This is a genomic window from Streptomyces sp. NPDC028991 (genome assembly GCF_055564775.1).
Map to the genome: position 1 here is coordinate 1 of NZ_JBVHVP010000009.1, position 57,671 is coordinate 57,671.

General features: G+C 72.9%; 38 protein-coding genes (1 of these 38 running past the window's edge). 25 read left to right on the plus strand and 13 right to left on the minus strand.

The features are described 5' to 3' along the window. Positions 1-12,845 (minus strand): amino acid adenylation domain-containing protein (locus tag ACZ4V1_RS19500; RefSeq protein WP_468337343.1); only part of this gene is annotated, 12,845 nt, incomplete at its 3' end. A 310-nt stretch (positions 12,846-13,155) separates the two neighbouring features. On the opposite strand from ACZ4V1_RS19500, the gene hppD reads away from it, so the two are divergent. Genes hppD through ACZ4V1_RS19515 form a run of 3 tightly spaced genes read left to right on the plus strand, consistent with a single transcriptional unit; the run spans position 13,156 to position 16,963 of the window. Next, a complete protein-coding gene (gene hppD, locus ACZ4V1_RS19505; RefSeq protein WP_468337346.1) occupies positions 13,156-14,229 on the plus strand; it encodes a 4-hydroxyphenylpyruvate dioxygenase in 1,074 nt (357 codons plus the stop codon). After that, on the plus strand, positions 14,226-15,641 hold the full coding sequence (locus ACZ4V1_RS19510; protein WP_468337349.1) for an alpha-hydroxy acid oxidase: 1,416 nt from the start codon (positions 14,226-14,228) through the stop codon (positions 15,639-15,641). The genes hppD and ACZ4V1_RS19510 overlap by 4 nt, the downstream gene beginning before the upstream one ends. Next, complete coding sequence (locus ACZ4V1_RS19515; RefSeq protein WP_468337352.1) at positions 15,638-16,963, plus strand: aminotransferase-like domain-containing protein; 1,326 nt, start codon at positions 15,638-15,640, stop codon at positions 16,961-16,963. The genes ACZ4V1_RS19510 and ACZ4V1_RS19515 overlap by 4 nt, the downstream gene beginning before the upstream one ends. Positions 16,964-17,155: 192 nt before the next feature. Here ACZ4V1_RS19515 and absA2 read toward each other — a convergent pair whose 3' ends face one another. Together absA2 and ACZ4V1_RS19525 are read right to left on the minus strand one after the other, a co-directional pair. Then, complete coding sequence (absA2, locus tag ACZ4V1_RS19520) at positions 17,156-17,824, minus strand: two component system response regulator (RefSeq protein WP_468337355.1); 669 nt, start codon at positions 17,822-17,824, stop codon at positions 17,156-17,158. 18 nt (positions 17,825-17,842) lie between these two features. Further along, positions 17,843-19,609 carry a sensor histidine kinase gene (locus ACZ4V1_RS19525; protein WP_468337358.1) on the minus strand — a complete coding sequence of 589 codons (1,767 nt, stop codon included), beginning with the start codon at positions 19,607-19,609 and terminating at the stop codon, positions 17,843-17,845. A 135-nt stretch (positions 19,610-19,744) separates the two neighbouring features. On the opposite strand from ACZ4V1_RS19525, the gene ACZ4V1_RS19530 reads away from it, so the two are divergent. The 7 genes from ACZ4V1_RS19530 (at position 19,745) to ACZ4V1_RS19560 (ending at position 25,577) form a co-directional block, all read left to right on the plus strand. Further along, positions 19,745-20,698, plus strand: a complete 954-nt coding sequence (locus tag ACZ4V1_RS19530; protein WP_468337360.1) for an ABC transporter ATP-binding protein — start codon at positions 19,745-19,747, stop codon at positions 20,696-20,698. Between the two features lie 6 nt (positions 20,699-20,704). Continuing rightward, positions 20,705-21,499 carry an ABC-2 transporter permease gene (locus ACZ4V1_RS19535; protein WP_468337363.1) on the plus strand — a complete coding sequence of 265 codons (795 nt, stop codon included), beginning with the start codon at positions 20,705-20,707 and terminating at the stop codon, positions 21,497-21,499. A 359-nt stretch (positions 21,500-21,858) separates the two neighbouring features. Then, entirely contained in the window at positions 21,859-22,311 is a 453-nt protein-coding gene (locus tag ACZ4V1_RS19540; protein WP_468337366.1) for a phospholipase, read from the plus strand. A gap of 79 nt (positions 22,312-22,390) precedes the next feature. Continuing rightward, positions 22,391-23,248, plus strand: coding sequence for a prephenate dehydrogenase (locus ACZ4V1_RS19545; protein WP_468337369.1), 858 nt, complete (start codon positions 22,391-22,393; stop codon positions 23,246-23,248). Positions 23,249-23,408: 160 nt separating this feature from the next. After that, positions 23,409-23,840 carry a hypothetical protein gene (locus tag ACZ4V1_RS19550; RefSeq protein WP_468337372.1) on the plus strand — a complete coding sequence of 144 codons (432 nt, stop codon included), beginning with the start codon at positions 23,409-23,411 and terminating at the stop codon, positions 23,838-23,840. Between the two features lie 190 nt (positions 23,841-24,030). Continuing rightward, the gene (locus ACZ4V1_RS19555; RefSeq protein WP_468337375.1) at positions 24,031-25,206 is read left to right on the plus strand and encodes an alpha/beta hydrolase family protein; all 1,176 of its coding nucleotides are present in this window, start codon (positions 24,031-24,033) and stop codon (positions 25,204-25,206) included. 155 nt (positions 25,207-25,361) lie between these two features. Beyond that, the gene (locus tag ACZ4V1_RS19560) at positions 25,362-25,577 is read left to right on the plus strand and encodes an MbtH family protein (RefSeq protein ID WP_468337378.1); all 216 of its coding nucleotides are present in this window, start codon (positions 25,362-25,364) and stop codon (positions 25,575-25,577) included. Positions 25,578-25,692: 115 nt separating this feature from the next. On the opposite strand, the gene ACZ4V1_RS19565 is transcribed toward ACZ4V1_RS19560, so the two are convergent. Both ACZ4V1_RS19565 and ACZ4V1_RS19570 read right to left on the minus strand, forming a co-directional pair. Next, positions 25,693-27,591 carry an AfsR/SARP family transcriptional regulator gene (locus ACZ4V1_RS19565; protein WP_468337381.1) on the minus strand — a complete coding sequence of 633 codons (1,899 nt, stop codon included), beginning with the start codon at positions 27,589-27,591 and terminating at the stop codon, positions 25,693-25,695. A gap of 849 nt (positions 27,592-28,440) precedes the next feature. After that, positions 28,441-30,831: an HAD-IC family P-type ATPase gene (locus ACZ4V1_RS19570; protein WP_468337384.1), complete on the minus strand. Its 2,391-nt coding sequence runs from the start codon at positions 30,829-30,831 to the stop codon at positions 28,441-28,443. Between the two features lie 262 nt (positions 30,832-31,093). On the opposite strand from ACZ4V1_RS19570, the gene ACZ4V1_RS19575 reads away from it, so the two are divergent. The 6 genes from ACZ4V1_RS19575 to ACZ4V1_RS19600 are packed head-to-tail and all read left to right on the plus strand — an operon-like array spanning position 31,094 to position 37,447. Beyond that, positions 31,094-32,140, plus strand: a complete 1,047-nt coding sequence (locus ACZ4V1_RS19575; RefSeq protein ID WP_468337387.1) for a class I SAM-dependent methyltransferase — start codon at positions 31,094-31,096, stop codon at positions 32,138-32,140. Continuing rightward, a complete protein-coding gene (locus tag ACZ4V1_RS19580) occupies positions 32,137-33,630 on the plus strand; it encodes an anthranilate synthase component I family protein (protein ID WP_468337390.1) in 1,494 nt (497 codons plus the stop codon). The genes ACZ4V1_RS19575 and ACZ4V1_RS19580 overlap by 4 nt, the downstream gene beginning before the upstream one ends. Next, on the plus strand, positions 33,627-34,226 hold the full coding sequence (locus ACZ4V1_RS19585; protein WP_468337393.1) for an anthranilate synthase component II: 600 nt from the start codon (positions 33,627-33,629) through the stop codon (positions 34,224-34,226). The genes ACZ4V1_RS19580 and ACZ4V1_RS19585 overlap by 4 nt, the downstream gene beginning before the upstream one ends. Continuing rightward, positions 34,219-35,244 carry an anthranilate phosphoribosyltransferase gene (trpD, locus tag ACZ4V1_RS19590; protein ID WP_468337396.1) on the plus strand — a complete coding sequence of 342 codons (1,026 nt, stop codon included), beginning with the start codon at positions 34,219-34,221 and terminating at the stop codon, positions 35,242-35,244. The genes ACZ4V1_RS19585 and trpD overlap by 8 nt, the downstream gene beginning before the upstream one ends. Beyond that, positions 35,241-36,017 (plus strand): indole-3-glycerol phosphate synthase TrpC, encoded by a 777-nt coding sequence (trpC, locus tag ACZ4V1_RS19595; RefSeq protein WP_468337399.1) that lies wholly within the window; start codon positions 35,241-35,243, stop codon positions 36,015-36,017. The genes trpD and trpC overlap by 4 nt, the downstream gene beginning before the upstream one ends. Then, positions 36,014-37,447: a class II 3-deoxy-7-phosphoheptulonate synthase gene (locus ACZ4V1_RS19600; protein ID WP_468337402.1), complete on the plus strand. Its 1,434-nt coding sequence runs from the start codon at positions 36,014-36,016 to the stop codon at positions 37,445-37,447. The genes trpC and ACZ4V1_RS19600 overlap by 4 nt, the downstream gene beginning before the upstream one ends. A gap of 203 nt (positions 37,448-37,650) precedes the next feature. Here ACZ4V1_RS19600 and ACZ4V1_RS19605 read toward each other — a convergent pair whose 3' ends face one another. Both ACZ4V1_RS19605 and ACZ4V1_RS19610 read right to left on the minus strand, forming a co-directional pair. Further along, complete coding sequence (locus tag ACZ4V1_RS19605; protein ID WP_468337405.1) at positions 37,651-39,315, minus strand: IclR family transcriptional regulator domain-containing protein; 1,665 nt, start codon at positions 39,313-39,315, stop codon at positions 37,651-37,653. Positions 39,316-39,379: 64 nt separating this feature from the next. Beyond that, positions 39,380-40,684: a M6 family metalloprotease domain-containing protein gene (locus ACZ4V1_RS19610; RefSeq protein ID WP_468337408.1), complete on the minus strand. Its 1,305-nt coding sequence runs from the start codon at positions 40,682-40,684 to the stop codon at positions 39,380-39,382. A 290-nt stretch (positions 40,685-40,974) separates the two neighbouring features. Between ACZ4V1_RS19610 and ACZ4V1_RS19615 the strand changes: the two genes are divergently transcribed. Both ACZ4V1_RS19615 and ACZ4V1_RS19620 read left to right on the plus strand, forming a co-directional pair. Next, positions 40,975-41,628 carry a TetR/AcrR family transcriptional regulator gene (locus ACZ4V1_RS19615; RefSeq protein WP_468337411.1) on the plus strand — a complete coding sequence of 218 codons (654 nt, stop codon included), beginning with the start codon at positions 40,975-40,977 and terminating at the stop codon, positions 41,626-41,628. Between the two features lie 152 nt (positions 41,629-41,780). Beyond that, entirely contained in the window at positions 41,781-43,325 is a 1,545-nt protein-coding gene (locus tag ACZ4V1_RS19620) for an MFS transporter (RefSeq protein WP_468337414.1), read from the plus strand. 102 nt (positions 43,326-43,427) lie between these two features. Here the strand turns inward: ACZ4V1_RS19620 and ACZ4V1_RS19625 are convergent, their stop codons facing one another. Beyond that, the gene (locus ACZ4V1_RS19625; RefSeq protein WP_468337418.1) at positions 43,428-43,943 is read right to left on the minus strand and encodes a MarR family winged helix-turn-helix transcriptional regulator; all 516 of its coding nucleotides are present in this window, start codon (positions 43,941-43,943) and stop codon (positions 43,428-43,430) included. A 121-nt stretch (positions 43,944-44,064) separates the two neighbouring features. On the opposite strand from ACZ4V1_RS19625, the gene ACZ4V1_RS19630 reads away from it, so the two are divergent. Then, a complete protein-coding gene (locus ACZ4V1_RS19630) occupies positions 44,065-44,826 on the plus strand; it encodes a dioxygenase family protein (RefSeq protein ID WP_468337918.1) in 762 nt (253 codons plus the stop codon). A 19-nt stretch (positions 44,827-44,845) separates the two neighbouring features. Here the strand turns inward: ACZ4V1_RS19630 and ACZ4V1_RS19635 are convergent, their stop codons facing one another. Next, positions 44,846-45,364: a GNAT family N-acetyltransferase gene (locus ACZ4V1_RS19635; RefSeq protein WP_468337421.1), complete on the minus strand. Its 519-nt coding sequence runs from the start codon at positions 45,362-45,364 to the stop codon at positions 44,846-44,848. A gap of 240 nt (positions 45,365-45,604) precedes the next feature. Here ACZ4V1_RS19635 and ACZ4V1_RS19640 point away from each other — a divergent pair, with 240 nt between their 5' ends. Together ACZ4V1_RS19640 and ACZ4V1_RS19645 are read left to right on the plus strand one after the other, a co-directional pair. Beyond that, complete coding sequence (locus tag ACZ4V1_RS19640) at positions 45,605-46,603, plus strand: sigma-70 family RNA polymerase sigma factor (RefSeq protein ID WP_468337424.1); 999 nt, start codon at positions 45,605-45,607, stop codon at positions 46,601-46,603. A gap of 532 nt (positions 46,604-47,135) precedes the next feature. After that, complete coding sequence (locus ACZ4V1_RS19645; RefSeq protein ID WP_468337428.1) at positions 47,136-47,882, plus strand: TetR/AcrR family transcriptional regulator; 747 nt, start codon at positions 47,136-47,138, stop codon at positions 47,880-47,882. Positions 47,883-47,999: 117 nt separating this feature from the next. On the opposite strand, the gene ACZ4V1_RS19650 is transcribed toward ACZ4V1_RS19645, so the two are convergent. Continuing rightward, complete coding sequence (locus ACZ4V1_RS19650; protein WP_468337431.1) at positions 48,000-48,971, minus strand: helix-turn-helix transcriptional regulator; 972 nt, start codon at positions 48,969-48,971, stop codon at positions 48,000-48,002. A 63-nt stretch (positions 48,972-49,034) separates the two neighbouring features. On the opposite strand from ACZ4V1_RS19650, the gene ACZ4V1_RS19655 reads away from it, so the two are divergent. From ACZ4V1_RS19655 to ACZ4V1_RS19670, 4 genes are all read left to right on the plus strand, one after another. Then, complete coding sequence (locus ACZ4V1_RS19655; protein WP_468337434.1) at positions 49,035-50,555, plus strand: MFS transporter; 1,521 nt, start codon at positions 49,035-49,037, stop codon at positions 50,553-50,555. Between the two features lie 322 nt (positions 50,556-50,877). Beyond that, entirely contained in the window at positions 50,878-51,639 is a 762-nt protein-coding gene (locus ACZ4V1_RS19660; RefSeq protein WP_468337437.1) for a DeoR/GlpR family DNA-binding transcription regulator, read from the plus strand. Next, complete coding sequence (pfkB, locus tag ACZ4V1_RS19665) at positions 51,636-52,583, plus strand: 1-phosphofructokinase (protein ID WP_468337440.1); 948 nt, start codon at positions 51,636-51,638, stop codon at positions 52,581-52,583. The genes ACZ4V1_RS19660 and pfkB overlap by 4 nt, the downstream gene beginning before the upstream one ends. Before the next feature lie 214 nt (positions 52,584-52,797). Beyond that, positions 52,798-54,957: a PTS fructose transporter subunit IIABC gene (locus tag ACZ4V1_RS19670; protein WP_468337442.1), complete on the plus strand. Its 2,160-nt coding sequence runs from the start codon at positions 52,798-52,800 to the stop codon at positions 54,955-54,957. Between the two features lie 223 nt (positions 54,958-55,180). On the opposite strand, the gene ACZ4V1_RS19675 is transcribed toward ACZ4V1_RS19670, so the two are convergent. The 3 genes from ACZ4V1_RS19675 to ACZ4V1_RS19685 form a co-directional block, all read right to left on the minus strand. Next, positions 55,181-55,927: a DUF6227 family protein gene (locus ACZ4V1_RS19675; protein ID WP_468337446.1), complete on the minus strand. Its 747-nt coding sequence runs from the start codon at positions 55,925-55,927 to the stop codon at positions 55,181-55,183. A 307-nt stretch (positions 55,928-56,234) separates the two neighbouring features. Then, positions 56,235-57,278: a P1 family peptidase gene (locus ACZ4V1_RS19680; RefSeq protein WP_468337449.1), complete on the minus strand. Its 1,044-nt coding sequence runs from the start codon at positions 57,276-57,278 to the stop codon at positions 56,235-56,237. Between the two features lie 92 nt (positions 57,279-57,370). Next, positions 57,371-57,671, minus strand: partial view of a low temperature requirement protein A gene (locus ACZ4V1_RS19685; RefSeq protein WP_468337452.1) — the 3' end only. The gene runs 929 nt beyond the window's last position; the window shows 301 of its 1,230 coding nt (coding positions 930-1,230); its start codon lies beyond the right edge, outside the window — the gene reads right to left on this strand; its stop codon occupies positions 57,371-57,373.

The following is a 57,671-nucleotide window of genomic DNA, read 5'->3' on the forward strand; positions in this document are numbered from 1 at the left end:
GAGTTCCCGGTGTAGGTGTCGGTGGGGATGGGTGTGGTGAGGGTGAGGGCGGGCTGGGCGTCGTCGAGCATGTAGGTGATGCGGTCGGTGGGGTAGTCGGGGTCGATGGGGAGGTAGGCGGCGCCGGTTTTGAGGACGGCGAGCATGCTGGTGATGGCGTCCAGGGACTTGGGCAGGGCGATGGCTGCGAAGTCTTCGGCGCCGAGGCCTTGGGTGAGCAGGTGCCGGGCGAGCTGGTTGGCGCGTGCGTCGAGCTCGGCGTAGGTGAGGTGGGTGTCCTCGTGTACGACGGCGATGGTGTCGGGGGTGCGTTGTGCCTGCTGGGTGACGAGTTCGTGCAGGGGGGTGCCGGGGAGGTCGGTGCGGGTTCCGTTCCAGTCGACCAGTACCCGCTGCCGTTCGGCCGGGTCGAGGGTGTCGAGTCGGGCGAGGGGCTGGTCGGCGTCGGTGACCAGGGTCTCCAGCACCCGCACCATCCGGTCGGCCAGGGACCGGACCAGTTCCCCGGCGCAGACGTCCGCGCGGTAGTCCAGGCGCAGCCGCAGGTCGTCGTCCCGGGTGTGGGCCACGAGGTTGACGGCGAAGTCGGTGCTCTCGACCGCGTGGTAGCCGGCCACCCGTAGGCCGTCGAGCTGGCGGCTCGTCGTGTCGGCGCTCACCGGGTAGTTCTGGAAGACCATGGCGGTGTCGAAGAGTTCGCCGTGTCCGGCCCAGCGCTGGATGTCGGCCAGTCCGGCCCACTGGTGGTCCAGGAGGCGGGTCTGTTCGGCCTGGAGGCGGCGGAAGAAGCCGCTGACCGGTTCGGCGTGGTCGAGGCGGGCGCGGACCGGGAGGGTGTTGATGAACAGGCCGACCATCGACTCGACGCCGGGCAGCTCGGGCGGGCGGCCGGAGACGGTGGCGCCGAAGACGACGTCGTCGCGGCCGGTGGCCTGGGCCAGTGCCAGGGCCCAGGCGCCCTGCACCACCGTGTTCATGGTCACGCCCTGACCCCGCGCCCACGAAGCCAGGGCCGCGGCGGCGTCTCGGTCCAGGCCGAACGGGACGCTCAGGGGCGCCGAGTCGACCGGACGGACACCGGGGGCGAGCAGCGTGGGCTCGTCGAGTCCGGCCAGGGACTCCTGCCAGGCCGCCCGGGCCGCGTCCCGGTCGCGGGCGTCGAGCCAGGCGAGGTAGTCGCGGTAAGGACGGACCCGGGGAAGGCTCACGGGGTCGCCGCCGGAGACGTACAGCTCGGTCAGTTCCTGCCAGAGCAGGGGCATGGACCAGCCGTCGAGCAGGATGTGGTGGTTGGTCATCACCAGCCGGACCCGGTTCTCGGCGAGCCGGACGACCGTGAACCGCATCAGCGGAGGGGCGGTCAGGTCGAAGCGGCGTTCCCGGTCCTCGGCGGCGAGCCGCTCGGCCTCCGCGTGCCGTTCGTCCTCGGAGCGGCCGGACAGGTCGGACTCGCGCCAGTCCGGGTGGACGTCGGCGGGCACCACCTGCACCCACGTACCGGACGCGGTCTGCCGGAACCCGGCGCGCAGATTGGCGTGCCGCCGCAGCAGGGCCTGGGCGGCGGCCCGCATACGGGTGCCGTCGAACGGGCCCTCCAGGTCGAAGGCGAGCTGGCCCACGTAGACGTCGCGGGCGTCCTGGTCGTACAGGTTGAGGAAGAGGAAGCCCTCCTGGAGCGGAGCGAGCGGCAGGATGTCCTGGACGTCGGGGACGAGCCGTTCCAGGTGCTCGATCTCGTGCTGGCCGAGCGCCGCGTGCGCGATGTCGGAGGGGGTGAGGCCGCCCGTGCCGGGGCGCCGGGCCTCCTCGACGAGCCGGCGCAGCGTCCGGAACCACGCGTCGGCGAGCCGTTGGGCGTCCTCGGGCTCCAGCTCGGTCCGGGAGTAGGTCCACCGGGCCCGCAGCCGGGTACCGGTGGCGGTGTCCCGGGCGACGGCGTTGAGGTCCACGGGGTGGGCCAGCGGCATGGCCCCGTCGATGCCCGCGACGTCGCCGCCCTCGATGGTCCAGGGAGCCTCGTCGGCACCCTCCTGGCCGATCTGGCCGAGATAGTTGAAACCGAACTCGGGGACCGGGAGCGGGGCGAGGATTTCCCGGGTGCGGGGGTTGAGGTGACGCAGCAGGCCGTAGCCGATGCCGTCGCCCGGCACGGCACGGAGCTGCTCCTTGACGGCCTTCAGGGCCCGGACCGTCGACACGCCTTCGGCGGCGGAGGCGGCGGGCGGTGTCAGCCGGACGGGGTACATGGAGGTGAACCAGCCCGCGGTGCGGCTGAGTTCGGCGCCCGGGACCGCGTCCTCGTGCCGGCCGTGGCTCTCCAGGTCGACGACGACGGGAGCCGCGGCGGGGGCCGCGCTCTCCCCGGACCGGCCGTCGGCGCGGCCGTGCCGCCACTCGGTGACGGCCAGGGCGAAGGTGCTCAGGAGCACGTCGTTGATCGTCGCGTGGCAGGTACCGGGCACCCAGGTGAGCAGGGCTTCGGTGGTGTCCGCGTCGAGTTCGGCGGTGATCTCGCCCGCCTCGGCGTGGGTGTCCCGCACCGGGTCCACCCGGAGCGTGGGCGGGGTGTCGCCGAGCACCGCACGCCAGTGGCTCAGCTCCTCCTCGACGTGCGGTTGTCCGGCGAGGTCCGCGAGGGACAGCGCCCACCGCCGCCACGGCGTGCCCACCGGGGCGAGGGCGTCGCCCGCGTACGCGGCGGCCAGGTCGGGGATCAGGATGCGCCAGGTGACACCGTCCATGACCAGGTGGTTGGCGACCAGGACGAGCAGACCGTCCCGGGCGGCGCCCCGGTCGAGCCAGACGGCCTGGAGCATGCGGCCGTGCGCCGGAGCCAGGCGCGCGCGGGCCGCCCGCGCCTGTTCGGTGACCGCGGACCGTACGGCGGACTCGTCGAGCCCCACGGCGTCGTGGCGGACCAGGCAGTCGGCCACGGCCACGGAGCCCGGCTCGGGAATCTCGATCGTCCAGTCGCCGGCCACCCGCATGCGCAGCGCGTCGTGATGGTCGAGCACGGTCAGCAGGGCGGCGCCGAGCGCGTCGAAGTCGAGGGCGGCGGGCACCCGCAGGACCAGGGACTGGTTGAACTCGGCCATGTCGGAGCCGAGGCCGGCGAACCAGCCCATCATCGGGGTGCGCGGGGCCGGTCCGTACGCCGGGACGCCGGAGCCCTCCTCCTGCCGCTGCGGGCCGGGGCCCGACGCGGCCGACCGGGCGAGCAGCGCGGGCGTCTGGTGCTCGAAGACGTCCCGCACCGACAGGACCAGGCCCGCCGCGCGGGCACGGCCGACGAGCTGGATGGAGAGGATGCTGTCCCCGCCGAGGTCGAAGAAACCGTCGTCGACCCCGGCCGTCTCCACGCCGAGGACCTCGCCGAACAGCTCGCACAGCAGCTTCTCGCGCGGGTCGCGGGCGGCCCTTCCCGGCGTGCGGGTGGAGTAGTCGGGGGCGGGCAGTGCCTTGCGGTCCAGCTTGCCGTTGATCGTCAGCGGCAGCGCGTCCAGCACGACGAACGCCGTCGGGATCATGTGGTCGGGCAGGGTCTCGCGGAGTTCGGCGCGGAGTGCGGCGGTGTCCACGGTGTGACCGGGCTCGGGTACGACGTACGCCACGAGCCGCCGGTCGCCCGGCCGGTCCTCCCGTACGATCACGGCCGCCCGCGCCAGATGCGGGCGCTCGGTGATGACCGCCTCGATCTCGGTCGGCTCGATCCGCAGGCCGCGGATTTTGACCTGGGTGTCCACGCGCCCCAGGTACTCCAGCTCGCCGTCCGGCAGCCAGCGCACCAGGTCGCCGGTGCGGTAGAGGCGGCTGCCGGGAGCGCCGAAGGGGTTGGCCACGAACCGCTCCGAGGTCAGCGCGGCGCGGCCGTGGTAGCCGCGGGCCAGGTGCGGGCCGGCCGCGTACAGCTCGCCGGGCACGCCGGGCGGGACCGGGCGCAGCGCGGCGTCCAGCACGTAGACGGCGGTGTTGGTGACGGGGGAGCCGATGGGCGGGGTGAGGGGGCCGGACAGCGGCCCGCTCATGGTGGAGCAGACCGTGGTCTCGGTGGGACCGTAGGAGTTGAGCATCGTCCGGCCCGGGGACCAGCGTTCCACCAGCTCGGGCGGGATCGCCTCCGCGCCCACGACGAGGGTGAGACCGTCGGGCAGCAACCCCTCGGGCAGCAGCCCGAGCACGGAGGTCGTCAGGCTCAGGTGAGTCGCCCCGTGCCGGGTCGCCAGCTCGGCCAGCTCCGGCCCGGGCGTGGTCTCCTGCGGCGCCACGACCAGGGCGGCGCCGGTGAGCAGGCCCATCGCCAGCTCCCAGAACGACGCGTCGAAGCTCGGGGAGAGATGCTGCAGGACCTTGCCGCCCGGTCCGGCCGCGCAGTCGCGGGTGAAGATGTCGACCAGGCCCGGCAGTCCGGTGTGGGTGACGACGACGCCCTTGGGCCGGCCCGTGGTCCCCGACGTGTAGATCATGTACGCCGGGTGCTCCGGACGCAGCGGAGCCGGCCGGTCCGCGTCGGTGACGTCGTGACCGGGCAGGGCGGCGAGGGCCGTCGCGGCCCGGGCGTCGTCGAGCAGGAGGACGGGCGTCGCCGTGTCCGGGAGCCCGGCCGCGAGGGCGGACGTGGTGACGACGAGCGTGGGCGCCGCGTCCTGGACGAGGTGGGTGATCCGCTCGGCGGGGTAGGCCGGGTCGACGGGCAGGTACGCCGCGCCCGCCTTGAACGCGGCGAGCGCGGAGACGACCAGGTCGGCGGAGCGGGGCAGGGCCACCGCGACGAACCGCTCCGGGCCCGCGCCCAGTTCGAGGAAGCGGCGGGCCAGCCGATTCGCCCGCTCGTTCAGTTCACCGTAGGTCAGGGTCAGCTCGCCGAACTCGACCGCGAGGTGGTCCGGGCGCTCGGCGGCGTGCTCCTCGACGTAGTCGGCGAAGGTCCGGTCCACCGGCTCGCGTGCCGTGTCGTTCCACTCGACCAGGACACGGTCCAGCTCCCGGCGGCTGAGGACGTCGACGGCGCCGATGCGTCGCCCGGGAGCGGCGACCAGGGCGTCCAGGAGCCGTAGGAAGCGCTCCACCAGGGAGGCGACCGTGCCCTCGTCGAACAGGTCCGTGCTGTACTCGGCCGCGCCCACCAGGCCGGCGGGGGCGCCCTCCCGGTCGTGGTGCTCGGCGAGTTCGAGGGCGAGGTCCAGCTTGGCGACACCGGTCGTGACGTCCAGCAGGTGCACGCCGAGGCCGGTGGTGGCGAGCGCGGCGAGCGCGTCCTGCTGGGTGGTGTCCAGGCTCAGCAGCACCTGGAAGAGCGGGTTGTGGGAGAGCGACCTGGTCGGGGAGAGGACGTCCACCAGGTGCTCGAACGGCAGGTCCTGGTGGTCGTAGGCGGCCAGGTCGGTCTCCCGCACCCGGTCCAGCAGCTCCAGGAAGGTGGGGTCGCCACTGGTGTCGGTGCGCAGCACCAGGGTGTTGACGAAGAAGCCGACGACCTGGTCGACGGCGTCGTCGCCGCGGCCCGCCACGGGTGTGCCCAGGGGGATGTCGTCACCCGCGCCCAGCCGGGTCAGCAGGGCGGCCAGCGCCGCCTGGAGCACCATGAAGACGCTGGTGCGGGACTTCCTGGCCAGCTCGGCCACACCCTGGTGCAGCGGTGCCGGGACGGTCAGCGGGACCCGTGCGCCGCGGTGCGAGGCGACGGCCGGCAGCGGCCGGTCCGCGGGCAGCTCCAGCCGGTCGGGCAGTCCGGCCAGGGCCTGCTTCCAGTGGGCGAGCTGCCGGCCGGCCGGGCTGGTGCCGTCGGAGGCGTCCCCGAGCGAGGCGCGCTGCCACAGTGTGAAGTCCGCGTACTGCACGGGCAGCGGCGCCCAGTCGGGGGCGCGGCCGGTCGTGCGGGCCGTGTAGGCGGTGGCCAGGTCGCGGATCAGCGGTCCGAGGGACCATCCGTCGCCGGCGATGTGGTGGACCATCAGCAGCAGCACGTGCTCGTCCGGGCCGAGCCGGAACAGCTCCGCCCGGACCGGGATGTCGGTCCGCAGGTCGAAGCAGTGCCGGGCGGACTCCTCGAGCCGCTGCCCGAGCCGGTCCTCGGTGCTGTCGGTGACCGGCAGTTCGAAGCGCACACCGGCCGCGTCCAGCACGGTCTGCCGGGCGCCCCGCTCGTCCTCCGTGAAGACGGTCCGCAGGCTTTCGTGGCGCACGACGACGTCCTGGAACGCGGCGCGCAGCGCCTCCGGGACGAGTGCGCCGGTCAGCCGCAGCGCGCCGGTGATGTTGTAGGTCGGTGAGGGGCCCTCGAGCTGGTGCAGGAACCACAGCCGCTGCTGGGCGTACGACAGGGGCAGCCGGTCCGGGCGCGCGCCGGCCGTCAGCGGCGTACCGGCGTGCTCCGCACCTTCGAGGGCGGCGGAGAGCCCGGCGACGGTGGGCGTCTCGAAGAGCCGCCGCACGGACAGCTCGACCCCCAGGGTGCTGCGGATCCGGCCCGCCAGCCTGGTCGCGAGCAGGGAGTGGCCGCCGAGGTCGAAGAAGCTGTCGTCGATGGTCAGCCGGGGCACCCCGAGCACCTCGGCGAACAGGGAGCACAGGATGTCCTCCCGCGGGCCGCGCGGTGCGCGTCCCGTGACCTGCCCGGAGAGGGCGGGGGCGGGCAGCGCCTTGCCGTCGAGCTTGCCGTTGGGCGTCAGCGGCAGGACGTCCAGGGTGACGAACGCCGACGGCAGCATGTGGTCGGGCAGCTGGGCGGCGGCGTGGTCGTGCAGGGCGCGAGCGGTCGTGTCGGCGCCGGTCACCACGTAGGCGACGAGCCGCGGGTCGCCCTGGACGTCCTCGCGGGCCACCACGGCCACGTCGTCGACGGCGGGGTGGGCGGCGAGCACGGCCTCGATCTCGCCGAGCTCGATCCGGAACCCGCGGATCTTCACCTGCTGGTCGGCGCGGCCCAGGTAGTCGAGGCCGCCGTCGGCGCGGCGCCTGGCCAGGTCGCCCGTGCGGTACATGCGGCTGCCGTGCTCGCCGAAGAGCGGGGCGAACGGGTCGGCGGGGAAGCGGTCCGCGGTGAGCGCGGGGCGCCCCAGGTAGCCGCGGGCCAGGCCCGCGCCGGCGACGTACATCTCCCCGGTGACCCCGGGCGGCGTGGGGCGCAGCCGGTCGTCGAGGACGTAGACGCGCAGGTCGGGGATGTTGACGCCGATGGTGCTCGCCGCCGCGGCCGCCGCGGTGGCCCGGTCCAGGGGGAAGTGCGAGACGTGGACCGTGGTCTCGGTGATGCCGTACATGTTGACCAGGGCCGGCGCGTCCTCGGCGTGCCGCTCGTACCAGTCCGCGAGCCGGGACAGGTCGAGGGCCTCGCCGCCGAACACGACGGTGCGCAGGGTGAGGTCGGCGGGTCGTTCGCGGTCGGCGGTGGCCAGTTGGCGGAACGCCGACGGCGTCTGGTTCAGGACGGTGACCCGTTCCCGCGCGAGGAGGTCCAGGAACGCGGCGGGGTCCCGGCTGACCTCGTGCGGCACGACGACGAGCCGGCCGCCGTGCAGCAGCGGTCCCCACAGTTCCCACACCGAGAAGTCGAACGCGTACGAGTGGAAGAGGGTCCACACGTCCCGCTCGTCGAAGCCGAACCACCGCTCGGTGGCGGAGAAGAGCCGCACGACGTTGCCGTGCGGCACGCTCACGCCCTTGGGGCGGCCCGTGGACCCCGAGGTGTAGATGACGTACGCGGTGTCCCGCGGGTCGAGCGGCCGGACCCGCTCGCTCTGCGCCAGGTCGGTCGCGGGGAACGCGCCCGTCCCGTCGCCCGCCGGTTCCGCCGGGGCGCCGAGGACGATGCGGGGCACCTCGTGGTCGGGCAGCCGTCCGGCGGTGGCGCGGTCGGTGAGCAGGGCCGCGGGCGCGGAGTCGGACAGCGCGTGGGCGAGCCGGTCGGCCGGGTAGCCGGGATCGAGCGGTACGTAGGCGGCGCCCGACTTGACCACGGCGAGCAGCGCCACGACCAGTTCGGCCGAGCGGGGCAGGGCGAGGGCGACCAGCGCGTCGGGGCCGATCCCGCGGGCGGTGAGGAGCCGGGCGAGGCGGTTGGCACGCGCGTTGAGCTCGGCGTAGGACAGCGAGGTGCCCTCGAAGGTCAGCGCGGTGCGGTCGGCGTGCCGGGCGGCCTGCCGTTCGAACAGCTCGGGCAGCGTGGCCGTGACGGGCTCGGGCGGGGCGGTGCCGGGGCCGGGCCGGTTGGCCGCCACGAGCAGGTCGCGGTGCTCACCGGGGACGAGGACGTCGACGTCCCCGAGGCGTACGCCGGGGTCCGCGGCGACCTCCGTGAGCAGGCGCAGCAGCCGCTCGGTGAGGGTGCGGACGGTGCCGGTGTCGAACAGCTCGGTGCTGTACTCCACCGCGAGGTCCAGCCCGGCCTGCCCGCCGTCCGCGTCCCGTCGCTCGTCGAAGGCGAAGACGAGGTCGAACCTGGACAGGCCGGTGTGCACGGGCACGAGCGACGTGCCGACCCCGGGCAGCCGGCCCAGTTCGCCCAGCGCGTCCTGCTGGGTGGTGTCGAAGGTCAGCATCACCTGGAACAGCGGGTGGTGGGACGTGGCGCGGTCCGGGTTGACGGCCTCGACGAGCCGCTCGAAGGGCACGTCCTGGTGGGCGTAGGCGGCCAGGTCCCGCTCGCGGACCCGGCCGAGCAGCTCCCGGAAGGTCGGGTCGCCGCCGGTGTCCGTGCGCAGTACGAGCGTGTTGACGAAGAACCCGACCAGGTTCTCCACCGCCGCGTCGGTGCGTCCCGCGATGGTGGAGCCGATCGGTATGTCCTCGCCCGCGCCGAGCCGGGTCAGCAGCCCCGCGAGCGCGGCCTGGAGCACCATGAACACACTGGTCCGGGTCTCGGTGGCCAGCGCGGCCAGCGAGCGGTGCAGGCCGGCGGGCACGGACAGGTCGAGGCGGGCGCCCGAGTTGTCGCGGCGCACCGGACGCGGCCGGTCGGTGGGCAGTTCCAGGCGTTCCGGCAGGCCGGCCAGCGCCTCGCGCCAGTGGGCGAGTTGCCGGGCGCCCTCGCTGTCGTCGTCCCCGTCGGCGCCGAGCAGTTCCCGCTGCCAGAGCGTGTAGTCGGCGTACTGCACCGGCGGCGGCGCCCAGTCGGGAGCCGCGCCGCCGAGCCGGGCGGCGTAGGCGGTGCCCAGGTCACGGGCGAGGGGGGCCAGCGACCAGCCGTCGCCGGCGATGTGGTGCAGCACGAGGAGCAGGACGTGCTCGTCCGGCGCCACCCGCAGCAGGGTGGCGCGCAGCGGCACGTCCCGGGCCAGGTCGAAGGTGTGGCGGGCCAGTCGGGCGAGGTCCCCGGCCAGCCGGTCCGGTCCGCTGTCGAGCGTCTCCAGGCGGAGCGTCGCCCGCCGGGCCGGCAGGATCACCTGGTGCGGGCCGTGCTCGTCCTCGGCGAAGACCGTGCGCAGGCTCTCGTGCCGGGCCACGACGTCACCGACGGCCGCCAACAGCGCGGCGTCGTCCACCGGGCCGGTCAGCCGCAGCGCGGCCGGGATGTTGTACAGCGGCGAGGGGCCCTCGTACTGGTGGATGAACCACAGTCGCCGCTGTGCGAAGGAGAGCGGCAGGCGGTCGGGGCGCTGCCGGGGGGCGACCGCCGGGCGGGCCCCTCCGGTCTCCTCCAGGCAGGGCACGAGCTCGGCCACGGTCGGCGACTCGAAGATCCGCTGGATCGGCACCTCCGCGCCGACGGCGGAGCGGATACGGCTGATCAGCCGGGTGGCGAGCAGGGAGTGGCCGCCCAGTTCGAAGAAGCTGTCGTCGACGCCGATCCCGTCCACCCCGAGGACCTCGGCGAAGAGGGCGCACAGCAGCTCCTCGCGCGGGGTGCGCGGGGCCCGGCCGCCGGACCGCTCGGCCCGGTCGGGTGCGGGCAGGGCCCGGCGGTCCAGCTTGCCGTTCGGAGTGACCGGAAGCCGGGGCAGGGTGACGAAGGCCGAGGGCACCATGTAGCCGGGCAGCAGCTCGCGCAGGCGGGCGGCGAGCGCGGCGGCGGCGGCCGAGGCGCCGGGTGCGGGCACGGTGTAGGCGACGAGGCGCTGGTCGCCGGGCCGGTCCTCGCGCAGCAGCACGGCGGCCTGTCCGACCTCCGGCTGCCGGACGAGCGCCGCCTCGATCTCGCCGAGTTCGATGCGGAAGCCGCGCAGTTTGACCTGGTGGTCGGCGCGGCCGAGGTAGTCGAGGCTGCCGTCGTGGTTCCAGCGCGCGAGGTCGCCCGTGCGGTACATCCGGCTGCCCGGCGCGCCGTACGGGTCGGCGGTGAAGCGTTCGGCGCTGAGGCCGGGGCGGCCCAGGTAGCCGCGGGCGAGCTGCACACCGGCGATGTACAGCTCGCCGGGCGTACCGGCGGGGACCGGGCGCAGTGCGGCGTCGAGCACGTACATCCGGGTGTTCCACACCGGGCGGCCGATCGGCACCGGTCCGTCGCCCGAGTCCTCGGAGCACGGCCAGTACGTCACGTCGACGGCCGCCTCCGTGGGCCCGTACAGGTTGTGCAGCGGTACGTCCGACACGTCCCGGAACCGCGCGCGCAGCTCGGCGGAGAGGGCCTCGCCGCTGCAGAAGACGCGGCGCAGACCCGGCAGCGAGGCCGCGGCGGGCTCCCGCAGGAACACGTCGAGCATCGACGGCACGAAGTGCAGGGTGGTGACGCCCTCGCGCCGGACGGTGTCGGCGAGGTAGGCCGGGTCCAGATGCCCCTCGGGCCGGGCGACGACCAGCGTGGCGCCCTGGAGGAGGGGCCAGAAGAACTCCCACACGGACACGTCGAAGCCGGAGGGGGTCTTCTGCAGCACCCGGTCCGAGGAGTCGAGGCCGTAGGTGTCCTGCATCCAGGCCAGGCGGTTCACGATCGCCCGGTGGGAGACCACCACGCCCTTGGGGCGGCCGGTGGACCCCGACGTGTAGATGACGTAGGCGGGGTGGTGGGGGCCGGGCGCCGTCGCCGGTACGGGCGTTCCGGCCCCCGGTACGGGCGGTCCGGCCGTGGGCGCGGTCGTCGCGGCCTCCGGCGCGGTCGCGGTGTGCTCCGGAGCGGGCGCGGGGGCGGCCGGCCCGTCGAGGACTAGGCGGGGCGTGCCGTCCTGCGGCAGCCGCTCCTCGGTGTCCCGCGTGGTCAGCACGAGCATCGCGCCCGCGTCCCGCAGGATGTGCGCGATCCGGTCGGCCGGATAGCCGGGGTCGACGGGGACGTACGCCGCACCCGCCCTCAGCACCGCGAGCAGCGCCACGACCAGCTCCGCGGACCGGGGCACGGCGACCGCGACGAACCGTTCCGGTCCCGCTCCCCGGGAGGTCAGCGCGGCGGCCAGCTCCTCGGCGCGGGCGTCCAGCTCGGCGTACGTCAGCGAGGTGCCCTCGAACACGACGGCCTCGTGCCCGGGGGTGCGGGCGGCCTGCGCGGCGAGCAGTTCGGGCAGTGTCGCGTCCGGCACCTCGTGCGCGGTGTCGTTCCACTCGGTGAGGACGCGGTGCCGCTCGTCCGGCGTGAGCAGCGCGACCCCGTCGAGCGGGGCGGCGGGGTCGGCCGCCAGGTCCGCCAGGAACCGGACGAAGCGTTCCTGCAACAGGGCCAGGTCCCGGGCGCCGTACACCTGCGGGTTGCCCTCGAAGTCGACGCGGAGACCGTCCTCGGGGGTGCCGGTCAGCACGAAGTTCAGGTCTGCCGTCGGGCCCGAACTGATGCTGCGCATCAGGCCGACGGGGCCGCCGAAGTCGACCGGCCTGATGTAGGGCATGACGTTGACCGTGGGGCCGGTCACGCCCGAGCCGCCGAGTTCCCGGTTCAGGTCCTCGCCGCGGTAACGGCTGTGCGCCATGAGGCCGCTCATGGCCTCGGTCACCGTCTCGACCACGCGGGCGAAGGACTCGCCGGGGCGCACGGTCAGCCGCAGCGGCAGCCGGTTGGAGACCATGCCGGGCGTGACCCGGGCGTTGGCGCCGTAGCGGCCGGTGACCGGCACGGACACCACGATGTCCTGGGCGCCCGTCATCCGGTGCAGGAAGGCGCCCACGCCGGCGATCACCACGCGCGCCCAGTGCGAGCCGGTCGCCTCGGCGGCCCGGCCGAGTACCGCCGTGCGCTCCGGACCGAGGGTCAGGCTCATCACGGTCGGGGCGAGGACCCGCGCGCTGCCCCGGCCGGTGAGGGAGACGGGCTCGGGCCGGTCGGTGAACAGGCCGGTCCAGTAGGCGCGGTCCCGGTCGTGCCGCGCCGAGGAACGGTAGGCCTCCTCGGCCGCGACCATCCGGTCCGTGTCCCCGAAGGAGCCCGCGGGCACCTCGCGGCCGTCCCGCAGCGCGCGGTACACCTCGGCCAGCCGCTCGTAGAACAGGGCCATGCTGGTGCCGTCGATCACGATGTGGTGGACGCCCAGGTAGTACATGTGCCGGCCCGCGCCGAGCGTGAACAGCGCGTGGCTGCTGAGGCCGGGCCGGTCCAGGGCGACCGGGGTCGCGCGGTCCCGCTCCATCCAGTGGAGCGCCTCCGCCTCGGGGTCCTCGTGCCCGGTGAGGTCGATGTGCCGCAGCAGCACGGGCGTGTACGGCACCCCGTCCGGTCCCTCGGTGGCGTGCGAACCCTCCGGCGCGAGGGGGCAGTAGGCGCGGTACGGGTGCCCCTGCTCGTCGGTCAGGAAGCGGGAGCAGAGGGTCTCCGTCTCGGCCATGGTGTGCCGCAGGGCGGCGCTCAGCAGCGCGTGGTCCAGCGGCCCGTCGATCTCCAGGCAGGAGCCGGTCTTGTAGTGCGTGCCGCGCGGATCCAGCTGCTGCGCGAGCCACACCTCGTGCTGAGCACTGGTCAGACCGTGCCGAACGGACGAGATCTCAGACACCTGTCTCCTCACCATCCTCCGCCGGAACCCCCGGCCTTGCAGCGGCGCGCAGAAAAACAAACAAAGTGCTGCCTGGACTGCATTCAATTAAGGGCGAACTGGGACGCTAGCAAGGCTTCGACGGGATGGTCAATATAGTTATCCGAGCGGATAAGTGCAGGTGGGGGGCTTGATAACAAGCTGATAGCGAGGTTATACGGGCTATTTGTAGAGTGTTGCCACGCGCATTTCCCATTGCTGTCGGAGAATTCTGGAGCCGCTTCCAGGCGGGCGTTCCCGTATTTCTCCCCTCATTCATTGGAGAGCCGCCATGCCGCCCAGTGCCATCGCGTACGCCGAGCTGTACGTCGCGGACGACCGGGACGCCTCCGGCTTCCTCATCGACAGCCTCGGCTTCGTGCCCCTGGCCGTGGCGGGCCCCGCCACCGGTACGCACGACCGCCGGTCCACCGCGCTGCGCAGCGGAGAGGTCACCCTCGTGGTCACCCAGGCGCTCCAGCCGGACACCCCGGTCGCCCAGTACGTCGAGCGGCACGGCGACTCCATCGCCGACCTCGCCCTCGGCTGCGACGACGTCGCGTCCTGCTTCGACCGCGCCGTGCTCGCCGGTGCCGCCGTGCTGCAGTCGCCGACCCCCTCCCACCGGGCCGGCCAGGACACGTGGTTCGCCGCGGTCTCCGGCTTCGGGGACGTCCGGCACACCCTGGTCGCCAACACCGGGGGCGGCGTGGGGCAGCTGCCGCCCGACCGGGAGTGGGCGCTCCTGCCGACCGCCGCGGACACGGCGGGGCCCCGGCCCTTCCTCGACCACGTCGCCGTCTGCCTGGAGGCCGGCACGCTGCGCCGCACCGCGGAGTTCTACGAGGCGGCCTTCGACATGCCCTACTACTCCTCCGAGTACATCGAGGTGGGCGAGCAGGCGATGGACTCCATCGTCGTGCGCAACGACGGGGGCGGCATCACGTTCACCCTCATCGAGCCCGACGACACCCGGGTGCCGGGGCAGATCAACCAGTTCCTGAGCGCCCACGACGGCCCGGGAGTCCAGCACCTGGCCTTCCTGGTGGACGACATCGTCGAGTCGGTCCGCTCGCTCGGCGACCGCGGCGTGGCCTTCCTGCGCACGCCCGGCGCCTACTACGACCTGCTCACCGAGCGGGTCGGCGGCATGGCCGACGCCATCGGCGACCTGCGCGAGACCCAGGTCCTCGCGGACCGCGACGAGTGGGGCTACCTGCTGCAGATCTTCACCCGCTCGCCCTACCCGCGCGGCACGCTCTTCTACGAGTACATCCAGCGCAACGGCGCTCGCGGCTTCGGCAGTTCGAACATCAAGGCGCTGTACGAGGCCGTCGAGAGGGAGCGGGAAGTGGCCGGCCGATGACGCCCGCCCCCCAGCGGCTCGACGAGGCACCCCCCGGCCACCCGGCGACCGCGGCCCCCGGGGGACCGGCACGACCGGGCCCCGCGCCGACGGGCCCCGCGTCGACGGGCCCCGCGCCGACGGGCTCCGCTCCGGCGGAGCCCGCGCTCTCGGGCCCCGGGCTCTCGGGCCCCGCGCTCTCGGGCCCCGCGCTCTCGGGCCCCGCGTCCTCGGGCCCCGCGCTCTCGGGCCCCGCGTCCTCGGGCCCCGCGTCTTCGAAACCCGGCCCGGAGCCGCTCACGCTCGATGACTTCGCCGCGCTCGCGAGGCGGGAACTGCCGTACGACGTATGGGACTTCATCGCGGGCGGCGCCGGGCGGGAGCGGACGCTCGCCGCGAACGAGGCCGTCTTCGGCACCGTGCGGCTGCGTCCCAGGGCGCTGCCCGGCATAGCCGAACCGGACACCTCCGTGGAGGTGCTCGGCTCCCGGTGGGCGGCTCCGGTCGGCATCGCACCGGTGGCCTACCACGCACTCGCCCACCCGGACGGCGAGCCGGCGACCGCCGCCGCCGCGGGCCGGCTCGGACTGCCGCTCGTCGTCAGCACGTTCGCGAGTCGCCGTCTCGAAGAGGTGGCACACGCGGCGAGCGCACCGCTGTGGCTGCAGCTGTACTTCTTCCGCGACCACGAGACCACCTTCGCCCTGGCCCGCCGGGCCCGCGACAGCGGCTACCAGGCCCTGGTGCTCACCGTCGACACGCCCTTCACCGGCCGCCGGCTGCGTGATCTGCGCAACGGCTTCGCGGTCCCCGCCCACATCTCCCCGGCCAACCTGACCGGTTCGGCGGCAGCCGGAAGCGCGACACCCGGAGCGCACAGCAGGCTGGCCTTCGATCCCTGCCTGGACTGGTCCGTCGTGGCACGGCTGCGTGCGGAGAGCGGACTCCCGGTGCTCGCCAAGGGCGTCCTCACCGGCGCGGACGCCGAGGCCGCGGTACGGGCGGGTGTGGCGGGCGTCATCGTCTCCAACCACGGCGGACGCCAACTCGACGGCGCACCGGCCACCCTGGAGGCGCTCCCCGAGGTGGTGTCCGCCGTGCGCGGCCGCTGTCCGGTCCTCCTGGACGGCGGCATCCGGACCGGCGCCGACATCGTGGCCGCGCTGGCCCTCGGCGCGCGCGCAGTGTTCGTTGGCCGGCCCGCGCTGTACGCGCTCGCGGCCGGTGGCGGCGCGGGCGTGCACCGGATGCTCTCCCTGCTGACCGCCGAGTTCGCCGACACCATGGTGCTCACCGGCCACGGCTCGCCCCGCACGATCGGCGCGGACACCCTCGTACCGCCGGAGGCCGGTCCGCCGTACCACGGCCTGCCGCACTCCGGCCCGCCCACCGTGCCGCGCACGGCGCCGTACACAGACAGGAGCCTCGGATGACGACCACCCCAGCCGGCGTGGACCGGGACGGCGTGCTGCCGCGGGCCGCCCTGCACCCCAGCCTCTCCGCCCCGCTGCTCGACACGATGACCTTCCTCAACGAGGTCACCCTCCGCTACCCGCAGGCGATCTCCTTCGCCCCGGGGCGGCCGTACGAGGGGGACTTCGACGTCGCGAGCGTCCCCGGGCTCATCGAGACGTACCTCGACCACCTCCGCGAACGCGGCCACTCCGAGGAACGCGTCCGCACGGCGCTCTACCAGTACGGCGAGACCGCGGGACAGATCAGGGACCTCGTCGCGGGCATGCTCGGCATCGACGAGGACATGACGGTCGACCCCGCGTCCGTGGTCGTGACGGTCGGCTGCCAGGAGGCCGTCCTGCTCACGCTCCGCGCGCTGTTCACCGGCCCCGACGACGTGCTCCTCGTCGACAGCCCCTCGTACGTCGGCATCACCGGCGCGGCGAGCCTGCTGGACATCCCCGTGGTGCCGGTGCCCGGCACCCCGAACGGGCCGAGCCCGGCAGGGCTCGAACGCACCGTCCGGGAGATCGAGGCGGGCGGCCGGCGGGCCAGGGCCCTGTACGTCGTGCCCGACTGCTCCAACCCGACCGGCGTCAGCATGCCCCGCGAGGACCGCACCGCCCTGCTCGACGCCGCGGGCCGGCTGGGGCTGCTGCTCCTGGAGGACAACCCCTACGGCGTGTTCAGCTCGGTGCGGCGTCCCACGCTCAAGTCCCTGGACACCGACCGGCGCGTCATCTACCTCGGCTCCTTCGCGAAGACCGCCTTCCCGGGCGCCCGGGTCGGCTTCGTCGTCGCCGACCAGCTGGTCCAGGGCGCGGACGGCCGGCCGCCCGGGCTGCTCGCCGACGAACTGGCCAAGGTCAAGAGCATGGTCACCGTCAACACCTCCAGCCTGAGCCAGGCCGCGGTCGCCGGACTGCTCCTGCGCAACGGCGGTGGCCTGCGGGCGGCGAACGAGGCCTCGGCCCGCCACTACCAGTCCACGATGAGGTGTCTGCGAGAGTCCCTCGCCGCCGCACTGCCGCCCGGGACACCGGAGTCGGCCGGGGTGCGGTGGAACGACCCCGACGGCGGGTTCTTCCTGACGCTCGACGTGCCGTTCGACGCGGACGAGGCCGCGCTGGACGTCTCGGCGGAGAAGTACGGCGTCATCTGGACGCCGATGCGCCACTTCCACCTGGACGACGCGGGCGACCGGCAGATCCGGCTCTCCTGCAGCTACCTCACCACCGGCCAGGTGGCCGAGGGAGCGGCGCGGCTGGCCCGGTTCATCAAGAACCAGGCACCCGCCTGACCGCCCGGCGGGCACCAGGGGCCCGCCCGGCCGGACCGGGCGGGCCGCGCCAGGCCCTTACCGCCCTTACCGCCCGCACCGCCCTCACAAGCCCGCACGCGCCCGCAGGCACGGCCTCGGGCACGCCCGCAGGCACGGCCTCGGGCACGTCCGCAAGCACGGCCTCGGGCACGCCCTTACGCGTGCCCGGCTCTAACGGCCGAGATCACCGTCCTTCACCAGGCCCGCCTCGTAGGCGATGATCGCCGCCTGCACCCTGTTGCGGACCTCCAACTGCGTGAAGATCGCGCTGACATACGTCTTGATCGTGCCCTCCACCAGGTGCAGGCGCTCGGCGATCTCCGCGTTCGAAAGGCCGGCCCCCAGCATGCCGAGAACCTCCTGCTCCCGCTTGGTCAGCAGGGTCGTGCGCTCCCCCGACACCTCCGAGCGCGGCGAGGGAGCCCGGCGCAGCTCGGTCATCAGCCGGCGCGCGACCAGCGGGGAGAGGCAGGAGCCCCCGGACGCCACGGCCCGTACCCCGGAGATCAGGTCCCGCGGGTCGGACGCCTTGAGCAGGAAGCCGGCCACCCCCTGGTCGAGGGCCCGCTCGATGTACTTGTCCTCGCCGAAGGTGGTGAGGACGACGACCGCCGTGTCCGGGTTGGTGTTCCGCAGCTCACCCGCGGCCGTCAGGCCGTCCATCTCCGGCATCCTGATGTCCAGCAGTGCCACGTCGGGGCGGTGCTTGCGGGCCAGTTCGACCGCTTCACGCCCGTCGGACGCCTCGGCGACCACCTCGATGTCCGGCTCGGTGGTCAGGATGGAGCGGACCCCGGCCCTGATGATGGTCTCGTCGTCGGCGAGCAGTACGCGAATCATGCGTTCCTTCCCTGGAGTTCAGAGCGTGTCCTTGGCCGTCAGGACATCATTCTCGAAGCACAACCGGTACATCGTGTCGGTGAAGTCGAGGAGGCTGGAACTCGCCCGGTAGTACTCGCACGCGGCGCCGGCCGGAACGGGCGGCTCCGAGGTGACCGGCGGCGGTTTCCTGATCCGCCGCGCCGGCAGCACCGGCGCCAGCTCCGCACGGGTCTCGCCGATCCGGATACGGGCGTAGTCCTCGGGAGCGACCGAGGTGGTCGCCGAGGTGAAGACGTAGAGCCCCACGAGGAACGCCACGATGGCGGCGCCGAGCACCACCGGTATCAGGGCGGCCCGCCGGGCGTCCCGCCTGAGCCGTGCCCTGGTCCGCAGCAGCGCGGCCCGCGACGCGCTCCGCCACGGCGCGGGATGCGCGGTGAGGGCGCCGTCGGCCGCCGGTCCGGCACCGTCCTCAGGGACGCCCGGGCCGGTGACCGGGCCGGACACGGCCCCGGTGCCGGCCCCGGTCCCGGTCCCGGTGCCGGCGCCGGTGTCGTCGCCCTCGTCGGAGTGCGGTCCGGGGGCGCCGGGACCGGGCGGCCCGGCGGACCTGGACGGCGCGGAGGCCGTGAACGGCAGCCGCGCCCTGACCTCGAAGCCACCGGACCGAGGGCCCGTCCGCAGGGTGCCCCCCGCGAGACGGACCCGCTCGTCGAGCCCGATCAGCCCGGAACCGCTGCCCACCGCGGACGCCGCGTCCCGGTCCTGCTCCGGCCGCTCGTTGACGACCGACACCACGGTCTCGTCCGCCGTGTGCGTCACCCGTACGGTGATCGGGGCGCCCGGCGCGTGCTTGGCCGCGTTGGTCAGCGCCTCCTGCACCACCCGGTAGGCCGCGAGGTCGGACAGCAGCGGCGTACCGAGCCGGGCCGGCGCCGCGTCCTCGTGGAACTCCACCGGCGTGCCCGACTGCTGGAACCGGCGCACGAGCTGGGCGATCGACTCGTGAGCGGGAGTCAGCGACGGTGTGGGGTCCTCCCGCAGCAGGCCGATCACCTCGTGCAGCCGCTCGGTGGCCATGGTGCACCGCTCCCGCAACTGGCCGACGGATTCGCGGTGCTGCTCCGACAGGCCGGGGGCCAGCTCCAGCCCGCCGGCGAGCAGGGCCATCACGCTCAGCTCGTGACCGAGGGAGTCGTGGATGTCCTGGGCGATCCGGGCCCGCTCCTTGAGCCGGACCTGGTCGGCGATGTAGCGCTGCCGCCACTCCAACTGCTCGGCGTGCTCCCAGCCCGCGTGCGCCAGCGCGGTGCGCTGGCTCCACCAGTTGCCCGCCCACCAGGGCAGGACACAGGCGATGAACTCGGTCATCAGCAGGCTCAGCCAGTCCTTGGTGTCGGCGAAGACGCCGACCATGAGGAGTCCGGCCGCCGCGACGCAGAGGAACACCAGGTGCGCGGGCCAGAGCCGGGTCAGTCTGCGGCCCGCGAGACAGCTGAGTACCGCGGCCGCCATGGTCGGCCACAGGCTCGCACCGAACCACGGGTAGAAGAGGGTGAGCAGCGCCGCGAACAGCAGGGACAGCAGCGGCGCCGTGCGCCGCACCACCACCGCGGCCGTGATGACCACCCAAGCGGTCAGCCAGCTGACCGGCGTGGTCACGAGCGCCTCCATGCTGAGCGCGGAGGGCGCGAGCAGCACCAGCAGCAGCACCAGGTCACCGCGCCGGGCGAAGGGCCGTTCGGAGCCCAGGACCCGCAGGTGCGATTCGGTTCGTCGGCGCACGGCCTGCCATCGGTGCATTCCAGCACGCTACAAGAGGGCGCACCGCCTCCGGACCTGCCGAAAGTCGAATGCGGTCGTTGCCGATCGCCAGATGTCTCCGGCCCGCCGGCTCCCTAGCGTTGAGGACGTGACTTTGGAAGGAGCCACCAGGCGATGATCACTTTGGACCGGCTGACCAAGCGGTACGGCGACAAGACGGCCGTCTCGGACCTCTCGTTCGAGATCAACCCGGGAAAGGTCACGGGATTCCTCGGCCCGAACGGCGCGGGGAAGTCGACCACCATGCGCATGATCGTCGGTCTGGACGCACCGACGTCCGGACGAGCACTGGTGGGGGGCAAGAAGTACGAGGAACTGCGGCACCCCCTGCGTGAGGTCGGCGCGCTGCTCGACGCGCGCGCGGGCCACCCCGGCCGCTCGGCCCACGCGCACCTGCTGGGCCTCGCCCGCAGCAACGGCATCCCGGCATCCAGGGTCGACGAGGTCCTGGAGACCGTCGGCCTGACCGAGGTGGCGAAGAAGCGCATCGGCTCCTTCTCCCTCGGCATGGGCCAGCGGCTCGGGATCGCCGCGGCGCTGCTCGGCGATCCGAAGGTGCTGCTCTTCGACGAGCCGGTCAACGGACTCGACCCGGACGGCGTGCGCTGGGTCCGTGAACTGATGCGTTCCCTGGCCGCGGAGGGCAGGACGATCTTCGTCTCCAGCCACTTGATGAGCGAGATGCAGGAAACCGCCGACCACCTCCTGGTCATCGGCCGCGGAAAGATCATCGCCGATGCGCCGATCGAAGAGGTCATCGCGGGCAGCTCGCTGACCGCCGTCCGGGTCCGGACCCCGCAGCCCGACGTGCTCAGGCGGGAACTGATGGAGTTCGGCCTCAGGATCGAGCCGGACGCGACCTCCTCGCCCGAAGAATTGCTCGTCGTCGGCGGAACCCTGGAGGAGATCGGCGACCTGGCGTTCCGGCACCGCGTCCCCATCCACGAACTGAGCATGCGCAAGGCCAGCCTGGAACAGGCGTACATGGAACTCACCGCGGCGAGTGTGGAGTACGGCTCTCCCGCGCTCTCCCAGGTCACCGAAGCCCCGGACCACCAGAAGGCGTAACTGGATATGACTACTACCACCGTCCCCAAGCTCGTGGGCCCCGTCAAAGGCGGCGGCTTCAAGGGCGCCGTCGCGTTCGAGTGGACGAAGTTCTGGAGCGTCCGGGCCACCTGGTGGAACCTCGCCGTCGGCCTGCTGCTCACCGTGGGCTTCGCCGCCATGGTCGGCGCGTCGGCCGACGCCAGTGCGCAGAAGGGCGTCGACGTCACGATGCCCGCCCCGCACCACGCGTCGCAGGCCTTCCTCATCTCCCAGCTGACCGTGGTGGTGCTGGCCACCCTTGCCCTCACCAGCGAGTACTCCAGCGGTTCCATCCGCACCACGCTCCAGAGCGTCCCCGCCCGCGGCCGGATGCTCCGGTCCAAGACGCTGGTCGTCATGGCCGTCGTGGTCGCCGCCGGTTTCGTCTTCAGCGCGCTCGGCACCCTGGTGGCGGCGCCCCTGATGGGCGACTACGGCGCCTACTCGGGAGGCGAGTTCCTCGGTACCGCGCTCGGCGCGGGGGCCTACCTCTCCCTCCTCGCCGTGATGTCCATCGGTCTCGGCACGGTCCTGCGCAGCGCCGCCGGCACCATCACGACCATGATCATGGTGCTGCTGGCGCTGCCGCAGCTGATGGGCGTCATCGGCGCCAAGTGGCTGGAGACCGCCTCGGACTACATGCCCAGCGTGGCCGGCACCGTGCTGCTGACGCAGGACACCGACCCCTACGGCGCCGGGACCGCGCTGGTGGTGCTCGTGCTGTGGGCGCTCGCCGCGTACGTCGCCGGCTCCGCGGTGCTGCGCCGGCGCGATGCCTAGGGATGTCGTCACGACACCCCTGGCGTCCGTGAGCCGGCCGGGCCCTGGCGCACCGGTCCCTTCTCCGAAGGCCCGCGCCCGTCCCGGCGGGCCACTCCGAAGCCCCGTACGGCACCCGTGCCGCACGGGGCTTTCGAGCGCGACGAACCGGTGGCCGCGGCGGCCCGGCGCGGGTGCGCGACCGCGTGGACGTGTGCGTCAACTGTGGGCCTGAACAGCCGCGTTGGGCGCGACGGAGGCGGGTGGCGCGCGCACGGCGTCGATGGTGCCGAACGCGATAGCGGGGCGATAAGGGGCCCATAGCGGGTCTCGCCAAGGTGGGTGTGCCGCATCCCCCACCCCGCCTTGGAGGCCGTCCCATGAGTCGCACCACGACCAAGACCACCCTCGCCGCCCTCGGATCGGTGCTCGCGCTCGGCATTGCCGCCGCCCCCGCGCAGGCGGCTCCCGCGGACAAGGCGCAGGTGCTCTCCTCCTTCACCCAGACCAGCGCGTCCAGCCAGAACGCGTGGCTCGCGGCACAGCGGAACCAGGCCGACTGGGCGGCCTACGGGTTCGACTGGACGACCGACCACTGCACGCAGGCGCCCAACAACCCGTTCGGCTTCCCGTTCGAGAACGCCTGTGCTCGCCACGACTTCGGCTACCGCAACTACAAGGCGGTGGGGCAGTTCGACGCCAACAAGAGCCGCGTCGACAGCGCCTTCTACGAGGACATGAAGCGCGTCTGCGTCAACTACACCGGCGAGAAGAACACGGCCTGCAACAGCACCGCTTGGACGTACTACCAGGCCGTCAAGATCTTCGGCTGACGAGCCTCGCGGACCGGCACCCCGCGGGGGCCGGTCCGCGCCCTGCCGGACCGGGGCCGAGCCGAGGAGAGGAAGACGCATGCGCAGCGCCGTCATCGTGGGCGCGGGGGTGATCGGCCGCTCCGTGGGGCTCGCACTGCGGCGGCACGGCGTGACCACGTACCTGATCGACGCCGACCCCGAGGCGGCGCTGGCCGGCGAACGGTGCGGGGCCGGTTTCGCCGCACGCCCCCCGCAGCAGGCCGACATCGCGGTGATCGCGGTGCCGCCCGCCCAGGTCGCGCCGGTCATCGCCGAGCACCAGAAGCTCGGCACGGCGCGCTGCTACACCGATGTCTCCGGCGTCAAGGTCCGGCTGCACCGTGAGGTCCAGGCCTACGGCTGCGACCTGTCCTCGCTGGTCAGCGGCGCTCCCGTGGTCGGCGGGGGAGAGGGGCCGCGCCAGGCCCGGGCCGACTTCTTCGAGGGCAGGCCCTGGGCCCTCACGCCGACCGAGGCCACCGGGAACCTCGCCCTCAACTGCGCACTGGAACTGGTCGCGCTGTGCGGGGCGGTGTCGGTGCTGCTGGACCCCGAGGCCCACGACCGGGCCGTCGCCCTCGTCTCGCACGCCCCGCACCTCGTCGCGAGCCTCGTCGCCGCCCGGCTGCTCGGCGGGGACGAGTCGGCCGTACGACTGGCCGGTCAGGACCTGCGCGACGTCACCAGGACCGCCGACGGCAATCCCGAGCACTGGGCGGAGATCCTCACCGCCAACGCCGGGCCCGTCGCCGACCAGTTGGACGACTGGGCGGCCGAGGCACAGGCCGTGGCGCGCGAACTGCGGGACGCCGCGCGGTCCGGGGACGCCACCGGGCCGGTCCGGCTGCGGGAGACCCTGCGCTTCGGTGTGGCGGGACGGGCCCGCATCCGGGAACCGGACGTGCCGCGGTCCTGAGGCCCCGGAACGACGCGCCCCCCATCGGACCGAGACACCCCCGATCGGACCGGGACACCACCGATCGGACCGAAACACCACCGCTCGGACCGAGACACCCCCGATCGGACCGAAACACCACCGCTCCGACCGGGACACCACCGATGGAAAGGACCCGACCATGCGTGGAATCCTGCGCGCCGCGGCCGTCACCGCGGCGCTCGGCGCGACCGCACTGCTCCCGACCACGGCGGCCTCCGCCGCTCCCACCGCGACCGCGGCGCCCGTCTGCGTCACGGACAGTGAAGTCACGGACTGGGGCAAGGGCGAGATCACCGCCTGTGCCGAGGACGGCCGGGCACGGGTGACCGGCTACGTCGAGGACCTGCAGCCCGGCGGCCCCTTCACGGGAGGGGACAGCGGCTGCGTGGCCTGGTCGATCAACTGGGAGACCGCCTCAGGAGACACCAGGAGCACCAGCCACATGGCCTGCCCCCACTTCCCGGGCGGTGAGGCGTATGTCGAGTTCGACTACGACCCGACCGAGCCGGAGCACGGCCCGAAAGACGTCACGGGTGTGCTGGACACGCGGCTCAGCAGGGTGTTCATGTGACGACCCTGCCGAAGGAAAGGGAAACGCGGCGCGGCGGATGACAAAAGTCCAGGCATGAAACCGGCCGGTCATGGATATCGCGGCCACATGCTGACGACCATGGTCATGAATACGCCGACGGTGCTTTCACCTCGCGTTTCCCGCTCCTAACGTGATCAGCGTTCAGTACTTCCCGACGAATTGAGCGCTGATGCTGAAGGTGTCCGGAGCGGGACGTCCGGTGCGTCGATGTGCCGCCCTCGTGGCGGCCGTGCTGCTGGCGGTCGTGCCCGCCGCCGCGGACGGGCGGAGCATGGCCGCCGCGGCGGGCGAACGGGCCGCGTGGACCGCGCCGGCCCTGCCCGCCCTGCCCCCGCCGACCGGTGCCCGGCCGGTCGGCCTGCGGACGATGGAACTGCGCGACACCTCCCGGCGCGACCCCTGGGACCCCGCCCGGTTCCGGGAGCTGACGGTGTCGCTCTGGTACCCGGCGCTGCCCTCGAGCGCGCCGCGGGCCCGCTACGTCACGGCGCGGGAGTCGGAGATGATCCTGCGCTTCCACCGCGTCGAGGGCGTGCCCGCCGATCTGCTCAGCCGTACCCGCGTCCACGCGCGCCTGGCCCCGCCGCCGCTGCCCGCGCCCCCGCACGGCCTGCCCCTCGTGCTGCTGTCGCCGGGCTTCACACTGCCCCGGTCGTCCCTGACCGGGCTCGCCGAGGAACTCGCGAGCAGGGGATACGCCGTGGCGGCGGTCGACCACGCCTACGAGGCCGCGGCCATCGGCCACCCCGACGGCCGCGTGACGGGCTGCCTGGCCTGCGAACGGAGCCCGGACGGCGTACGGGTCGCCACCACCCGCGCCGTCGACCTCGGCTTCGTGCGGCAGCGGCTGGTCCGGTCCTCCGGGGCCCGGGGGCTCCCGCGGCTGGACCCGTCGCGCGTCGCGCTGGTCGGCCATTCCATGGGCGGTGCCGCCGCGTTCGAGGCACTGCGCACCGATCCCGGCTTCGCGGCCGCGGTGAACCTGGACGGCACCGTCCACACGACCGGACGGAGCACGCTGGACCGGCCGTTCCTGCTGCTCGGCTCGGGCGAGCACGGCCGCCCGGGCGCCGACGTGTCCTGGGAGGGGGCCTGGCGGGACCTGTCCGGCCCGCGCCGCTGGTTCTCGGTGCGCGGCGCGGGACACCTGTCCTTCACCGACTACGCCCCGCTGCTGGAGCGGACCGGCATGGCGGGCCAGGAGGTCACCCTCGACTCGGGAGACGCCGGCCGGATCACCCGTGAACTGGTCGCGGCCTTTCTCGACGAGCGGCTGCGACACCTCGGACCGCGCCTCGACACGGCCGCCCGGCAGCTCCCGGAGGTCGTCGTCCACGGCCGCTGAGCATCCGCCGGGAGGCGTCCCGCGGGGCCGGACCGGCCGCGGAAAAACGGATCGATATCGGAAGGAAACGCGGTCTGGGTACGTTGGCCGAGGTCGGAGGCAGGGGCCGCAACCCGCGCAGAATCTCCGCCCGACGCTCCCGGAAGGAATGCGAAGTGACCAATCCGTTCGAAGACGCAGAAGGCCGTTATCTCGTGCTTGTCAATGATGAGGGGCAGCATTCGCTGTGGCCGTCCTTCGTGGACGTGCCCGCCGGGTGGGAGGTCGCCTTCGGCGAGTCCGACCGGGAGGCCTGCCTGGAGTACGTGGAGAAGAACTGGACCGACATGCGGCCCAGGAGCCTCGTGGAGGCGATGAGCGCCGGCGGCTGACCGACCCGGCGTCCCGCACGGGCGCGCCGGCGGCCGAGGCCCGGCGCGGTAACGGAACATGACGGCCCGTACGTCCCCGGAAGGGGGCGTACGGGCCGTCGTCGTACCCCGCGTGTCAGTCGGTCAGGGCCGCACCGCACGGAGTGGCAGCACCCAGGGCGTGGAAGGCGTGCAGCCGCACCAGTTCCTGCCACCGGTAGCGCATCTCGCCCCAGCGGTCGCGGCCCACCGCTTCAAGGAGCTGCGCGTCGACCAGGGTCTCGATGAGGTCCTCGGCCTCCAGCAGATCCGTGCCGAGCACCTTCGCCGCGTCGGCCGCCTCGAAATCGGCGTCGTCGATGCGGCTCAACGCGCGGTAGGCGGAGGCCACTCTGGGCGCCAGGTCCCGCATGCCGCGGTCCAGCCGGGCACGCAGCGAGTCGTCCCCGATGCTGAGTTCCGCCAGCCGGTCGCCGGAGCGCTCCAGCCGGCGGACCAGATCCTGCACGCGCCAGTGCTGCTTGGTGAGCAGCCTGGCCGCCGCGGCGCGCAACGCCGGCGGAGTGTGGCCGCACAGCGCGGCGAGCCGCCGGGTGGCCTCGGGGGACTCCTCCGCCCTGGAGTCCCGCAGCACACTGGTCAGCGTCTCCCGTGCCTCGTCGTCCGACAGGGGGGAGACGCGCAGCCGAAGAGCCCGGTACTTCTGCATGAGCTCGTCCATGTTGGCGCGGCCGGTGATGAGTACGCAGCAACCGCCGCTCGTGGGCAGCAGCTGACGCAGTTCGGCGTACGACGACGCCTGGTCGAGCACCAGCAGGACCCGCCTGCCCTCCAGCATCCCGCGATACCGCTCGGCCGCCTCCGCCGGGTCCGCGGGGAGCGGTTCCTCGGCGCCCAGCTGACGAAGGAACTGGTGGAGAACGTCCAGGGTGTCGGTCTCCCGGAGGTCGGCGAACAGCTGCCCGTCGGGAAACCTGTGCCCGGTGCGGTGCGCCCAGTTGACCGCGAGGCTCGTTTTTCCGATTCCGGGACTTCCGGTGATGTACGCGATGGGGGAAGGATTCTGCGCCGATTCGTCCAGCAGTACGTCGTCCATGAGCCACTGCTCGCGACTACGTCCGATGAAGTACGGGTCGCTTTCCGGGAGCTGACTCGGCATGGTCCGCGGCGTGTCCTTTTGCGGCGCCGCTATGCCGGGAACATCGAGCTGCGGGAATTCGTCCCGCAGGATCGAGTCGTGGAGGGACTGGAGCTCGGTGCCCAGTTCGAGACCGATCTCTTCGATGGAGTGCCGCATTCCGTCGCGGAATGTCGTGAGCGCCTCCGCCCGCCGGCCCGAACGGTACTGGGCGAGCATCAGGTAGTAGCGCAGCCGGTCACGCAGCGGACAGGCACCGACCAGCGCCTGGAGTTCCCCCAGCACCGCCTGGTGCTCGCCGAGCCGGAGGCGCAGCGCCATGTGCTGCTCCACGGCCAGCATCCGCTGTTCGTCGAGGCGGGCCGCCTCGGTCTCGGCGAAGGGCGCGTAGACGCCGCCGAGCGCCGGGCCGCGCCACAGGGCCAGCGCCTGCCGCAGCGCTTCCGCCGCCTCCGCCGCACGGTTCTCGGCGGTCAGCTCCGTGGCCCTGGCGACCAGTTGCTCGAAGCGCAGGGAGTCGAGCGAGTGACCGGTGAGGCTGAGCATGTAGCCGGGTGTGGCAGTGATGATCGTTTCCTGCTCCCAGCCCGCGGTGCGGAATATCTTGCGCAGTGTGGCTATGCAAATCGCCACCTGGGTGCGGGCGGTGCTCGGCGGGCGCCCGTTCCACACCTTGTCTATCAGGGAATCAAAGGAGACCACCTGATTGAAAGAGAGGAGCAGCGCGGAAAGAACGGCCCTTTGCCGGGGGCCGCCCACGGTGAGACCTCGACCATTCATACGCACTTCGAGCGGACCGAGCACTCCGAATTCGAGACCGGATTTGGAGCTTTCCTTTTGGGCGTGCTCCAGGCTGCCGATTCTCTTGTGTGTCGGTTCTATCAGCCGAAGATTCATGACCTCTTGATACCCCCGCGTCAAGTTGCGCTGATGTCTGCGTGCTGAAATTCCCGGAATACACCGGGTGCCGTTGACGTGAAACGTGCGCGAAGGCCGGTCAGCCGGGGTCGCCGCTGGTAGGGCCTTCGTCGGGCATGTCGCTCACCTCCCGATCCGGTCGTTGCGAGGGTGGGAGTCACTCAGGGTGCAAGACGTCCGGCCCGGTGGCTCGATGGCGCTGTTCAGCGGAACGTCGCGAAAGTGGTGGTCGTGGTCGCCGGCGCGGCACTGCCTGCGGTCCGGCCCAATGAGACCTGCGGTATATATCCTTCGTAGCTGGCTCCCCCCTGCCTGCAGTCGAATAATACGGATCTTCCTTGAGTCCAACACTCAACTTTCGGCAGGTGTCTGCCCTGGCTTTCGTCAGTGCGCCGTTTTCTATTCCTCCGGAACGCTGGCGCGGACCCGTACCTACTCTTCGGTCAACTTCGCCAGAGAATGTGGGAAAAGTGTGAACACTCCTGGTGGCGGCGGATGCGGCTCGCGGCTCGGGGCGGCCGTGATCGGGTGCCGCCGGGGCGGTCCGCGGACGGTGGACCCGGCCACGCGGTGTCGCACCTTTGGCCTGATCGTGTCGCTCGGCAGCCGGAAGCCGACGGACGAAGCGGACAGAGCGCGGCAACCGGCAGCCCGCAACCGGCAACCGGCAGCCGGCAGCCGGCAAGGACGAGCGGCGAAGCACAGCCGACGGCACAGACGGAGGGACAGACGAAGGGACGGACGGAGGGACAGACGAAGGGACGGCCGGCACGGGCCGGCCGTCCCTCGTGTCACGGGGCGGTCAGGGGGTCTCACCGCCCCGCGGGCTCAGTCGTCGGCGAGCCGCCGGCGCATGCGGGCCCACACGAACTCCAGGGCCAGCCCGGCGACCGCGGCGCAGGCGACCGCCGTCCACGGCGCCGCGACACCGACCAGCTTGAGCTGGAAGAACTCCTGGAGGTACGGCACCACCAGCACGACCGCGAAGCCCACCGCCATGGTCAGCACCAGCAGGACGCGCCACCAGGTGTACGGGCGGGCGATGATGGCCAGCGCCCACAGCGCCGTGAGGAACAGCGCGAGGGTCGCCGCCGAGGTCTCGGCGTCCAGGTTGTCGTCGTACACGGACCGGGCGGTCAGATAGGCGACCGAGGTGGCGGTGGCCGCGAGCGCGCCGGCGGGGATCGCGAACCGCAGGACCCGGCCGACGAAGTTGGACCTGGCGCGTTCCTTGTTCGGGGCGAGGGCGAGGAAGAACGCGGGGATGCCGATGGTCAGGGAGCCGACCAGGGTGATGTGCCGCGGCAGGAACGGGTAGGGCACCTGGGCGATCACGATGACCAGCGCCATCAGCACCGAGTAGACGGTCTTGGTGAGGAACAGGTTGGCCACGCGCTCGATGTTGCCGATGACCCGGCGCCCTTCGGCGACCACCGAGGGCAGCGCGGCGAAGTTGTTGTTGAGCAGGACGATCTGTGCGACCGCCCGGGTGGCCGGGCTGCCCGAGCCCATCCCCACGCCGATGTCGGCGTCCTTGAGCGCGAGGACGTCGTTGACGCCGTCGCCCGTCATCGCCACGGTGTGGCCGCGGGACTGCAGGGCGCCCACCATGTCCCGCTTCTGCTGCGGTCCGACCCGCCCGAAGATGGAGTTCTCCTCGACGGCGTCGGCCAGTTCCCGCGGGTCCTCCGGCAGGAACCTGGCGTCCACCGGCCGCTCCGCCCCGGGCAGCGACAGGCTGGACGCGACGGCACCGACGGAGACCGCGTTGTCGCCCGAGATCACCTTGGCCGTGACGCCCTGGTCGGCGAAGTACTGGAGGGTGGCCGGCGCCTCCTGCCGGATGCGCTGCTTGATGACGACGAGCGCGGCGGGCGTGACCGAGTCGGGCACCGCCGCGGTGTCCTCCAGGAGTTCGTCCAGCGGACGTGAACAGCGCGCCAGGAGCAGGACGCGCAGGCCCCGCGCCCCGTAGGAGTCGGCGGCGGTGAGCACCGAGTGCCCGGCCGGCAGCATCGCGTCGGGCGCCCCGAGCAGCCAGGCCGACCGCGTACCGGACGGCTCGGTGAACGCGGCGCCACTCCACCGCCGGGCGGAGGAGAAGGGAGCGGCGGCGGTGCGCTGCCAGCCCTCGGGGGCGGGGTAGGACTCGATGATCGCCTGGAGGCTGGCGTTGGGGCGCTCGTCGGCGGCGCCGAGGGCGCCGAGCACCTGCTCGACCGGCACGTCCGGCAGCAGCGGCAGGATCTCGTCGACGTCCATCGACGCCTCGGTGAGCGTTCCCGTCTTGTCGAGGCAGACGGTGTCCACCCGGGCCAGCCCCTCGATCGCGGGCAGTTCCTGGACGAGGCACTGCTTCTTGCCGAGCCGGACCACGCCGACCGCGAAGGCCAGCGAGGTCAGCAGCACCAGGCCCTCGGGGACCATCGGGACGAGACCGCCCACCATGCGCCGGATCGCCTCGGACAGGTTGTCGTCGTTCACCATGAACTGCGTGATGATCAGCGCGATGCCCGCCGGGATGATCGCGTAGGTGACGAACTTCAGGATGCGGTCGATGCCGTTGCGCAGCTCGGAGTTGACGAGGCTGAAGCGGCGGGCCTCCTCGGCGAGCTGAGAGGCGTAGGCCTCCCGCCCGACCCGGGTGGCGGTGAACGCTCCGGACCCGGCCACCACGAAGCTGCCGGACATCACCGGGTCGCCGGGGCGTTTGACCACCGGATCCGCCTCGCCCGTGAGCAGCGACTCGTCGACCTCCAGGTTGTCGCTCGTGGTGACCGTGCCGTCCACCACGATCTTGTCGCCCTGACCCAGGTCGATGGTGTCGTCGATGACGATCTCGGAGGCGCTGAGCGTGACGCGCTGTCCGTCCCGCCAGACGCGGGGGCGGCTCTCGCCGACGATCGCCAGCTGGTCCAGGGTCCGCTTGGCGCGGACCTCCTGGATGATGCCGATCAGCGTGTTGGCGAGGATGACCCCGCCGAACAGCCCGTCCTGCACCGGGCCGACGATCATCACGATGACGAACAGCACACTGATGATCGCGTTGATGCGCGTGAACAGATTGCTGCGGATGATCTCGCCGATACTGCGGCTCGACCGGGCCGGTACGTCATTGACCTGGCCCGCGGCGACCCGCTCGGCGACCTGGGCCGCGCTCAGGCCGGTACTCCCGTCGACGCGTGTCGTCCCGCCGGGCTCGTCCAACTGGTGCTTCATCCTGGCGCCCTCCCGGGCTCGGAACCGCGCTCTGTCATGTCTCGGCTCTGCTTCCGCGCAGTGACTGTATGAGCCCGCTATCCGCCGCGACCAGGAACGAACGACGTCTCTTGGCCCTTACTTTCGACAGGGACGGATCTTGGCCCGGCGGGCGAAAACGGATCGATATCGAGGGGAAAGTGCGTGCTCCTAGCCTCGTGCCGGCACGCCCGGCGGGCATCGCACTGCCCGCGTCCACCCCCACCAGAGGAGATCCCGACGCATGCACGCACAGACGAGCGGACACACCGTGAGCGGGGATGACGTGCAGGGGCAGCTGGCGGAACTGCGACGGCACCACCCCGAACTGCACGCACTCGCCGATCCGCGGCGGATCGCCGCCTGGGAGGCGGCCCGGAGCATCAGCCCGGAGCGGCACGACGACTTCGGCGCCGACGGGGAGGGCAGCCGGGGCGTGGAGTACGTACAGGCCCAGACGCTCAACCGGCGGGCCCGCGAGACGGGAATCAGGAAGCTCCTCGGATTCGCCGAGACCACCCGGCGGGTACCGGACGGTGACCGTCCCGTTCTGGTCGACCTCCTCGGCGGGGACGGACTGGTGCGCAAGGTCTGCGAGGACCTGGGCATCGGCGACTTCACCATCCTCACCTGCGACGCGTCCCCGCACATGGTCGCGACGGCGTGGGCGGCGGGCGTTCCGGCGCTGCTGCAGCGTGCCGAGCAGCCGCTGCTGCGCGACCGCAGCGTGGACTCCGTACTGCTGGCCTACGGCTCGCACCACGTGCCGCCCTCGGACCGCCAGACGGTGGCCACCGAGGCCCGCCGGATGCTCCGTCCCGGCGGGACGTTCGTCCTGCACGACTTCCTCGTCGGCTCCCCCGTGGACGTGTGGTTCGAGGAGGTGACGGACGTGTACTCCGCGACCGGCCACAAGTTCCTGCACTTCACGCGGGACGAGATCGACGGATACCTGGAGAAGGCCGGGTACGACCACCGGGAGGTCGTGGAGATCGACGACCCCTACACCGCCGTCGGCGCCACCCCGCAGGAGGCCGAACTGGAGATCGGCCGCTACCTGCTCAACATGTACGGCCTGGTCAAGGTCTTCGACGGCCGCACCGAGAACGAGGCGTACCGCTGGGTGGCGGAGACCGCCAAGGACATCTTCCGCTACCCGGACGCCCAGGGGGGCCTCGCGTCGAGCGAACTGCGCCACGAGGACGCCACCGGCTTGTGGCGCATCACCATCCCGCGACGCGCCGTCGTCGGTGTGGGACGGGTGTCCCCCGCCGCCGGGAAGGCGGCATGACCACCCATCCCGCCGAAGAGCTCACGGCGGACGCGACCGAGGCGGCCCGCGTCACCAGGCCCCACCGGGCCGCCGCCGCGGCGCTGGCCCGGGAGTACGACGTCATCCCGCTCCACCAGGAGTTCCTGGACGACACCATCAGCCCCGTCACGGCGTTCTCCCAGCTGTGCGGCCCCGACGAGGCGGGTTTCCTGCTCGAGAGCGTGCCCGTCTCCGGCGGTGTGGCACGGTACTCGTACGTGGGCCACCGGCCGGTCCCGCTGGCCCTGCCCGCGGGCGACCCGCTGACCGCGCTGCGCCCCTTCCTGGCCGCTTCCGAGGCCCCGGTGCACGGACTGCCGCCGTTCCACGGCGGGATCGTCGGCTACCTCGGCTACGAGGCGGCCCGCCACTTCGAGGACCTGCCCGCCGCTGCCGGCCGGCCGCCCGGCCTGCCCGAGTCCGCCTTCCTGGCCGCCGACGACCTCGTGGTCTTCGACCACGCGACCCGGCGCGTCCTGCTGATGACCCTGTACCGGCCGGCCCGGGAGTCCTACGACGACGCCGTCGCCCGGATCGTGCACCTCAACCGCAGACTGCGGGACGCGGGCAGGCCCGCGGGCTTCACCGGCCGCCCGCTCGCGGACACCTTCCCGGCGGACGCGGACCCGGCGGAGGGCTGGACCGCCGGCCTCACCGAGGCGGAGTTCGTGGACCGCGTCGCCCGTGCCCGCGAGCGCATCGCGGCCGGTGACGCCTTCCAGATCGTGCTGTCCCGGCGGCTCAGCAGGCCGCTGCGCGCCGAACCACTGGATCTGTACCGGCACTTGCGGGCGACCAACCCCTCGCCGTACATGTACCACCTGAGTCTGGGCGGGGGCCGCCACGTCATCGGGGCGTCGCCCGAACTCCTCGTCAAGGCCACGGGCCGCCGGGTGTACACCCGGCCCCTGGCCGGCACCCGGCCCCGCCACCCCGACCCCGGCGAGGACCTGCGGCTGGAGCATGAACTGCGCACCGACGAGAAGGAGCGCGCCGAGCACGTGATGCTGGTGGACCTCGGTCGCAACGACCTCGGCCGGGTCACCGAACCGGGCACCGTCCAGGTGGACCGGCTCATGCGGGTCGAGCGCTTCTCCCACGTGATGCATCTGTCGTCCACCGTGTCCGGCCTGCTCGCGCCGGACCGGGACGCGCTGGACGCACTGCGGTCCGCCTTCCCCGCGGGAACCCTCTCCGGGGCGCCCAAGATCCGGGCCATGGAGATCATCGCGGAACTGGAGCCCGAGCAGCGCGGCGTCTACGGCGGTGCCCTCGGCTTCGTGGGCCTCGACGGCCTGACCGACTTCGCGATCGCCCTGCGCACCATGGTCGTCGCCGACGGCCGGGTGCACGTGCAGGCGGGTGCCGGCATCGTCGCCGACTCGGACCCCGCGTCGGAGTTCCGCGAGACGCTGCACAAGTCGCGCGCCATGCTCACCGCCGTACGACGTGCGGAGGCCGGGGCATGAGCGCGGCCGGAACCGGCCCCGCCGCGGGGCCACGGGTCGCGGTGATCGACAACTACGACTCGTTCACGTACAACCTCGTCCACTACGTCGCCGAACTGGGCGGCCGGCCCGCGGTCTTCCGCAACGACGCCGTCGGCGTCGCGGACCTCGCCGGATACGACCTGCTGCTGCTCTCGCCGGGGCCCGGCACACCGGCCGAGGCGGGGGTCTGCGTGGACGCGGTCCGCGAACTCGGCGGACGGCTGCCGATCCTCGGCGTGTGCCTGGGCCACCAGAGCATCGCCGCCGCCTTCGGCGGCTCGGTGGTGCGCGGCGAGCAGGTGCACGGCAAGACCTCACCGGTGCACCACGACGGCAGTGGTGTGCTCGCCGGTCTGCCCGACCCGTTCACCGCCACCCGGTACCACTCGCTCGTGGTCGACCCCGCCGGTCTGCCGGACGCGCTGGTCGTCACGGCCCGCACGGCGCAGGGCACGATCATGGGCCTGCGCCACCGCGAGCACCCGACGTACGGAGTGCAGTTCCACCCGGAATCGGTGCTCAGCCCCGAGGGCAAGCAGCTGATCGCGAACTTCCTGGAGTGCGCTGATGATTGAGCTACTGAGAACGGTCGCACGGCGCCGCCTCACGGAGGGCGAGTCGGCCGAGGCGATGCGAGTGATCATGCGCGGGGAGGCGACGGCGGCGCAGATCGCGGGATTCGCGCTCGCCGTCACGGTGCGCGGCGCGTCCGCCGACGACCTGGTGGGCATGGCCCGCGCCGCCCAGGAGTTCGCCACGCCGGTGCGGAGCGAGGGCGACCTGCTCGACACCTGCGGAACCGGCGGCGACGGGCTGAACACCTTCAACATATCCACCGCCGCCGCGATCGTCGCCGCCGCCTGCGGGGTGCGGGTCGCCAAGCACGGCAACCGCAGCGCCTCCTCCGCCTGCGGCAGCGCCGACGTGCTGGAGGAACTCGGGGTCCGGGTCGACCTCGGTGCCGACGAGGCCGCCGCCTGTCTGGAGAGCACCGGGATCACCTTCCTGTTCGCGCCGGTCTTCCATCCCGCCTTCCGGCACACGGCGGGCCCGCGCCGGGAACTGGGCGCGCGCACCGTCTTCAACCTGCTTGGCCCGCTGTGCAACCCGTCGGGCGCCCGGCTGCGCACCCTCGGGGTGCCGAGCCGGGATCTCGTGGAACCGATGACCGAGGTCCTCGACCGGCTCGGCGTCACCAGCGCCCTGGTGTTCCACAGCGAGGACGGCATGGACGAACTGAGCACCGGCGCACCGGCCCACCTGGTCGAACTGCGCGACGGCCGGCGCACCACCCACCACTTCGACCCCGCGGAGCACGGACTGCCGAGATCCCGCCCCGGCGACCTGGCCGGCGGCGACCGCGCCGTCAACGCGGCCGTCGTCCGCCGGGTCCTGGCCGGTGAGCCCGGCCCCGCGCGGGACGTCGTGCTGCTGAACGCGGCCGCGGCCCTGCGCGTCGCCGACGCGGCCGCCACCTGGCACGACGGGCTGCGGCTCGCCGCCTCCGCCGTCGACAGCGGTGCCGCCGCCGACCTGCTCCACCGCTGGGCCCGCGCCTCCTGGCAGCGGACGGACCTGGAGGTGCCGGCATGAACGGCCTCCTCGCGACCCTCGTCGCCGACGCGGAGCGGCAGACCGAACGGCGGCGCGCCGTCCGACCCGAGACGGAGCTGGTCGCGCTGGCCGCCGCCGCGCCCCCGACCCGGGACTTCACCGCCGCGCTGCGGCAGCCGGGCCTCGGCGTCATCGCCGAGATGAAGCCCCGCAGCCCCTCCAAGGGGGCGCTCACCGACGACTACCGGCCGGCCGAGCTGGCCCGCGCCTACCAGGGCGGCGGTGCCTGCGCCCTGTCGGTGCTCACCCACGAGGAGGGCTTCGGCGGCAGCCCCGACCACCTGGCCGTCGCCCGCGGCGCCGGCGGCCTCCCCGTTCTGCGCAAGGACTTCGTCGTCGACGAGTACCAGATCCTGGAGAGCCGCGCGCTCGGCGCCGACGCCCTGCTGCTCATCGTCGCCGCGCTGACCCCCGAGCGCCTCGCCGCGCTCCTCGCGTACACCCGCCGGTACGGCATGGAGGCGCTGGTCGAGGTGCACGACGAGCACGAGGTGGACATCGCGCTGGCGGCGGGTGCCGACGTCATCGGCGTCAACCACCGCGACCTGCGGGACTTCTCGATCGACCGGACCCTGTCGGCCCGGCTGCGCGGGCGGGTGGGCGCGGGGCGGGTCATGGTCGCGGAGAGCGGCGTCCGCGGCGCACCGGACGCCCGCGAACTGGAGCGGGCCGGGGCGGACGCGATCCTGGTCGGAGAACTGCTCATGCGGGCCGGGGATCCCGGTGCCACGATCAAGGAACTGGTCGGATGACGGCGAGCGACATCCACACGGCACAACGGGTGGCGGCCCCGCAGGGGACCGCCGCGGCGGGCGACGCGGGGCCGGCCGCGTGGAGCCCGGGATCGTGGCGCCGCCGCCCGGCCGCGCAGCAGCCGGACTGGCCCGACCCCGAGGAACTGCGGCGGGTGGAGAACACCCTCGCTCTGGAGCCGCCGCTCGTGCTGCCGGAGGAGATCCTCGACCTGCGGCGCTCCCTCGCCCAGGTCGCCGCCGGTGAGGCCTTCCTGCTGCAGGCGGGCGACTGCGCCGAACGCTTCGGCTCCTGCACCGAGGCCGGTGTCCGCGGCAAGCTGCGGGTGATCCTCCAGGTGGCCATCCTGCTCACCTACGGATCCGGTCTGCCGGTCGTCAAGGTCGGCAGGATCGCCGGCCAGTTCGGCAAACCCCGAAGCCGCCCCACGGAGACGCTCGACGGCGTCGAACTGCCCGTGTTCCGCGGCGACATCGTCAACGGCCCCGAGTTCACCCCCGAGGCCCGCCGCGCGGACGCGGGCCGGCTGCTGCGGGCCTACCACCACTCGGCGGCGGCCCTGAACGTCCTGCGGGCCATGACCCTGGGCGGCTACGCCGATCTGGGCCAGGTGCACGAGTGGAACCACGAGTTCGTGCGGCGCAGCGCCGCGGGGCAGCGGTACGAGAAGGCCGCCGACGACATCACCTGGGCCCTCAGGTTCATGTCCGCGTGCGGCCTGGACACCCGCTCCCAGGCGGCACTGCACCAGGTGCAGCTCTACACCTCGCACGAGGCGCTGCTGCCGCAGTACGAGCAGTCGCTGACCCGTTACGACGAGAAGCGGCGCACCTGGTTCGGCACCAGCGCGCACATGCTGTGGATCGGCGACCGCACCCGCCGTCTCGACGGTGCGCACGTGGAGCTGCTGGCCGGCGTGGACAATCCCGTCGGCGTCAAGGTGGGGCCGACGACCGGGGCCGGCGAACTGCGCGAGCTGTGCGAGCGTCTCGACCCGGGCCGGGCGCCGGGAAGGCTCGTCCTGATCAGCAGGCTCGGCGCCGGACGGAGTGCCGAGCTGCTGCCGCCGCTGCTGCGGGCCGTGCGGGACGCCGGGCACACCCCGGTGTGGGCCTGCGACCCCATGCACGGGAACACCTTCGTCTCCGAGAGCGGCTACAAGACGCGCCGTCTGTCCGACATCACGGCCGAGGTGGCCGAGTTCTTCGCCGTGCACCGGGAGGAGGGACTGCATCCGGGCGGGATCCATCTGGAACTCACCGGCGACGACGTCACCGAGTGCCTCGGCGGCGATCTCGACGAGGTCCTCGACACCCACCTGGCCAGTCGCTACGAGACGGCGTGCGACCCGCGTCTGAACGCGGCGCAGTCCATCGAACTCGCCTTCCGGGTGGCGGAGTTCCTGCGGGAACTGAGGAGCGGGGCGTGACGCCGTACTGCCGAAGGTAAGTACGACCCCTGCCGAACGTCAGGTGTGTGGCGGAGGCGGTCTGCGTACTCTCGTGTGCAGGGACGTCTGAAATTCCCCCGCAGGCTCCCGTCGGAACCGGCCCGGGGAGCGGTGGTCCGCAGCGCGGGCTTCGCCGCTCCCCGGGCCGTCTCCTTGCCCCGGGGCCCGTCCGCTCCGGCGCGTCAGGCCGGCGGCACCCTGCGGAACCGCCCCGCCACCCGCAGCTCGGACTCGATGCGCCCCGCCGTCTCCCACAGCTTCGGCAGGACGTCCGTCACACAGTCGGCCACCGTCCGCCGGGCGGCGTGCATGGCCACGTTCACCGCGGCCACCACCCGGCCCGTACGGTCCCGTACCGGGACGGCGATGGCGCGCAGGCCGGCCTCCAGCTCCTCGTCGACCAGGGCGTAACCCTGCGCTGCGACCTCCCGCAGGGCGCCGGGCGCGGACGGCGGCCCGGCCAGCAGGACGCGGCCGAGCGCCGTCTCGTACGCCGGGAGCCGGGTGCCGACGGGGACGTGGGCGCTCAGCACGCGGCTCGTGACCGCGCGGGCCGTGTACTGGATCTCCTCGCCCGAGTCCGACAGGACGGCGAGCGAGGCCGACTCGTGGACGCGGTCGGCGAGGGCGGTCAGGTGGGGCTGGGCGATCTGCGGGAGGGAGACGCGGGAGAGGGGCGGGAAGCCCAGGGACAGCACCCGGGGGGTGAGGGTGAAGGCGCGGCCGGGGGCGGGCGCCACCAGGCCCGCGTGCTCGTGGGTGATCAGGGCCCGGCGGACCGTCGCCCGGGGCAGGCCCGTCGCCTTCGCCACCTCCGTGAGGGTCAGTGCCGGGCGGCCTTCGCCGAAGGCCGTCAGTACCGTCAGGCCGCGCGCCAGGGATTCGACGAACTCCCTGCCCAGCTCCTGTTTCGACGCGCCCGTCCAGGTGGCCAGGCCGGCGCGGGGCGGTCCCGGTTCGGCCGGCGGGGCGGCCCGCAGGTCGTCCTCCATCGCGCCGACCACCGAGCGGAGGCGGGGCAGCAGGGCCGTGTGCAGGTCCTGTGCGGTGTGGCGGCTGGTGTGGCTCACCACGCTCGCCACGCACGCCACCCGGCCGGTGCCGGGATCCCGTACCGGGACCGAGACCGCCACCAGTCCCGGTTCGATCAGCTGGTCGTCCAGGGCCCAGCCGTCGGCCGCCGCCCGGGCCGTACGGTGCTCGAAGTCCTCGTCCCAAGCGGCGTGTTCGCGCGGTGGTACGGCGGGGAAGGCCCGGTCCTGCGGGTCCGCCGACCGGCGCTCGCGCCAGCGCTTCCAGCCGGCCGGCGTCCACTCCGCGGCGAACAGCGGGCCGGGCGCGGTGCGCTCGGCGGGCAGCAGGTCGCCGATGCGGAAGCTCAGGGACATCGCGCGGCGGCGGGTGGCCTGGTGGATGAACCGGATGCCGTCCCGGTCGCCGACCGCGAGGGAGACCGACTCGTCCAGTTCGTCGGCCAGGGCGTCGGCGCGGGCGGAGAGGAGGTCGGGGAGACGGAGGGCGGCGAGGTAGGCGTTGCCGAGTTCCGTCAGGCGGGGGGCGAGGGTCACGTCGCGGCCGTCCAGGCGGACGTATCCCATGCGGGCGAGGGTCGCGGTGATCCGGTCGACCGTGGAGCGGGCCAGGCCGGTGGCCTTCTCCAGTGAGCTGAGGCTGAGGGTGCCGTCGTCGGCCTCGGTCAGCCGCCGCAGTACGGCGATCCCGCGCAGCAGCGGCGTCACCGCCTCGGCCGGGACGCCCGCGTCCCGTGCGCCCGGTGTCGGGCCCTCGGTGCCCGGTGCGGCGGCGGGCCCGTCGTGGGCGGCGTCGTGCGTGGTGTTGGCGGGCATCGGCTCTCCGGTACGGCGGTCGCGGCAGGCCTACCGTAATGCCGCCGCGGGGCGGGTCCGGCCGTCACCCGCGGGTGACCCGTACCTGGTGATCGCCCTTCAGGTCCGCCCCGGACACCGCGATCGTGATGCCCCGGCGCGGGTCCTTGAAGGTCTCGCCCGGGGTGAAGGCGGCGTCCGAGAGTTCGGCGTGGACGTTCGGGCTGCGGGTGCAGCCGCCGCTGTCCCGGCGGGAGTCGTAGACCGTCACCGGGCCCATTCCGGTGTCCACGTCCGCGTCGACCTTGTAGATCAGCACGCCCGGCCGGCACACCGTCTCGTCGTTGCCCTCGCGGGTGCGCAGTTCGACGGCGTAGCCGGACTTTCCGTCCAGCGGCACGACCACCAGCTTGTCGTCGCCCTTGCGGGCCAGCGGCGTCAGCGTGTACTCGGTCGTTCCGGGCGCCGAGGCGCAGTGCACCTGGGAGGGGTCGAGCCAGCCCAGTTTCCACTTGTGCCAGCCGAGGAGGTCGTTGTTGGCGCCCCAGTCCTCGCTCATGATGTCCCAGTGGCCGACGGCTCCTCCGCCTTCCTGGGTGTAGAGGTCCGGGAGGCCGAAGACGTGGCCGTTCTCGTGGGGCAGGACGCGGTAGCCCGTCTCGCCGTAGGAGCCGGAGCCGTCGTCCTGGCGGGAGTAGACGAAGGACGCGTTGGCCACCGGGACGCCGTCGGCGACCGGGGCCTCGGCGTTGCCGGCGAAGGTGACGGACAGGACCGTGTCCAGGGCCGAAGGGCCCGCGTTCGGCGTGACCAGCACGTTCAGGAGGTCGTACGACCGGAAGTCGACCTTCGCGTCGGCCGCCGCCACCAGGTCCTGGACCAGGTTCCGGTAGCCGGGGTCGAAGGGCGCGCCGCGCTCTATGCCGTACTCGGCGAACGACTTCGGCATGCGCAGCCAGTCCCGGACCGGGGTCTCGGGGCGGTAGTCGAGGCGGCCGTAGGAGCTGGTGCGGAACCATTCCTCGGTCTGCGGGAAGAACTCCGCGTAACGGTCGAGCGCCTTGCCCTCGCCGGGCGCGTCCGAGAAGTCGATCATCAGGGTGAGGGCGCGTACGGTGCCGGTCGAGCGGGCGTAGCCGGCGGCGGTCGGGACGCCCTCGGACATCTGGATCTCGGAGCCGCCGCTGATCATGCAGGGGCCGTGCGCGGAGGAACGGGAGAGGCCCGCCGGGCCGGGGCCCGCCGCCGTGGTGCTCGGCGCGAGCCGGCCGGTGCCGGCCGAGGTGCTGACCGCGAGGGTCACGACGGTGACGGTCGCGAGCGCGGCCAGCCGACGCGGGCGTATCCGACGGCGCGGTGGCTGCGCCTGCGGCTGCGGCTGCGGCTGCATGCAGACCTCCCGGACCACGGCAGCCGCCGGACACCGGCTGCACCCTTGCGATCACCCTGTGCCGAGGGGTGTGCGGGCGCGCGCTGGAGGAGCCGATCGTGGGTTTCTCGCCGGTAGCCGCCGACCGGGGGACGGCGGCCCGCGGGCGCGCGGTGCATGTGACGCAGGTCACGGCGAATCTCTTCCGGTCCGGGAAATAACCGGGGATCGTTTCCCCGTTTAGCCCTGTGTCCGAGCGAAACGGGGATTCCCTCCCCGGATCGCCAGCCAAGTCATCCGAGGAGTACACCGTGCAGACCGCGACCCCCGAGCAGCGCAAGGCGGCCCGGCCCCGCGCCGACGCTCTGCGCAATCGGGAGCGGATCGTCGCCGCCGCCCGGGAGATGTTCGTCGAACACGGGCCTGACGTGCCGCTCGACGACATCGCCCGCCGGGCCGGCGTCGGCAACGCCACGGTGTACCGCAACTTCCCCGACCGTGACGCCCTCGTCCGCGAGGTCGTCTGCTCGGTCATGGACCGTACGGCACGGGCGGCCGAGGTCGCTCTGGCGGAGACCGGCGACGCCTTCGAGGCGCTGGAGCGCTTCGTGCACGTCTCCGCCGACGAGCGGATCAGTGCCCTGTGCCCCATGGTGTCCAGCACGTTCGACCAGCACCACCCCGACCTGGAAGCGGCGCGCGAACGGGTCGAGCGGCTCGTCGCCGAGGTCATGGACCGGGCGAAGGCGGCCGGTCAGCTCCGTACCGACGTGGGCGTGGGCGATCTGATGATCGCCGCGGCCCAGCTGAGCCGGCCCCCGGCCGGTACGGGGTGTCTGAGCGCCGACCGGTTCGTCCACCGCCATCTGCAACTGCTCCTGGACGGGCTGCGAGCTCCCGCCCGCGCCGGCCTGCCGGGCTCGGCCGTGACCCTGGAGGATCTGCGCCGGCCCTGCGACCAGTAGTTCCACGAAGACTCACGCACCGTTCGACCCGAGAACCAGAAGACCAGCCCACCGTCTGACCGGAGGACGGCGGCTCCCGTAGCCGTCGCCCCGGCCCGGTCGTCCCTTTACTCACCTTTTTTCCGTCACGAAGTCCCGAAGTGGGTATCCCCATGTCTCAAACAGCCGTCAAGGCCTCCGGCGTCACCGACGCCCCGGACGCCGGCCGCTGGAAAGCGCTCGTCTTCATCGCGCTCGCCCAGCTGATGGTCGTCCTCGACGCCACCATCGTGAACATCGCCCTGCCCTCCGCGCAGCAGGACCTCGGCATCTCCGACGGCAACCGGCAGTGGGTCGTCACGGCCTACGCCCTCGCCTTCGGCGGCCTGCTGCTCTTCGGCGGCCGGATAGCCGACCTGTGGGGCCGCAAGCGCACCTTCGTCCTCGGCCTGGGCGGCTTCGCCGTCGCTTCCGCGCTCGGCGGCGCGGCCACCAACGAGGCGATGATGTTCGGCTCCCGCGCCCTCCAGGGCGTGTTCGGCGCACTGCTCGCGCCCGCCGCGCTCTCCCTGCTCGCCGTGATGTTCACGGACGCCAAGGAGCGTGCCAAGGCCTTCGGCATCTACGGTGCGATCGCCGGTGGCGGCGGCGCCGTGGGTCTGATCCTCGGCGGTTTCCTCACCGAGTACCTGAACTGGCGCTGGACGTTCTTCGTCAACATCCCGTTCGCGATCGTCGCCGCGGCCGGCGCGTACCTCGTCATCCGCGAGCCGCAGGGCAGCCGCAACCGCTCGCCGCTCGACATCCCCGGCGTGATCCTTTCCACCCTCGGCCTGGTCGCGCTCGTCTACGGCTTCACCCGTGCCGAGTCGGAGGGCTGGAGCGACGCGGTGACGGTCGGCATGTTCGTCGGTTCCGCCGTGCTGCTGCTGGCCTTCGTGCTGGTCGAGTCGAGGGTCAAGGCCCCGCTGCTGCCGCTGCGCGTGATCACCGAGCGCAACCGGGGCGGGATCTACCTCTCGCTGGGTCTGGCGATCATCGCGATGTTCGGCCTGTTCCTCTTCCTGACCTACTACCTGCAGATCGTGCAGAACTACTCGCCGGTGAAGACCGGCTTCGCCTTCCTGCCGATGATCGCGGGCATGATCACGGGCTCCACGCAGATCGGCACCCGCCTGATGACCCGGGTCGCGCCCCGGCTGCTGATGGGCCCCGGCTTCCTGGTCGCCGCCGTCGGCATGCTGCTGCTGACCCAGCTGGAGCTCGACACCTCCTACGCCGCCGTGCTGCTGCCCGGCATGCTCCTGCTCGGCCTCGGCATGGGTACGGCGTTCATGCCGGCCATGTCCCTGGCCACCATGGGCGTGGAGCCGCGTGACTCCGGTGTCGCCTCCGCGATGGTCAACACCTCGCAGCAGGTGGGCGGCGCGATCGGTACGGCGCTGCTGAACACCATCGCCGCCTCCGCCACCACGTCCTACATCGCCGACAACATCGGCGGCGCGGCCACCCGGTCCCAGCAGCAGCTGGTCCAGCTGGAGGGCCAGGTGCAGGGCTACACCAGCGCGATCTGGTTCGCCGTCGGCATCCTGGTCGTGGCGGCCGTGATCGCCCTGACCTTCGTCAACGCCGGCCGCCCGGGCGGCACCGCCGTCACGGGTTCCGGCTCGGGCGACGCGGCCGAGGACGACCTGCGGGTGCCGGTCGTCGCCCACTGACGACGCCGGACGCGGTACCCCTCGGGCCCCCTGTTCCATCCGTGCGCGGGGGGAGGGGACGCCCCTCGCGCACGGTTCCCAGGACCTGCCCCGGCCGCGCGCTCAGCGCAGCCAGGGCAGGTCCGCCCCCGCTTCGCGCGGCTGAAGTCCCTCGGCGACGATTCGCATGATCTCGCCGAGGGACTTCTGCTGTTCGGGGGTGAGCCGGTCGAAGACCGCCTGGCGCACGGCGTTCACGTGGCCCGGCGCGGTCCGGCTCAGCACCTCGTATCCCTCGTCCGTGAGGATCGCGAACTGGCCGCGCTTGTCGGAGGGGCAGTCCTCGCGGCGCACCCAGCCGTTCTTCTCCAGGCGGGCGATCGCGTGCGAGAGGCGCGAGCGGGTGATCTTCGCGTACCGGGCCAGCTCCGTCATCCGCAGCCGCCGCCGCGGTGACTCGGCGAGCTTGACCAGCAGGCCGTAGTAGACGTGCGGCATGCCGGCGTCGCGCTGGAGCTGGCGGTCGAGGTGGTCCTCGAGGAGGGTGGCGGCCTCGATGTAGGAGCGCCAGACGTGCTGCTCCTCGGCGCTGAGCCAGCGGGGGTCGTCGGCGGGGGCCGGGATGGGTGCCGTGTTCATGTATCCATCGTACGGAACCATTTCTTGAAACTTAAACAAAATAGATGTAGGTTCACGCGAAAGAGAGATTGAGAGTTCAAGTATCGGAGTCGCCCTCATGTCCGCCACCACCCGGGAGCGCATGCCCGCCCTCTACCTCAGTCATGGCGCCCCACCCCTCGCCGACGACCCCGTCTGGCCCGGCGAGCTCTCCGCGTGGGCCGCCGCCCTGCCGCGCCCCAGGGCGATCCTCGTCGTCTCCGCCCACTGGGAGGAGGCCCCGCTCGCCCTCGGCGCCACCCGGACCGTCCCCCTGGTCCACGACTTCTGGGGCTTCCCCGAGCGCTACTACCAGGTGCGCTACGAGGCCCCCGGCGCCCCCGGGCTCGCCGAGTCCGTGCGCAAGCTGCTGCGCGCCCCCGGTGCACCGGTGCGGGACGTCCCCGACCGCGGCCTCGACCACGGCGCGTACGTGCCGCTGGTGGAGATGTATCCCGGCGCCGACATCCCGGTCCTCCAGGTCTCCATGCCGACCCTCGACCCGGCGGGGCTCATGGAGACCGGCCGCCGGCTCGCGCCATTGCGCGACGAGGGTGTGCTGATCATCGGCTCCGGCTTCTTCACCCACAACCTGGCCGCGCTGCGGCAGGGCGGCATCCCCGCCTGGTCCGCCGAGTTCGACGACTGGGGGCGGCGCGCGCTGGAGGCCGGTGACGTGGACGGGCTGCTCGACTTCGCCCGCAAGTCCCCGGCGGGGCGGCTCGCCCACCCGCGCACCGAGCACTTCGCCCCGCTGTTCGTGACGATGGGGGCGGCGGACGCGGCCGGCGAACTGGACCTGCGGGAATCCGTGATCGACGGATTCTGGATGGGGCTGGCCAAGCGGTCGGTGCAGTTCGGCTGAGCGCCCCTCCCCGCAGGGGTTACAGCGGCTTCTCGTACCAGGCCACGTCCCAGTACCGGCCGAACTTGCGGCCCACCTCGCGGTACGTCCCGACGTACCGGAAGCCGAAGCGCTCGTGCAGCCGGGCGGAGGCGGCGTTCGGCTGTGCGATGCCCGCGTAGGCGCGGTGCAGGTCCTCGCCCGCCAGGGCCTCGAAGAGCGACGCGTACAGCAGCGTGCCGATGCCGCGGCCCGCGGCCCGGGGGGCGACGTAGACGGTGGTCTCCACCGACGTCCCGTAGGCGGGCTTCGCGCGATAAGGGCTGGATGTGGCGTACCCCAGAATCTCCTGTGAGTCCGCGTCCGTGGCAACCCTCAGCCGGTGCGGACCGTCTTCAGGGTGGGAGAGCAGCCAAGGGCGGCGCTCTTCCGGGGTGAAGGGGTCGGTGTCGAACGTGATGGGCGTCTCACGTACGTAGTGGTTGTAGAGGTCGGTGAGGGCCTCGAGGTCACCCTCGTCTCCCGGCCTGACCTGGACCTCTGTACGCCCCGACGCCATCGTGCCTCCTCGTGTGGCGGCACAGGGTACTGCATGATCAGAAAAATCGGGGGTCGGGTTGGGAATTCTGTCCGGATTCCAGTCGTTGTTTCCATCGGATGCAGGGCACCCGAGGAGAGTCCCGGGAGGGACCGGAGGCCGGATCCGGGACCGAGGAACCGGAGCCGGCCGACGACAACCCCACACGGTGCCCGACGTCCACCGGATCACCCGCTGAACCACCATCGCAAGGGAGCACGCATGGCAACCCGTGCCGTCGCCCGTCGTAAGTCCGCCACCGGCGAGACGGCCGACGCGGCAACCAGCGTCCGCGCCAACGGCGGCGAGCTCGCCGACCGCGATCTGGTCGGCATGTACCTCGACGAGATCGCACGGACACCGCTGCTCGACGCCGCCAAGGAGGTCGAGCTGTCCCAGACCATCGAGGCGGGTGTGTTCGCGCGGCAGGTCCTCGAAGGGTACGAGGAGACCGGGGCCGACGCCACCCGGGAGGAGCTCGAGGCCCTGATCGAGGAGGGCGAGCGGGCCAAGGACGTCTTCATCCGTTCCAACCTCCGTCTGGTGGTCGCGGTCGCCCGCCGCTACCCCCGCAGCGGTCTGCCCCTCCTCGACCTGATCCAGGAGGGCAACGCCGGCCTGGTCCGCGCGGTCGAGAAGTTCGACTACCGCAAGGGCTTCAAGTTCTCGACGTACGCGACCTGGTGGATCCGTCAGGCCATCACCCGGTCGATCGCCGACCAGTCGCGCACCATCCGGCTGCCCGTCCACCTGGTGGAGGAGCTGGGCCGGATCCGGCGCGTGCAGCGCGAGTTCAACCGCGAGCACGGCCGCGAGCCGGAGCCCGCCGAGATCGCCGCCGAGCTCGGCTCGACACCGGAGCGCGTCACCGACGTGCTCGACTGGGCCCGCGACCCCGTCTCGCTGAACATGTCGGTGGACGACGAGGGCGAGACCCAGTTCGGCGACCTGCTGGAGGACACCTCCGCGGTGTCGCCCGAGCAGTCGGTGCTGACACTGCTGCGCAGCGAGGAGCTCGACGACCTCATCGGCCGCCTCGACCCGCGCACGGCCTCCATCATCAAGATGCGGTACGGCATCGACGACGGCCGCGAGCGTACGCTGACCGAGGTCGGCAAGGAGCACGGGCTCACGCGCGAGCGGATCCGGCAGATCGAGAAGCACGCGCTGCTGGAACTGAAGAAGCTGGCCCGCGACACCGGCTTCGAGGCGGCGGCGTAAGCGGTCGCGGGACAGCGGGTGGCCGGCCCGGCCGGCGTGGCCGAGTCGCCACCGGCCCGGCAGCCGTGATGCGGGGGCGTGACGTGACACGTGGGGCGTACGCCGGTGGCCGAACCCCGCGCAAACATGGCCGTACAACGCTGCTTCAACCGGCGTGAGCCGGGAAAAAGAACACCGGGCCCAGCAGTTCGGCCCCAACCGATCAGGAGGCGGGCGGGCACCTGCCCTCAAGCGGGCCTTCCGCCCCTTTCGACCACGTCCCGACGCACTCCCCCCGGCGCCGGGACTTTCCCGAGCCGGGCTCGGCGCCTCTCCCCCCGGGGCGTCGCAGCCCGGCTCCCTCCGTGGGCTTCCGCGGACGAGCGCGTACCGGCCACGCGGCGGGACCGGACCGGGGAGCACACGACCGGACGGGACCGGGGAGCAGACCGGGGAGCACACGACCGGACCGGAGAGGCGGGGCACCCCGAACCTGAACCCCGGGGTGGCCCGCCGAATGGCAGATTCTGCCACAGCGGCATAGCCTGCCAAAGTGAGCAGCACCACCCCAGCACCGTCGGCGGTCCCCGCGCCCGGGCCGGCGCCCGTCTCCCTGACCGAGCGGCGCAAGGCCGAGACCCGGATGGAGATCGCCCGCGCGGCGGCCCGCCTCTTCGTCGGCCAGGGCCTGCGGGCCACCCGCGCCGAGGACATCGCCCGGGCCGCGGGCATCGCCCCGCGCACCTTCTACCGCTACTTCGCGACCAAGGAGGAGGCCGTCGCCCCGCTCTACGCCCTGGGCGCCGAGCGCTGGGCGCAGGCGGTGCGCGCGGCCCCGGCCGAACTGTCCCCGCCCGAGGCCCTGGAGTACGCAGTACGGCACACGCTGACGCCGGGTGCCGGGGTGTCGGCACCCTCCTGGGAGTGGGCCCGCACGCTCATCCGCCTGGCCGAGACCAGTCCGGCGCTGCGGAAGGTGTGGGCCGAGGTCTGCCAGACGGCGGAGCGGGGCCTCGTGGAGGTGCTGGCCGCGCGGATGGCACGGGGGGACGACAACGTTGCCGCGCGGCTGCGGGCCTCTCCCGGGCTGCACTTCGCGGCGGCCGTGGCGGGTGCCGCGGTGCGGGTGGCGGTGGAGCACTGGGCGGCCTTTGCCGGGGACCGCTCGTCCGAGGGCGCCCCGGCCGAGCCGGCGCGCAGCCCTCTGGAGTTGGCGTTGCGCAATCTCGCGGTGCTGCGGAAGGTCGCCTGGGACGGTGGCGAGGACGGCGAGGCCGGCGAGGAGGGTCCCGCGGGGTAGCGGCGGGGCACGTTCCGGTGCCGCCGTCCGCCGTCCGCCGGGGTCGGGGCCGGGCGGGTGTCGGGGATCGGTGGGTGTGGATGTGGGTGTGGGTGTGGGTGGGCGGTGGGTGGTCGGTCACGTGTCCGCTGCCGCCCTCACCAGCCTCGCCCCCAACCCCCGTACGCACTCCACCAGTTCCGCGGGCTCCCGTACCCGGAAGTCCACCCCCAGCATCGCGAGACGTACCGCCATCCACTCCACCGCGTCGGACACGGTCGCCCGCAGGACGCACGAGGCGCCGCCGTCCGCGGCCTCCGGCGTTCCGAGCCACTGCGGCAGCCGCGCCGCGACGACCTCGGCCGGCGCGTCGAAGGCGACCACGATCTCGTACGAGTCGCCGCGCCGCTGCATCGAGCGCCGCAGGTACTCCGCGGCGCTTCCGGTGGGCAGCTCCCTGGGCGTGAACCGCGCGCCCGTGGCGAACGGTTCGCTCACCCGGTCGACCCGGAAGGTCCGCCAGTCGTCCCGGTCGAGGTCGTAGGCGACCAGGTACCAGCGGCGGCCCGTCGACACCAACCGGTACGGCTCCGTCACGCGTCGGGACTCGGTGCCGTCCCCCGCGCGGTAGGCGAACCGCAGCCGCTCCCGCCCGGCGACCGTGGAGGCCATGACGGTGAGGGTCTCGGGCGCGATGCTCGGGCCGTCCCCGCTGGTCAGCGGTGTCGTCGCGGCCTGGAGGGTGGCGACGCGGTGGCGGAGGCGGCCCGGCAGTACCTGCTCCAGCTTGGCCAGCGCCCGTACCGACGCCTCGTCCACGCCCTCGACCGCGTGACCGGCGCCGGCGCGCAGCCCGACCGCGATGGCCACCGCCTCCTCGTCGTCGAGGACGAGCGGCGGCATCGCCTTGCCGGCCACCAGCCGGTAGCCGCCGTCGGCGCCCATGGTCGCCTGCACGGGATAGCCCAGCTCGCGCAGCCGGTCGATGTCCCGCCGGACCGTGCGGCGGGAGACGCCGAGCCGGTCGGCGAGCTCGCCGCCGGGCCATTCGCGGGGCGTCTGGAGGAGGGAGAGGAGCGTCAGGAGCCGGGCCGGGGTGTCCGTCGTCATGAGTTCGAGGATGCCGCATATCTAGGACACGAACTGTCCTAGAGGGGTCATAGCTTTCCTTCCATGACCTCCACGCACACCCCCGAACGCCCTGCACCGGATCAGCCCGCCGCGGGTGACCGCCGTCGCTGGTTCGCCCTCGCGATCGTGATGACCGCGGCCTTCATGGACCTGGTCGACGTCACCATCGTCAACATCGCGATCCCGTCGATCCGGCAGGACGAGGGCGCCTCCTTCAGCCAGATCCAGTGGATCACCGCCGGTTACGCCCTCGCCTTCGCCGCCGGCCTGATCACCGGCGGGCGGCTCGGCGACATCCACGGCCGCAAGCGGGTCTTCCTGGTCGGTATCGGCGGCTTCACCGTCGCGTCCGCGCTGTGCGGCCTCGCCGTGAACCCGGAGATGCTGGTCGCCTCCCGCATCCTCCAGGGCGCCATGGCGGCGCTGATGGTGCCGCAGGTGCTGTCGATCGTGCACGCGACCTTCCCGGCGCACGAACGCGGCAAGGTCTTCGGGCTGTTCGGCGCGATCGTCGGTCTGGGGGCCGTCTCCGGTCCGCTGCTGGGCGCCCTGCTCACCGAGTGGAACCTCTTCGGGCTGGAATGGCGGCCGATCTTCCTCATCAACCTGCCGGTCGGCATCGCGGGACTCGTGCTCGGCAGCCGCTTCATCACGGAGTCCAAGGCGCCGCGCGCGCTCAGGCTGGACCTGGTCGGGGTCGTCCTGGTCACCCTCGGTCTGCTGATGCTGGTCTACCCGCTCACCCGGGGCCGTGAGCTGGACTGGCCGCTGTGGGGATATCTGTCGATGGCCGGCTCGGTCGTCGTCCTCGCGGTGCTGGTGGCGTACGAGCGGCGGAAGGCCGTGCGGGACGGTTCGCCGCTGGTGGAGCTGTCGCTGTTCAAGGTGAAGAGCTTCGCGGCGGGCATCGCCGTGCAGACCGTCTTCGGGGTCGCGCTCGGCATCTTCTTCCTGGTCTGGACGCTGTACATGCAGGAAGGGCTCGGCTGGAGCCCGCTGCGGGCCGGGCTGACCGGCGTGCCGTTCTCGATCGCCGTCTCCGTGGCGGCCGGGGTGTCGGTGCAGAAGCTGGTACCGCGCTTCGGGCGCAAGGTGCTCCAGGCGGGCGCGCTGGTGATGGCGGCCGGAGTGCTGCTCTACGTCTGGGAGGCCGAGCGGTACGGACTCGGCATCACGTCCTGGCAGATGGCGCTGCCGCTCGTGGTCATGGGCGCCGGCATGGGTCTGATAGTCGCCCCGCTGACGGACGCGGTGCTGTCCCAGGTGCCGCGCGAGCACGCCGGGGCGGCGTCCGGGCTCATCAACACCGTGCAGCAGATGGGCAACGCGCTGGGGCTGGGGCTGGTCTCGGTGGTCTTCTTCGGCACGATGAGCGACCACCTGGCCCCGTCCCGGATCGGTCCCGCCTACGCGGACGGATTCCAGAACGCGCTGGGCTGGGTGGCCGGGGTGCTGGGCGTCATCTTCCTGCTGATGTTCGCGCTCCCCAAGCGGCCCACCCAGCACGTCGAAGGGGCCCGGGAAGAGGAGGAGGCGGAGGGGAAGGAGCCCGCGCTGGTCTGAGACCGCCGCGCTTCACGAGGAGGCGGGGGCGGGGGGGACACCACCCCCAACCCACCCCCCCCCCCCCCCCCCCCCCCCCTACCCCCCCCCCCCCCCCCCCCCCCCCCCCCCCCCCCCCCCCCCCCCCCGCCTCCTCGTACCCCGGTCCGCGGGTCCGTCCAGGCCCCGCTCCGGGACCCGGTCCATGAGTCCCACCCGTCGCGATGCCCGTTCATGTCTGTTTGAGTCCGAGCGCTTCCGATTCCCTGTTTACAATCCGGAATACCGGGCGTAACCTCCGAGTGAAACCACAGGTTCGGGCACAGGTCGGAGGCGAACGGTCATGTACGCACCGGAGCGACAGCAGGAGATCCTCCGGCTCGCCCGGGACGGCGGCCGGGTGGACGTGGTGTCGCTGGCCGAGGAGTTCCAGGTGACGGCGGAGACGATCCGCCGCGACCTCAAGGCGCTGGACCGCGCGGGTCTGCTCCGCCGGGTGCACGGCGGCGCGATCCCCGCCGGCCGGCTGGACTTCGAGCCGGACCTCGCTGAGCGCGAGTCCACGGCGGCGGACGAGAAGGACCGCATCGCCAAGGCGGCCCTGGCGGAACTGCCGACCGAGGGCACGATGATCCTCGACGCCGGTTCCACGGTGGCCCTGCTGGCCGCCGCGATTCCGCCGGAGAGCTCGCTCACCGTCGTCACCCACAGTCTGCCCATCGCGGCCCGCCTCGCCGACCACCCCGGCATCCAGCTCCACCTGGTCGGCGGGCGCGTGCGGCACCGGACGCGTGCCGCCGTGGACGCCTGGGCACTGCGCGCGTACGGCGAGATCCGCGCCGACGTGGTGCTGGTGGCCGCCAACGGCTTCTCCGCCGAGTACGGACTGACCACCCCCGACCTCGCCGAGGCCGCGGTCAAACGGGCCGCCGTCGCCGCCGCCCGCCGCGTGGTGCTGCTCGCCGACTCCTCCAAGCACGGCCAGGAGCACTTCGCCCGCTTCGGCACCCTGAGCGACGTGGACCTGCTGATCACCGACAGCGGGATGAGCCCCGAAGACGCCACCGCCATCGAGCGCGCCGGCACGGAAGTAGTACGCGCATGATCCTCACCGTCACCCCGAACCCGTCGCTGGACCGCACCTACGAGGTCCCCTCCCTCGACCGCGGGGAGGTCGTCCGCGCCACGGGCGAGCGCGTGGACCCGGGCGGCAAGGGCGTGAACGTCTCACGCGCGGTGACGGCGGCCGGCCGGCGCACCGTCGCGGTGCTGCCGCTCGGCGGCCCGTCCGGCGCGCTCGTCACCGAACTGCTCGACGCCCAGGGCATCGAGGTCGCGCCGGTGCCGATCGCCGGAGTCACCCGCGCCAACATCGCGCTCGCCGAGGCCGACGGCGTCCTGACGAAGATCAACGCTCCGGGCCCCGAACTGTCGGCGGCCGAACGCGAGCTGCTCCTGGAGAGCGTACGGCGCCAGTCGCCCGGTGCGGACTGGATCGCCTGCTGCGGCAGCCTGCCCCTCGGACTCGCCCCCTCCTGGTACGCGGACCTGGTCGCCCGGGCGCACGCCGCCGGGGTCCGCATCGCCCTGGACACCTCCGGGCCCGCCCTGCTCCAGGCGCTGCGCGAGGGGCCCGACGTGGTCAAGCCGAACGCCGAGGAGCTGGCGGAGGCAGTCGGACGCCCCCTGGTCACCGTCGGCGACGCCGTGAAGGCCGCCGAGGAGCTGCGGGAGCTGGGCGCCCGGGCCGTGCTCGCCAGCCTGGGCGCCGACGGACAGCTGCTCGTGGACGACGCGGGCACCTGGTTCGGCAGCGCCCGCGTGGACGCCGTACGCAGCAATGTCGGCGCCGGTGACGCCTCCCTGGCCGGTTTCCTCGTCGCCGGGGGAGCAGGGCCCGGAGCCCTCGCCTCCGCCGTCGCGCACGGCGCCGCCGCCGTCCAGCTGCCGGGCAGTGTGATGCCGACACCGGCCGACCTGGACCCGGGCGCGGTGACGGTCACGGCGGAGGTGCCGGTGGACCGTGCGCTGAGGGAGCCGGCGTCATGAACTCCTCCCCGCGGCTTCCCGTCTCCCCCTCCGGGCGCCTTTCCGGCCCGGCCTCCGGGCGCCTTCCGGGCTTCGCCTTCAGCCGCCTCCCCGGCGTCTCCTCCGGCTCTCTCCCCGGAGCCGCCCTCAGCCCCCACCGCAGTGCCCCCGTCCCCCTCCCCGCCCCCGCCCACCACCCCACGTTCCGGGCGATACGCGAGCTAAGGAGCCCGCGATGAGCGACATGATCACCGCGGATCTGGTCGACCTCGACCTGTCCGCCCACACCAAGGAAGCGGCGGCACGCGCCCTCGCCGAGCGGATGGTGGCCCAGGGCCGGGTGACCGACCTGGAGGGCTTCCTCGCCGACGTGGCCGCCCGTGAGGCACAGATGCCGACCGGCCTCGACGGCGGCATCGGCATCCCGCACTGCCGCAGCGAGCACGTCACCGAGCCGACGCTCGCCTTCGGGCGCAGCGCGGACGGCATCGACTTCGGGGCGGCGGACGGCCCGGCCGACCTGGTCTTCCTGATCGCCGCGCCGGCGGGCGCCGACGACGCCCACCTGACGATCCTCTCCTCACTCGCCCGGCAGCTGATGAACGCCGAGTTCACCACCGCGCTGCGGTCGGTGGGCGACGCGGACGCCGCCGCGGCGCTGATCCGCGGGGAGGCGCCGGCCGGTGCCGAAGACGCCTCGGCGGGTGCGCCGGAGGACGCCTCCGAGGGCGCGACCCGAGGCGACCGGGACTCCGTGGCGGCCTCGGCGGCGGCCTCCGCCGAGACCGCCACGGTCAGCACCGACGCCGCGGAAGAGCCGGGGACGCCCGGCCGGTCCGGTCAGCCGGTCCGGTCCGGCCGGTCCGGGACGCCCGAGCAGCCGGAGCGCCCCTTCCGTATCGTCGCCGTCACCTCCTGCCCCACCGGCATCGCGCACACCTACATGGCGGCCGAGTCGCTGGAGAACGCGGGCCGTGAGTCCGGCGTCGAGGTCGTCGTCGAGACGCAGGGCTCGGCCGGATTCACCCGGCTCGACCCGGCGGTGATCGAGGCGGCGGACGGCGTGATCTTCGCCCACGACGTGCCCGTGCGCGACAAGGACCGCTTCGCCGGGAAGCCCACCGTCGACACCGGCGTCAAGGCGGCCATCAACCGGCCCGCCGAGCTGATCGGCGAGGTCCGCGGCAAGGCGGCCCGCGGCGAGGTCACCGCGGCCGGTCCCGCCGGGGCGACGCCCGTCGAACGCGGCGGCGGGCCCGGCGAGGGATACGGGACGAAGCTGCGCGTCTGGCTGATGTCCGGCGTCAGTTACATGGTCCCGTTCGTCGCCGCGGGCGGTCTGCTGATCGCCCTGGGCTTCGCCATCGGCGGCTACGAGATCAACGAGGCGCCGTCGGTGATGGACCACTTCGTGTGGTCCCAGGCGGACAGCTGGGCGGCGCTGCTGTTCCAGATCGGCGGCGTGGCCTTCGCCTTCCTCGTCCCCGTGCTGGCCGGCTACATCGCCTACGGCATGGCCGACCGCCCCGGCCTGGTCCCCGGGTTCGTCGGCGGCTCGATCGCGCTGACCATCAACGCCGGGTTCCTCGGCGGCCTGGCGGCCGGTCTGATCGCCGGTGCCGTGGTGATGTCGATCCAGCGGATACGCATCCCGGCGGCGTTGCGCGGCATCATGCCCGTGGTGGTGATCCCGCTGATCTCCTCGGCGGTCGTCGGGTTCCTGATGTTCGTGGTGATCGGCAAGCCCATCGCGTCCGCGCAGAAGGCGATGACCGACTGGCTGAGCGACCTGTCCGGTGCCAACGCGGTCCTGCTCGGCGCCCTGCTCGGCCTGATGATGTGCTTCGACCTGGGCGGCCCGGTCAACAAGGTCGCCTACGCCTTCGCCACCGCCGGCATCGCGGTCTCCGACCCCAGTGACTCGGCGATGAAGATCATGGCGGCGGTCATGGCGGCCGGCATGGTCCCGCCGCTGGCGATGGCCCTGGCAACGACCGTACGGAGCAAGCTGTTCAACGCCGCCGAGCGCGAGAACGGCAAGGCCGCCTGGGTGCTGGGTGCCTCCTTCATCTCCGAGGGCGCGATTCCGTTCGCCGCGGCCGACCCGCTGCGGGTCATCCCGTCCTCGATGGTGGGCGGCGCGGTCACCGGCGCCCTGTCGATGGCCTTCGGCGCCACGCTGCGCGCTCCGCACGGCGGCATCTTCGTGGTCCCGCTGATCGGCAACCCGCTGCTCTACCTGGTCGCCATCGCGGCGGGCGTCTGCGTCACCACGGCCCTGGTGATCGTCCTCAAGGGCCTGCGCAAGCCGACGCCGGGAGCCGTGGCCCAGGGTCCCGGCGGCGCGGACCCGTCGGCCTCGACGCCGGGGGCGAAGCAGCCGGTGGCCGCGTAAGGGGCGGTCCTCGTCGGTGATTCACCGGGCCGGGTTCCGCGAGGAGCCCGGCCCGCCGGCGTCCGCACCGCCTCTCCGGGGAGCTCCGCTGGAAGTCCCACTGGGAGGGCCGCTGGAAAACTCACCGACTCACCGACTCACCGGAAAGCCCGCTGGAAAGCCCACCGGAAAGCCCGCTGGAAAGCCCGCTGGGAGACGCGCCGGAGAACCGCGGGGAGACGCGCTAGGAGACCTGCGCCGCGCGCCTTTCCATCGCCCGGCGGGCGGCGTCCTCGCTCTCGTACACCTCGCACATGTGCCGTCCGTCGGGCGTGGCCGTGTGCTCGACCTCCCAGAGGGAGAGCTCCGCGCCGTCACGCAGCAGGAACGCGTGCTCGTAGAGCGAGAAGCCGATCCGGGCGCGGCCCGTGCGGCCGGGGCCGCCGAAGGCCTGGGTGATCCGGTGCGCGGACGCCGTCGTCAGCAGGGCGGCGAGGTCGGCGCCGGGCCGGTCCGGGTTCTCCGCGCGGCGCAGCAGCCGGCGGGCGTGGTCCGCGGACGCGTCGGGCACGTAGGCGTGCCGCGGGGCGGGGGCCGGGGAGAGCTGCACCTGAACGGGCAGTTCGAATTCGGGTGTGTCCTGCGGCAGTGCCAGCCGGGCGGTCGCGGTACGCAACTCCTCCTCGTCGACGTACACCTCGTGCTGCGGTTCACTGCCCGGAGCCGTGTTGTGGACGAGCTCCCAGAGCGTGACCGCCGAGCCGTCGGCGAGCAGCCAGGTGTGCCGGTACGTCTCGCGGTGCAGCCCCGCGCTGTGGTGCGCGGAGTGCAGTGAACCGTCGTGCGCCAGCGCGCAGTCCAGCTGCCGTATCGTCTCGTCGGGCAGCTCGAACGAGTTCAAAGCGCGACCCAGCAGTCGCATGAGGTGCTCCTCCGGAGACTCGGGCGACTCGGGTGGTTCGTACGCTGCCGTCTCGTACGGAACGCTCAAGGTTTCTCCCGGCGTTGCTGCATGTCACCTTGTGGGTGCATACCGTAGCCCCTCGGTCGGACATCATGTCCGGGAACCGAGAAAACGTATGCACGAAAAACGCGCGGGTCGCGCCAGAAATTCCCGCGCGACCCGACGGCCCGTCAAAATCCGCTGCTCAGCGGGACGATCGGCCGATCAGGCGGCGCTTTGGGCGGCCCATCGGCTCCAGGCCGTGTTCCAGCCGTTGAGTCCGTTGACGGCCGCCCGCTCCGCCCCGCTCCGCCCCGCTCCGCCCCGTTCGGGACGGACGGCCCTCCGGGACCCGTCAGCCGGCTGCGGAGGGCCGTCCGTAGAGCTCCTCGTACGACGGCCACGCCCCGCCCGGGCCGTCCACCGGCTCGGCGGACCGGACGGCTCGCACGATCGCGCGCGTCACCACGTCCGCGCCTGCCGCCAGCACCTCGTTCAACGCGAGCGGATCTCCCGTGCGGAGCGGTCGCTCGCCGGTCGCCAGGGTGAACACCGTGTCCCCGTCGCTGAGCAGGTGCACCGGCCGCACGGCACGCGCGATGCCGTCGTGCGCCGTGCCGGCCAGCTTCTGCGCCTGGGCCTTGGACAGGTCCGCGTCGGTGGCCACCACGGCGAGTGTGGTGTTCAGCGGTGGCGACGCGTTCCTCGCCGCCACCTCGGCGAGACGCCGCCCCGCCGCCTCGTGGACGTCCGGCGCCGGATACTCCACCCGTCCGCCCCGGAACAACTCCCCGTACAGCACCCCCGTTTCCGGATCCGTCACCGACCCCACCGCGTTGGCCACCACCAGCGCCGCCACCGTGATCCCCGAGTCCAGCAGGGTGCTCGCGGTGCCGATCCCGCCCTTCAGCGCGCCGACCACGGCTCCCGTACCGGCCCCGACACAGCCCTCGGCCACCGTCGCGCCCGGCGCGCTCGCGTGGGCCGCCTCGGCCGCCGCCCGTCCGGTGGCCGCGTCCGGCCTGGCCCGGAAGTCGCCCCCGCGCCCCAGGTCGAAGACACAGGCCGCGGGCACCACCGGCACGACGTGCGCCGGATCCGGGCCGACGCGCACCCCGCGACCCAGCTCCTCCAGCCAGGCCATCACCCCGGACGCCGCGTCGAGCCCGTACGCGCTGCCGCCGGTCAGCACCACCGCCTGGACCTGCTGCACCAGGTTGCGCGGATCGAGCGCGTCCGTCTCCTTGGTGCCGGGGCCGCCGCCGCGCACGTCCACGGCGGCGACCGCCCCGCCCTCCGGCGCCAGCACCACCGTCGTGCCCGTGAGCCACCCGTCGCCGGTACGCGTCGCATGCCCCACGAGTACACCGGCGACGTCCGTCAATGCGTCAACTGTCATGGCGCCAGTCTCGTCCAGGCAGCCGCGCCTGTGACGGCACAGGACGTCCACGGGTCAAGCAACCGCGTCCGGCGACGCGCGAGGCGACCGCGTCAGGGGCCGGACGCGGCCGGTCCCCGCACGGGCGCGGCATGCCGCGCGCTGAGCGCCACCCCGACGGCGACGGCCAGCGCCAGGACGATTCCCGCCACGAGTACCGCCAGGCCACCGACGAAGGTGCAGCAGAGCACCAGCAGCGCGGCCGTCGGCAGCACCGACTGCTCCGCGAAACCCACCTTGAAGTGCCGCGCGTGCAGGGCCCACACCGTGAGCAGGAACAGTGCCGTGGGCAGGGTCACCGCGGCGGACGCCGCCAGCGTCGAGATGTGCGCCTTGCCCACCGTCTGCTCCACC

Bases quoted from the DNA above. Each gene is read 5' to 3' on its own strand.
- ACZ4V1_RS19660 (WP_468337437.1), top strand. From the start codon at position 50,878: ATGTACGCACCGGAGCGACAGCAGGAGATCCTCCGGCTCGCCCGGGAC.
- trpC (WP_468337399.1), top strand. From the start codon at position 35,241: ATGAACGGCCTCCTCGCGACCCTCGTCGCCGACGCGGAGCGGCAGACC.
- ACZ4V1_RS19635 (WP_468337421.1), bottom strand. From the start codon at position 45,364: ATGGCGTCGGGGCGTACAGAGGTCCAGGTCAGGCCGGGAGACGAGGGT.
- ACZ4V1_RS19630 (WP_468337918.1), top strand. From the start codon at position 44,065: ATGCCCGCCCTCTACCTCAGTCATGGCGCCCCACCCCTCGCCGACGAC.
- ACZ4V1_RS19535 (WP_468337363.1), top strand. From the start codon at position 20,705: ATGACTACTACCACCGTCCCCAAGCTCGTGGGCCCCGTCAAAGGCGGC.
- ACZ4V1_RS19655 (WP_468337434.1), top strand. From the start codon at position 49,035: ATGACCTCCACGCACACCCCCGAACGCCCTGCACCGGATCAGCCCGCC.
- ACZ4V1_RS19550 (WP_468337372.1), top strand. From the start codon at position 23,409: ATGCGTGGAATCCTGCGCGCCGCGGCCGTCACCGCGGCGCTCGGCGCG.
- ACZ4V1_RS19610 (WP_468337408.1), bottom strand. From the start codon at position 40,684: ATGCAGCCGCAGCCGCAGCCGCAGGCGCAGCCACCGCGCCGTCGGATA.
- ACZ4V1_RS19585 (WP_468337393.1), top strand. From the start codon at position 33,627: ATGAGCGCGGCCGGAACCGGCCCCGCCGCGGGGCCACGGGTCGCGGTG.
- ACZ4V1_RS19530 (WP_468337360.1), top strand. From the start codon at position 19,745: ATGATCACTTTGGACCGGCTGACCAAGCGGTACGGCGACAAGACGGCC.
- ACZ4V1_RS19650 (WP_468337431.1), bottom strand. From the start codon at position 48,971: ATGACGACGGACACCCCGGCCCGGCTCCTGACGCTCCTCTCCCTCCTC.
- ACZ4V1_RS19565 (WP_468337381.1), bottom strand. From the start codon at position 27,591: ATGAATCTTCGGCTGATAGAACCGACACACAAGAGAATCGGCAGCCTG.
- ACZ4V1_RS19640 (WP_468337424.1), top strand. From the start codon at position 45,605: ATGGCAACCCGTGCCGTCGCCCGTCGTAAGTCCGCCACCGGCGAGACG.
- ACZ4V1_RS19570 (WP_468337384.1), bottom strand. From the start codon at position 30,831: ATGAAGCACCAGTTGGACGAGCCCGGCGGGACGACACGCGTCGACGGG.
- ACZ4V1_RS19575 (WP_468337387.1), top strand. From the start codon at position 31,094: ATGCACGCACAGACGAGCGGACACACCGTGAGCGGGGATGACGTGCAG.
- ACZ4V1_RS19625 (WP_468337418.1), bottom strand. From the start codon at position 43,943: ATGAACACGGCACCCATCCCGGCCCCCGCCGACGACCCCCGCTGGCTC.
- ACZ4V1_RS19600 (WP_468337402.1), top strand. From the start codon at position 36,014: ATGACGGCGAGCGACATCCACACGGCACAACGGGTGGCGGCCCCGCAG.
- ACZ4V1_RS19605 (WP_468337405.1), bottom strand. From the start codon at position 39,315: ATGCCCGCCAACACCACGCACGACGCCGCCCACGACGGGCCCGCCGCC.
- ACZ4V1_RS19680 (WP_468337449.1), bottom strand. From the start codon at position 57,278: ATGACAGTTGACGCATTGACGGACGTCGCCGGTGTACTCGTGGGGCAT.
- ACZ4V1_RS19515 (WP_468337352.1), top strand. From the start codon at position 15,638: ATGACGACCACCCCAGCCGGCGTGGACCGGGACGGCGTGCTGCCGCGG.
- ACZ4V1_RS19545 (WP_468337369.1), top strand. From the start codon at position 22,391: ATGCGCAGCGCCGTCATCGTGGGCGCGGGGGTGATCGGCCGCTCCGTG.
- ACZ4V1_RS19510 (WP_468337349.1), top strand. From the start codon at position 14,226: ATGACGCCCGCCCCCCAGCGGCTCGACGAGGCACCCCCCGGCCACCCG.
- ACZ4V1_RS19620 (WP_468337414.1), top strand. From the start codon at position 41,781: ATGTCTCAAACAGCCGTCAAGGCCTCCGGCGTCACCGACGCCCCGGAC.
- ACZ4V1_RS19525 (WP_468337358.1), bottom strand. From the start codon at position 19,609: ATGCACCGATGGCAGGCCGTGCGCCGACGAACCGAATCGCACCTGCGG.
- ACZ4V1_RS19580 (WP_468337390.1), top strand. From the start codon at position 32,137: ATGACCACCCATCCCGCCGAAGAGCTCACGGCGGACGCGACCGAGGCG.
- pfkB (WP_468337440.1), top strand. From the start codon at position 51,636: ATGATCCTCACCGTCACCCCGAACCCGTCGCTGGACCGCACCTACGAG.
- absA2 (WP_468337355.1), bottom strand. From the start codon at position 17,824: ATGATTCGCGTACTGCTCGCCGACGACGAGACCATCATCAGGGCCGGG.
- hppD (WP_468337346.1), top strand. From the start codon at position 13,156: ATGCCGCCCAGTGCCATCGCGTACGCCGAGCTGTACGTCGCGGACGAC.
- trpD (WP_468337396.1), top strand. From the start codon at position 34,219: ATGATTGAGCTACTGAGAACGGTCGCACGGCGCCGCCTCACGGAGGGC.
- ACZ4V1_RS19555 (WP_468337375.1), top strand. From the start codon at position 24,031: ATGCTGAAGGTGTCCGGAGCGGGACGTCCGGTGCGTCGATGTGCCGCC.
- ACZ4V1_RS19670 (WP_468337442.1), top strand. From the start codon at position 52,798: ATGAGCGACATGATCACCGCGGATCTGGTCGACCTCGACCTGTCCGCC.
- ACZ4V1_RS19540 (WP_468337366.1), top strand. From the start codon at position 21,859: ATGAGTCGCACCACGACCAAGACCACCCTCGCCGCCCTCGGATCGGTG.